General features: G+C 59.2%; 46 protein-coding genes and 4 tRNA genes (1 of these 50 cut by a window edge). 29 read left to right on the forward strand and 21 right to left on the reverse strand.

Annotation, left to right across the window (positions count from 1 at the left end):
• From BLR20_RS12510 to BLR20_RS12530, 5 genes are all read left to right on the forward strand, one after another.
• On the forward strand, positions 1-1093 hold the 3' portion of the coding sequence (locus tag BLR20_RS12510) for an MBL fold metallo-hydrolase RNA specificity domain-containing protein (protein WP_074594739.1). 350 nt of this gene lie to the left of the window's left edge; only the last 1093 of its 1443 coding nucleotides appear in the window; its start codon lies off the left edge, out of view; its stop codon occupies positions 1091-1093.
• Between the two features lie 250 nt (positions 1094-1343).
• Positions 1344-2324: a UDP-glucose 4-epimerase family protein gene (locus tag BLR20_RS12515; RefSeq protein ID WP_054993537.1), complete on the forward strand. Its 981-nt coding sequence runs from the start codon at positions 1344-1346 to the stop codon at positions 2322-2324.
• Positions 2317-3327: an MraY family glycosyltransferase gene (locus BLR20_RS12520; protein WP_054993538.1), complete on the forward strand. Its 1011-nt coding sequence runs from the start codon at positions 2317-2319 to the stop codon at positions 3325-3327. The genes BLR20_RS12515 and BLR20_RS12520 overlap by 8 nt, the downstream gene beginning before the upstream one ends.
• Positions 3328-3430: 103 nt before the next feature.
• Positions 3431-5425, forward strand: a complete 1995-nt coding sequence (locus BLR20_RS12525; RefSeq protein WP_025991003.1) for a polysaccharide biosynthesis protein — start codon at positions 3431-3433, stop codon at positions 5423-5425.
• Between the two features lie 159 nt (positions 5426-5584).
• On the forward strand, positions 5585-5947 hold the full coding sequence (locus BLR20_RS12530) for a ComEA family DNA-binding protein (RefSeq protein WP_032612192.1): 363 nt from the start codon (positions 5585-5587) through the stop codon (positions 5945-5947).
• 101 nt (positions 5948-6048) lie between these two features.
• Here the strand turns inward: BLR20_RS12530 and BLR20_RS12535 are convergent, their stop codons facing one another.
• Positions 6049-6618 carry a TetR/AcrR family transcriptional regulator gene (locus BLR20_RS12535; RefSeq protein ID WP_010433648.1) on the reverse strand — a complete coding sequence of 190 codons (570 nt, stop codon included), beginning with the start codon at positions 6616-6618 and terminating at the stop codon, positions 6049-6051.
• Between the two features lie 120 nt (positions 6619-6738).
• A complete protein-coding gene (locus tag BLR20_RS12540; protein ID WP_032612190.1) occupies positions 6739-7530 on the reverse strand; it encodes a TlpA disulfide reductase family protein in 792 nt (263 codons plus the stop codon).
• A 415-nt stretch (positions 7531-7945) separates the two neighbouring features.
• Between BLR20_RS12540 and BLR20_RS12545 the strand changes: the two genes are divergently transcribed.
• Entirely contained in the window at positions 7946-9223 is a 1278-nt protein-coding gene (locus tag BLR20_RS12545; RefSeq protein WP_032612188.1) for an aromatic amino acid transport family protein, read from the forward strand.
• Positions 9224-9295: 72 nt separating this feature from the next.
• Here the strand turns inward: BLR20_RS12545 and BLR20_RS12550 are convergent, their stop codons facing one another.
• The 3 genes from BLR20_RS12550 to BLR20_RS12560 form a co-directional block, all read right to left on the reverse strand.
• On the reverse strand, positions 9296-9502 hold the full coding sequence (locus tag BLR20_RS12550; RefSeq protein WP_002554553.1) for a hypothetical protein: 207 nt from the start codon (positions 9500-9502) through the stop codon (positions 9296-9298).
• A gap of 123 nt (positions 9503-9625) precedes the next feature.
• Positions 9626-10108, reverse strand: a complete 483-nt coding sequence (locus BLR20_RS12555) for a GreA/GreB family elongation factor (RefSeq protein WP_032612186.1) — start codon at positions 10106-10108, stop codon at positions 9626-9628.
• Positions 10109-10111: 3 nt separating this feature from the next.
• The gene (locus tag BLR20_RS12560; protein WP_010433661.1) at positions 10112-10510 is read right to left on the reverse strand and encodes a hypothetical protein; all 399 of its coding nucleotides are present in this window, start codon (positions 10508-10510) and stop codon (positions 10112-10114) included.
• Positions 10511-10669: 159 nt separating this feature from the next.
• Here BLR20_RS12560 and earP point away from each other — a divergent pair, with 159 nt between their 5' ends.
• Complete coding sequence (earP, locus tag BLR20_RS12565; RefSeq protein ID WP_054993539.1) at positions 10670-11806, forward strand: elongation factor P maturation arginine rhamnosyltransferase EarP; 1137 nt, start codon at positions 10670-10672, stop codon at positions 11804-11806.
• Between the two features lie 99 nt (positions 11807-11905).
• Entirely contained in the window at positions 11906-12475 is a 570-nt protein-coding gene (locus BLR20_RS12570) for an elongation factor P (protein ID WP_003373297.1), read from the forward strand.
• 102 nt (positions 12476-12577) lie between these two features.
• On the opposite strand, the gene BLR20_RS12575 is transcribed toward BLR20_RS12570, so the two are convergent.
• Both BLR20_RS12575 and BLR20_RS12580 read right to left on the reverse strand, forming a co-directional pair.
• Complete coding sequence (locus tag BLR20_RS12575) at positions 12578-12997, reverse strand: organic hydroperoxide resistance protein (RefSeq protein ID WP_054993540.1); 420 nt, start codon at positions 12995-12997, stop codon at positions 12578-12580.
• A 228-nt stretch (positions 12998-13225) separates the two neighbouring features.
• A complete protein-coding gene (locus BLR20_RS12580; protein WP_010433678.1) occupies positions 13226-13699 on the reverse strand; it encodes a MarR family winged helix-turn-helix transcriptional regulator in 474 nt (157 codons plus the stop codon).
• Positions 13700-13887: 188 nt separating this feature from the next.
• Here BLR20_RS12580 and BLR20_RS12585 point away from each other — a divergent pair, with 188 nt between their 5' ends.
• A complete protein-coding gene (locus tag BLR20_RS12585) occupies positions 13888-14634 on the forward strand; it encodes a sulfite exporter TauE/SafE family protein (RefSeq protein ID WP_054993559.1) in 747 nt (248 codons plus the stop codon).
• Here the strand turns inward: BLR20_RS12585 and BLR20_RS12590 are convergent.
• Positions 14624-15478, reverse strand: coding sequence for a LysR family transcriptional regulator (locus BLR20_RS12590; RefSeq protein ID WP_010433683.1), 855 nt, complete (start codon positions 15476-15478; stop codon positions 14624-14626). The genes BLR20_RS12585 and BLR20_RS12590 overlap by 11 nt on opposite strands.
• 94 nt (positions 15479-15572) lie before the next feature.
• On the opposite strand from BLR20_RS12590, the gene BLR20_RS12595 reads away from it, so the two are divergent.
• Complete coding sequence (locus BLR20_RS12595) at positions 15573-15806, forward strand: DUF1127 domain-containing protein (RefSeq protein ID WP_032612179.1); 234 nt, start codon at positions 15573-15575, stop codon at positions 15804-15806.
• An 18-nt stretch (positions 15807-15824) separates the two neighbouring features.
• Here BLR20_RS12595 and BLR20_RS12600 read toward each other — a convergent pair whose 3' ends face one another.
• Entirely contained in the window at positions 15825-17171 is a 1347-nt protein-coding gene (locus BLR20_RS12600) for a class II 3-deoxy-7-phosphoheptulonate synthase (protein ID WP_032612177.1), read from the reverse strand.
• Between the two features lie 169 nt (positions 17172-17340).
• Between BLR20_RS12600 and BLR20_RS12605 the strand changes: the two genes are divergently transcribed.
• Both BLR20_RS12605 and BLR20_RS12615 read left to right on the forward strand, forming a co-directional pair.
• The gene (locus tag BLR20_RS12605) at positions 17341-18102 is read left to right on the forward strand and encodes a spermidine synthase (protein WP_054993542.1); all 762 of its coding nucleotides are present in this window, start codon (positions 17341-17343) and stop codon (positions 18100-18102) included.
• Positions 18103-18555: 453 nt separating this feature from the next.
• Positions 18556-20229 (forward strand): DEAD/DEAH box helicase, encoded by a 1674-nt coding sequence (locus BLR20_RS12615; RefSeq protein ID WP_003404191.1) that lies wholly within the window; start codon positions 18556-18558, stop codon positions 20227-20229.
• Between the two features lie 90 nt (positions 20230-20319).
• Here BLR20_RS12615 and BLR20_RS12620 read toward each other — a convergent pair whose 3' ends face one another.
• On the reverse strand, positions 20320-21087 hold the full coding sequence (locus tag BLR20_RS12620) for a DODA-type extradiol aromatic ring-opening family dioxygenase (protein WP_054993543.1): 768 nt from the start codon (positions 21085-21087) through the stop codon (positions 20320-20322).
• 101 nt (positions 21088-21188) lie between these two features.
• Here BLR20_RS12620 and BLR20_RS12625 point away from each other — a divergent pair, with 101 nt between their 5' ends.
• Positions 21189-21851 carry a thiopurine S-methyltransferase gene (locus BLR20_RS12625; protein WP_054993544.1) on the forward strand — a complete coding sequence of 221 codons (663 nt, stop codon included), beginning with the start codon at positions 21189-21191 and terminating at the stop codon, positions 21849-21851.
• Positions 21852-22162: 311 nt separating this feature from the next.
• Here the strand turns inward: BLR20_RS12625 and htpX are convergent, their stop codons facing one another.
• Positions 22163-23050: a protease HtpX gene (htpX, locus tag BLR20_RS12630; RefSeq protein WP_003369784.1), complete on the reverse strand. Its 888-nt coding sequence runs from the start codon at positions 23048-23050 to the stop codon at positions 22163-22165.
• A 265-nt stretch (positions 23051-23315) separates the two neighbouring features.
• Positions 23316-24527, reverse strand: coding sequence for a pyridoxal phosphate-dependent aminotransferase (locus BLR20_RS12635; protein WP_003314686.1), 1212 nt, complete (start codon positions 24525-24527; stop codon positions 23316-23318).
• Between the two features lie 188 nt (positions 24528-24715).
• Here BLR20_RS12635 and msrB point away from each other — a divergent pair, with 188 nt between their 5' ends.
• Both msrB and BLR20_RS12645 read left to right on the forward strand, forming a co-directional pair.
• Entirely contained in the window at positions 24716-25111 is a 396-nt protein-coding gene (msrB, locus tag BLR20_RS12640) for a peptide-methionine (R)-S-oxide reductase MsrB (RefSeq protein WP_032612171.1), read from the forward strand.
• Positions 25112-25168: 57 nt separating this feature from the next.
• A complete protein-coding gene (locus BLR20_RS12645) occupies positions 25169-25654 on the forward strand; it encodes a glutathione peroxidase (protein WP_025991088.1) in 486 nt (161 codons plus the stop codon).
• A 3-nt stretch (positions 25655-25657) separates the two neighbouring features.
• Here the strand turns inward: BLR20_RS12645 and BLR20_RS12650 are convergent, their stop codons facing one another.
• On the reverse strand, positions 25658-28009 hold the full coding sequence (locus tag BLR20_RS12650; protein WP_054993545.1) for a hybrid sensor histidine kinase/response regulator: 2352 nt from the start codon (positions 28007-28009) through the stop codon (positions 25658-25660).
• Between the two features lie 85 nt (positions 28010-28094).
• On the opposite strand from BLR20_RS12650, the gene BLR20_RS12655 reads away from it, so the two are divergent.
• On the forward strand, positions 28095-28985 hold the full coding sequence (locus BLR20_RS12655; protein WP_032612168.1) for an ATP-binding protein: 891 nt from the start codon (positions 28095-28097) through the stop codon (positions 28983-28985).
• Positions 28982-29464, forward strand: a complete 483-nt coding sequence (locus tag BLR20_RS12660; RefSeq protein WP_032612166.1) for a GAF domain-containing protein — start codon at positions 28982-28984, stop codon at positions 29462-29464. The genes BLR20_RS12655 and BLR20_RS12660 overlap by 4 nt, the downstream gene beginning before the upstream one ends.
• A gap of 54 nt (positions 29465-29518) precedes the next feature.
• Here the strand turns inward: BLR20_RS12660 and BLR20_RS12665 are convergent, their stop codons facing one another.
• The gene (locus BLR20_RS12665; protein WP_054081671.1) at positions 29519-30277 is read right to left on the reverse strand and encodes a hypothetical protein; all 759 of its coding nucleotides are present in this window, start codon (positions 30275-30277) and stop codon (positions 29519-29521) included.
• Between the two features lie 304 nt (positions 30278-30581).
• Here BLR20_RS12665 and BLR20_RS12670 point away from each other — a divergent pair.
• The 4 genes from BLR20_RS12670 to BLR20_RS12685 all read left to right on the forward strand — a co-directional run bounded on the left by BLR20_RS12670 (position 30582) and on the right by BLR20_RS12685 (position 30991).
• Positions 30582-30657, forward strand: a tRNA-Glu gene (locus BLR20_RS12670).
• Between the two features lie 2 nt (positions 30658-30659).
• A tRNA-Gly gene (locus BLR20_RS12675) sits at positions 30660-30735 on the forward strand.
• Between the two features lie 100 nt (positions 30736-30835).
• Positions 30836-30911, forward strand: a tRNA-Glu gene (locus BLR20_RS12680).
• Between the two features lie 4 nt (positions 30912-30915).
• Positions 30916-30991 (forward strand) — tRNA-Gly (locus BLR20_RS12685).
• A gap of 111 nt (positions 30992-31102) precedes the next feature.
• Here the strand turns inward: BLR20_RS12685 and BLR20_RS12690 are convergent.
• Entirely contained in the window at positions 31103-31831 is a 729-nt protein-coding gene (locus BLR20_RS12690) for a pirin family protein (protein WP_010429310.1), read from the reverse strand.
• Positions 31832-32015: 184 nt separating this feature from the next.
• Here BLR20_RS12690 and BLR20_RS12695 point away from each other — a divergent pair, with 184 nt between their 5' ends.
• The 3 genes from BLR20_RS12695 (at position 32016) to BLR20_RS12705 (ending at position 36343) form a co-directional block, all read left to right on the forward strand.
• Positions 32016-32924 carry a LysR family transcriptional regulator gene (locus BLR20_RS12695; protein ID WP_032612471.1) on the forward strand — a complete coding sequence of 303 codons (909 nt, stop codon included), beginning with the start codon at positions 32016-32018 and terminating at the stop codon, positions 32922-32924.
• A 117-nt stretch (positions 32925-33041) separates the two neighbouring features.
• On the forward strand, positions 33042-34034 hold the full coding sequence (locus BLR20_RS12700) for an ABC transporter substrate-binding protein (protein WP_202907616.1): 993 nt from the start codon (positions 33042-33044) through the stop codon (positions 34032-34034).
• A gap of 38 nt (positions 34035-34072) precedes the next feature.
• Complete coding sequence (locus BLR20_RS12705) at positions 34073-36343, forward strand: molybdopterin guanine dinucleotide-containing S/N-oxide reductase (protein WP_054993547.1); 2271 nt, start codon at positions 34073-34075, stop codon at positions 36341-36343.
• A 6-nt stretch (positions 36344-36349) separates the two neighbouring features.
• Here the strand turns inward: BLR20_RS12705 and BLR20_RS12710 are convergent, their stop codons facing one another.
• From BLR20_RS12710 to BLR20_RS12725, 4 genes are all read right to left on the reverse strand, one after another.
• Positions 36350-37543, reverse strand: a complete 1194-nt coding sequence (locus BLR20_RS12710) for an acyl-CoA dehydrogenase family protein (protein WP_054993548.1) — start codon at positions 37541-37543, stop codon at positions 36350-36352.
• A gap of 21 nt (positions 37544-37564) precedes the next feature.
• A complete protein-coding gene (locus BLR20_RS12715) occupies positions 37565-38551 on the reverse strand; it encodes an ABC transporter substrate-binding protein (RefSeq protein ID WP_010429297.1) in 987 nt (328 codons plus the stop codon).
• An 86-nt stretch (positions 38552-38637) separates the two neighbouring features.
• Positions 38638-40221 carry a rhodanese homology domain-containing protein gene (locus BLR20_RS12720; protein ID WP_032612463.1) on the reverse strand — a complete coding sequence of 528 codons (1584 nt, stop codon included), beginning with the start codon at positions 40219-40221 and terminating at the stop codon, positions 38638-38640.
• Positions 40218-40826 (reverse strand): cysteine dioxygenase family protein, encoded by a 609-nt coding sequence (locus BLR20_RS12725; RefSeq protein WP_054993549.1) that lies wholly within the window; start codon positions 40824-40826, stop codon positions 40218-40220. The genes BLR20_RS12720 and BLR20_RS12725 overlap by 4 nt, the downstream gene beginning before the upstream one ends.
• A 207-nt stretch (positions 40827-41033) precedes the next feature.
• On the opposite strand from BLR20_RS12725, the gene BLR20_RS12730 reads away from it, so the two are divergent.
• Positions 41034-41939, forward strand: coding sequence for a LysR family transcriptional regulator (locus BLR20_RS12730; protein WP_054993550.1), 906 nt, complete (start codon positions 41034-41036; stop codon positions 41937-41939).
• A 65-nt stretch (positions 41940-42004) separates the two neighbouring features.
• Here the strand turns inward: BLR20_RS12730 and BLR20_RS12735 are convergent, their stop codons facing one another.
• Positions 42005-43093, reverse strand: a complete 1089-nt coding sequence (locus BLR20_RS12735) for an LLM class flavin-dependent oxidoreductase (protein WP_054993551.1) — start codon at positions 43091-43093, stop codon at positions 42005-42007.
• A 257-nt stretch (positions 43094-43350) separates the two neighbouring features.
• Between BLR20_RS12735 and BLR20_RS12740 the strand changes: the two genes are divergently transcribed.
• The 4 genes from BLR20_RS12740 to BLR20_RS12755 all read left to right on the forward strand — a co-directional run bounded on the left by BLR20_RS12740 (position 43351) and on the right by BLR20_RS12755 (position 46305).
• Positions 43351-44208 (forward strand): ABC transporter permease, encoded by an 858-nt coding sequence (locus BLR20_RS12740; protein WP_054993552.1) that lies wholly within the window; start codon positions 43351-43353, stop codon positions 44206-44208.
• A gap of 3 nt (positions 44209-44211) precedes the next feature.
• On the forward strand, positions 44212-45036 hold the full coding sequence (locus BLR20_RS12745) for an ABC transporter ATP-binding protein (protein WP_054993553.1): 825 nt from the start codon (positions 44212-44214) through the stop codon (positions 45034-45036).
• Between the two features lie 51 nt (positions 45037-45087).
• A complete protein-coding gene (locus BLR20_RS12750) occupies positions 45088-45390 on the forward strand; it encodes an Rdx family protein (RefSeq protein WP_010429278.1) in 303 nt (100 codons plus the stop codon).
• Positions 45391-45483: 93 nt separating this feature from the next.
• Positions 45484-46305: a UDP-2,3-diacylglucosamine diphosphatase gene (locus BLR20_RS12755; RefSeq protein ID WP_054993554.1), complete on the forward strand. Its 822-nt coding sequence runs from the start codon at positions 45484-45486 to the stop codon at positions 46303-46305.
• A 10-nt stretch (positions 46306-46315) separates the two neighbouring features.
• Here the strand turns inward: BLR20_RS12755 and BLR20_RS12760 are convergent, their stop codons facing one another.
• Positions 46316-46627: an Mpo1-like protein gene (locus BLR20_RS12760; RefSeq protein WP_003393857.1), complete on the reverse strand. Its 312-nt coding sequence runs from the start codon at positions 46625-46627 to the stop codon at positions 46316-46318.
• Positions 46628-46894 lie beyond the last annotated feature (267 nt).

Consider the following 46894-nt stretch of genomic DNA (forward strand, 5'->3'; position numbering starts at 1 on the left):
GGAGCTCATCAGCAGGAGAGTCATCGCCCTGCCATTCGATGACTGGTTCAGCCTGGTCGAAAACGAATCCCTGCATTGCCGGGTCCGTTTGCAGCGTGCCGGGCACATACTGGGTTCGGCCTACATAGAATGCGATCTTCAATACCCTGCACAAGCGCGTTCTGTGCGAGTGGTCTTTTCCGGAGATCTGGGGGCGAGCAACACACCGTTTCTGCCTGCGCCGAAGCCGCCCGAGCGGGCGGATGTGCTGATTCTGGAAAGTACTTATGGCGATCGTATTCACGAAGATCGCAGCCTTCGCCAGCAAAGGCTCGAGCGGATCATAGACAAGGCGCTGGAAGATCAGGGCACCGTCCTGATCCCGGCGTTCAGTATCGGTCGAACCCAGGAATTGCTTTACGAGCTTGAGGACATCCTGCGGCGCAGGATGCAGTCGAATCACTCTGCCCGGAACAGTGCCAACCCGAGTGGCGGTGAAATAACCGCCGGCAACTGGTCGAGGTTGCCGATCATCCTCGACTCGCCTCTGGCGAACCGGTTCACGAAGGTCTACCAGTCGCTCGACGACTACTGGGATGAGGATGCACGGCTGAGGCTCGATGTTGGCAGAAAGCCGTTGGGTTTTGCGCAGCTGGTTACTGTCGACACTCATGGGCAACACTTGCGCACGGTCAATTACCTGGCCAGCACTGCGCGACCGGCCATTGTGATTGCCGGTAACGGCATGTGTGCCGGAGGCAGAATCGTCAATTACCTGAAAGCCATGCTCGGTGACGCGCGTCATAATGTGGTGTTTGTCGGCTATCAGGGCAAGGGCACGCCGGGTGAGGCCATTCAGTTACACGGTCCACTGGGCGGCTATGTAGAGCTGGACCATGAGCGATTTGATATTCGCGCCGGCATCCATACCGCCAAAGGCTATTCTGCCCATGCCGATCAGAGCGAACTGGTGGAGTTCGTCACCGGCATGAACGAGTGGCCGAAACAGATTCGGCTGGTGCATGGTGAAGCGGCTGCAAAAAAGACGCTGGGCAATATTCTGGTTCAGCAGTACGCGCGCGAAAAGCGCCACGTGGAAATGATCATCCCTTGAACGGAAAGTGGGCGTGTTAGTTGTAAGCTGACGGTGTAACCGAAATTTTGCCGTGCGAGCTTCTTCACGCGATTATTGCGAATCACCTCCGACCACGTTGAGCACTGGCAAGGCATTGATGCCTGTAAGTCCGGTGCAATAACGGAAAAGAGCGCGGTCATGGCAAAGTTATAAAATGGATTGAAGATATTTCAGTTGTCAAAAAGCGTTACATAAGCAATATTTGGTCAATTTTGAAGGGCGTACTTGCATGAGCGGTGATGTTGCATTGGTTGCAATAACAGGTGCGACAGGTTTCGTGGGCAGTGCTGTGGTTCGCCGGCTGATTGAACGCACAGGCTGTACGTTGAGGGTTGCGGTCCGCGGCGCCTATGCTGCCTGCAATCCGCGCATCGATGTTGTCAGTGCGCAATCGCTGGCCCCGGATAATCAATGGGCAAGCTTTGTAACCGGCGCGGCTGTGGTGATTCACTGTGCTGCGCGGGTTCATGTGCTCAATGAGACCGCTGACGCACCGGATCAGGAATACTTCCGCGCCAATGTCACCGCAACACTGAATCTGGCAGAGCAGGCCGCAGCGGCAGGGGTCAGGCGCTTCATCTTTATCAGCTCCATCAAGGCCAATGGCGAGTCTACGCTTCCGGGTGCACCATTCAAGGCCAGCGACCCGTGCAAGCCGCTGGATTCTTATGGCGTGTCGAAGCACAGGGCTGAAGAGGGCTTGCGCGAGTTGGCTGCCCGTACCGGCATGCAGGTGGTGATCATTCGTCCGGTGCTGGTCTACGGTCCGGGGGTCAAGGCCAACTTCAGAAACATGATGCGTTGGCTGGACAAGGGGCTGCCATTGCCGCTCGGGTCTATCAATAATCGCAGAAGCCTGGTGGCGGTTGATAATCTGGCAGACCTGGTCACGGTCTGTGTCGATCATCCCGCCGCAGCTGACCAGACGTTTCTGGTCAGTGACGGGGACGATCTGTCCACCTCCAGGCTGCTGCGCGAAATGGGCAAGGCTCTCGGCAAACCTGCCCGACTGCTGCCGGTGCCGGCCGTGCTGTTGAAAGCGGCTGCAGCAGTGTTGGGCAAGAAAGCTCTTTCGCAACGGCTATGCAACTCGCTGCAGGTCGATATCAGTAAAACCTGTACGATGCTGGACTGGCATCCACCTGTGAGTATTGAACACGCCATGCAGGACACCGCTCGATATTATCTGGAACACGACAAGCATGATTGAGTGGTTGTCGGTAATCGCTATTGCCTTTCTGTCTCTGATTCTGACGGCGCTGCTGCGAAAGTATGCGCTTGCCAAAAGTCTGATCGACATTCCCAACGCCCGAAGCTCACATTCCATACCCACGCCCAGGGGCGGTGGTGTTGCGATCGTCATCACCTTCATCATGGCGATGGCGGTCCTGGGGTGGGCCGGTCATCTGCCTTCCTCTGCGTTTGTCGCAATTGTCGGATCGGGAGGTCTGGTGGCTGTGATCGGTTTCATGGACGATCACGGGCATATCGCCGCACGATGGCGCCTGCTGGGGCATTTTGCTGCGGCTGCATGGGCCTTGTTCTGGCTGGACGGACTTGCTCCGCTCGACGTCATGGGCTGGACGTTCGACGCGGGCCCGCTCTGGCAGGTACTCGCGGCGTTCTATCTGGTGTGGATGCTGAACCTCTATAACTTCATGGACGGAATCGACGGTATCGCCGGTATCGAGGCGGTTACTGTATGCCTGGGCATGAGCATTATCTACGCGCTGGGCGGCCACACCGGGCTGTCCTGGGAGGTACTCATGCTGGCTGCTGCCGCAGCGGGTTTCCTCTACTGGAACTTCCCTCCGGCGAAGATATTCATGGGCGATGCGGGCAGCGGTTTCCTCGGAATAGTGCTCGGCGTGCTATCCATTCAGGGTTCCTGGACCTCACCTCAGTTATTCTGGTGCTGGTTGATTCTGCTGGGTGTGTTTGTCGTCGACGCGACCGTCACCCTTGTGCGACGTCTGTTACGCAGAGAAAGGCTCTACGAGGCGCATCGCAGCCACGCGTACCAGTTTGCGTCGCGTCATTACGGCAGGCATGTGCCGGTTACGCTTGCAGTGGGACTGATCAATCTTGTCTGGTTGCTGCCCATTGCACTATGGGTTGCGCTGGGCGATGGAGAAGGGCTTATATGGGCGGTAATGGCGTACTGCCCGCTGATTCTGCTGGCGCTAAGGTTTAGCGCCGGCAAGGCGGAATAAGGTAACGAAGTGTTATTCCGGTTGTCTCAGACAGTAATTGTTTCACAGGTACCGATTTCAAGTCATGTTGCAACCGGTAGCATAACGGAGCACTAAAAAATTGATGAGCAGGTTGCGAGCCAGACTACTGGCTCTACCACGTCGCAAAAAACGAATAATTCAGGTGGCTGCCGACGTCCTTTTGGTCTGGCTGGCCCTGTGGATGGCGTTTGTCGTACGACTGGGTATCGATGAGCTGATCAATCCCCTCGAGAAGCACACGTGGCTGTTCATCAGTGCGCCCGTTGCGGCTATCCCGCTGTTCATCCGGTTCGGCATGTATCGCGCAGTGATGCGCTACTTCGGCAATGACGCGCTGATCGCCATCATCAAGGCTGTCACGATGTCGTCGTTGATCCTTGGTTGCATGGTCTACGTTTACAGTAACCACCAGCAATTGGTCCCGCGTTCGGTGATCTTCAATTACTGGTGGCTGAGCATGGTCATGATCGGCGGTCTGCGACTGGCCATGCGGCAGTATTTTCTTGGCGACTGGTTCGCTGCGGCGCAGCACGTGCCTTTCGCCAAGAGCGATAACGGACTGCAGAAGGTCGCCATTTACGGCGCTGGTGCAGCGGGAAACCAGTTGGTCGCCGCATTGCGCATGGGCCGTCTGATGCATCCGGTGGCATTCATTGACGATGATGAATCGATTTCCAACCGGGTCATTTCCGGCCTTCAGGTCTACAAACCGCGAAACATCCAGCGAATGATAGATTCCACGGGGGCTCAGGAAATCCTCCTGGCAATCCCGTCTTCGTCGCGTGGGCGTCGTCGGGAAATCCTCGGTTTTCTGGAAGGCTTTCCGCTGCACGTACGAAGCGTTCCGGGCTTTATGGATCTGGCCGCTGGCAGGGTCAAGGTCGATGACCTTCAGGAAGTCGACATCGCAGACCTTCTGGGCCGCGATGCAGTCCCGGCACGCGATAACCTGCTTGAGCACTGCATCAAGGGCAAGACGGTGCTGGTGACTGGCGCAGGCGGCTCGATCGGTTCTGAGCTGTGCCGACAGATACTGCTGCTCAAACCTACCCAGTTGCTGTTGCTGGACCATAGCGAATTCAATCTCTACAGCATTCTCTCGGAGCTTGAACAGCGTTCGGCTCGCGAGTCACTCTCGGTGAAATTGCTGCCCATACTCGGTTCCGTACGCAATCACCCCAAACTGCTGTCGATCATGAAAACCTGGAAGGTCGACACGGTCTATCACGCTGCGGCCTACAAGCATGTGCCCATGGTCGAGCACAATATTGCCGAAGGCGTCATCAACAATGTCGTGGGCACGCTCAATACCGCTCAGGCAGCGTTGCAGGCAGGGGTATCCAACTTTGTCCTGATCTCTACAGACAAGGCGGTCCGCCCGACCAATGTGATGGGCAGCACCAAACGCCTTGCCGAATTGATATTGCAGGCACTGAGCCGCGAAACCGCGCCAGTGATCTTCGGTGACAAGGCCAACGTCTATCAGGTCAACAAGACCCGCTTTACCATGGTTCGCTTTGGTAACGTGCTTGGATCGTCCGGTTCGGTGATCCCGCTGTTCCACAAGCAGATCCAGTCAGGCGGGCCGCTGACAGTGACGCATCCCAAGATCACCCGTTACTTCATGACTATCCCAGAGGCTGCTCAGCTGGTCATTCAGGCGGGCTCCATGGGGCATGGCGGCGATGTCTTCGTTCTAGATATGGGAGAGCCGGTCAAGATTGTCGAACTGGCCGAGAAGATGATCCACCTGTCCGGTCTGGCCATTCGCTCGGAGAAAAATCCACACGGTGACATTTCCATCGAGTTCACCGGCTTGCGTCCTGGCGAAAAGCTCTATGAAGAACTGTTGATCGGAGACAACGTAGTTGCCACCGAGCACCCGATGATCATGAGCGCAAACGAAGATTGCCTGCCGTGGGATGTATTGAAAGTCCGCCTGACAAAACTGCTGGATGCGGTCGATCAGGACGATTACAACAGCGTGCGGCAGTTGCTGCGCGAAACGGTAAATGGTTATACGCCAGAGGGTGAAATCGTTGACTGGATGTATCAGGAGCGCAGCGGCGAAACGTGATTCCATAAGCATTTTCGGGTGTGTAGGCAGAGGTAGAAATACGCTGAACGATCTGGCAACAGGCAGCAACGCTCGGCTGCTTCTCCAGGAGGGGACGCTGGTCTAAGTTTCAGGCACAGCATGTGGAATGCTGCCTTGAACTGCTATGGAGCTTTATCTATGCGAACCCCTATCTTCAGTGCCTTGATCTTTGCCTTGCTCACCACTGCCTCGGTGGCGGTCAACGCCGCCCCTGCGTCCCAGCCCGCCATATCAGAGCCTGCGGTGTCCCATTCGCCGACGATGCAGGACAAAACGTCCACTACTGCGGATGAACAACGCAAGGACAGGGTCAATCTCAATACGGCCGATGCCCAGACACTGCAGAAAGAACTGGCGGGAATCGGGAAGAACAAGGCTGATGCAATCGTGGCTTACCGGGAAGCCAACGGCGACTTCACATCGATTGATGAGCTGATCGAGGTCAAGGGGATCGGCAAGGCCATTCTGGACAGGAATCGCGAAAAACTTGCGATTGACTGACAAGGGTTTCACTCATTAAACACACAGGCCGATCATTGATCGGCCTGTGCGTTTATAAACCTTCGCCGAGAGTTGGCCTCGGGAAAGCGAGTTCTCAATGGTCAGTTGGTGCTCTTTTTTATCTCCTGTTTGAGATAGTCGCGGGTCGTTTCCAGAATGCGCTGTGACAGCTCCTCGTCAAAAGCGCTGCGGGCGAGTGCCAGGCCACCTACCAGTGCGGACAGCACCGGCAGGCTTTTGGACTCCAGACCCTTTTCCGCAAGGGTCTTGTCGAACAGTTCCAGGAGGTGAAGGATGATTTTATCTGTCGTCATGCTGGGCTGATCGCGCTGGCCCAGTTCCAGGCACATGGTCGGTAACGGGCATCCGCCGTCTTCCGCGTCGCGGCTGGATATCGATAGGTAGAGATCAATGAATTCACTGAGCGAGTCCTGCCTGGCGAAAACGTCGCTGGTGATTCCTTTTACATTGTCGAGGGCGTGACTCAATGCCTGTTCAACAAGATCATCCTTGGATTTGAAATGCGCGTAGAAACCGCCATGGGTCAAGCCAAGTGCCTTCATCAAAGGTTGCAAGCCCGTAGCACCAATGCCGTCGCGACGGAAGCGCATGGACGCTTCCTTGACAATGCGTTGGTGCGTTTGGGCCTTATGATCGAGCGCGTAACGCATGCGCTGAGTCTCCAGAGAGGGCCAATGTGTCAGCGCATTTATACATGGATAGGTGAAACGATGCAGCAGGCTTTCGCTCACTATGAGAACTTCAGCTCAATAAGACAGGTGAATACCTGCCTATTTATCCAGGTAATGAGTGAGGCTGGCTCTGGACAATTCACCCAGATGACTGCCGGTCAGCCGTCCGTCCGGCGAATAGAAGAGGGTTGTGGGCAGCGCCACTGAACCGACCTTTCGGGCGAATTCGCCGTCCGGATCCAGAAAACTGTTGCTCAGCACCAGTTGCTGTTTCGACAGGTAGTCGCTGACGGTTCCGGCGCTTTCGGCCTGATTGACGAACAGAAAAGTAATGTCCTTGCGTTCCAGCTGCATATCGCGCAGCACTGGCATTTCGCGACGACATGGAGGGCACCAGGTCGCCCAAATGTTGATGACCACTGGTTTGCCCCGATAGTCGGAGATCCTGACCGGCTCTCCAGTCAGCGTCTGAAGTGTTGTATCAGGCAATGAAATGCGCTTTTGATAGTTGTCCAGAATCAAACCGCCCGCCACCCAGATGGCCAGTCCGATGCTCAGCCCGAACGTCAGGGCACGACGCTGTTCGGGACGACGCCAGCCGATTATCAAGCCGCCCAGCAGGGCGCAGATAACCCCGGGCCAGACTAGAAAACCGCCATCACGGATATCCAGTGCCTTCCAGGGGGAGTCGCTGTACTGCGCGAAATAGGTCAGGACGAACGCGATACGTGCGGTGGCGATACCCAGAATGAAGAGCCCGAATACGGCGGTCTTTTTGGCCCGGGTATGCCGGACAAGCCGGGCCTCTACCAACGTGGCCGTTATCAAGGCGCCCAGTAGCAACAGATGGGATATTGCGAGGGCGAACGGTCCGGCGTTGATGCTCAACATCGTTTTTGGTCCTTGAAAGGCTTTTTTACCGGGATCGCATTCAGTTGCAGGTGCATGTGTCTGCCTGGCAACGATCCATTGCGTACTGTAAAGGCGCGGCATGGTATCGCCGCTGCCTCTTCAGTGAAAACGCGGAACTGTTCCCGAATGTTAAGCAGCATGGGCAACCGGTATTGGCTCGCGGCTAGTCAAACCGCACTTTCATCGACAAGAGGTTGATCGTCCTCCAGCCCTTTGTGCAAAAGGCGTGCGCTCGAATGCCAGCATGCTGTGCAAAAAACTATTGTCCTACAAGGCTTTGACTTCTGGCGTCAATCCCGGAGAATCTCGCCCGCTGTTTTCGAGGGGGCGCTGAACTGCCGGTTTTTTCGAGGCGTTTCCCTTTTTGATAAACCGGCCACGGAGAGTCGACCGGATGAATGATCAGGCTAATGGCGTCGTAGAACGTCTGGATGTAGCTCCCGAGAGCATCGCGTCGTGGAATCGCAATGACACCACCTGGATGCTCGGATTGTTCGGTACCGCCATAGGTGCGGGTACCCTGTTTTTGCCAATCAACGCAGGTATCGGTGGTTTCTGGCCATTGATGGCGCTGGCACTGCTGGCGTTTCCCATGACGTTTTACGCCCACCGCGGATTGACGCGTTTCGTGCTGTCAGGACGTGAAGGTGCCGACATCACCGATGTGGTCGAAGAGCATTTCGGCAAGAGTGCCGGCGCGATGATCACCTTGCTGTATTTCTTCGCAATCTTTCCGATCCTGCTGATCTACAGCGTGGCCCTTACCAACACGGTAGGCAGTTTTCTTGAGCACCAGATGCACATCACGCCGCCACCACGCGCCGCATTGGCGTTCGTGCTGATCATGGGCCTGCTGGCCGTGGTGCGTTGCGGCGAGCGGTTCATCGTCAAGGCCATGAGCCTGATGGTTTACCCGTTCATCGTCGCACTGTTGTTTCTGGCGGTATTCCTCATCCCGCACTGGACCGGCGGCATTCTGAGCACTGCCAACACGTTCCCTGAGCTGTCGGCGTTCATACCTACGCTGTGGCTGGCCATTCCGGTGATGGTGTTCTCTTTCAACCACACGCCGATCATCTCGGCCTTTGCCGTGGATCAGAAGCGCCAGTATGGCGAAAACGCCGAAGTGCGCAGTTCGCAGATTCTGGCCCGCGCGCACGGTCTGATGGTCGTGATGGTGCTGTTCTTCGTGTTCAGTTGCGTGTTGACACTATCGCCTGCCCAACTGGCCGAGGCCAAGGCGCAGAACATCTCGATCCTGTCCTACCTGGCCAATCACTTCAATAACCCGACCATCGCCTTTGTCGCACCGCTGATTGCGTTCGTGGCTATTTCCAAATCGTTTCTCGGCCACTACATCGGTGCAAGCGAGGGCTTGAAAGGCCTGGTTCTGAAAGCGGGTCGTCGTCCTGCGCCCAAGGCGCTTGACCGTATGACAGCAGCGTTCATGCTGGTGGTGTGCTGGCTGGTTGCAACGCTTAACCCAAGCATCCTGGGCATGATCGAAACCCTGGGCGGGCCGGTGATTTCGGCTTTGCTGTTCCTGATGCCGATGTACGCCATTCACAAAGTACCGGCCATGCGTAAATACGCTGGCGCCTGGTCCAACTACTTTGTGGTTGCCGCCGGTGTGGTAGCGATTTCAGCACTGATCTTTTCGCTGACCCGCTGAATCCGGCAGGCGAGATATCGAGGTCTGCGCCGATCCAACGGCGCAGACTGCGATCAGGTTATGCGATCGTGATCAATCCACCGGCTCGGGATACAACGGCCTGGACAAGTGCATGATGCTCGCATAGTCGTAAACGTACTGCCGTCCCGCATGGCTGGTCGAACGCAGTTGGTCGATCAGTTGTCGTTCTTTCTTGTTCAAGTATCTCAACGCCGGATCTTGGCTGGACTTCAGGCGATCACGTTCATGGGCGTCAGGGAATGCGATGACGTTCGTCATGAAAAATCTCCTTGGGTTTTAGTCCTTGTTTGCTTTGATGTTGCCCCGGTTGCGGTGGTTATGGCGACGGCTCACCTTACCCACAAAAACTTGATGCGATCAACCCTGCAGATGCCGGGTGTGTCACAACGTCTGTGTTATCTCGTAGGATTGTCCGCTGCCGTTGATGACAATCTGTACAGCATCGTCTTCGAATTTGCCCAGCAGGCTTTGCCCGAGCGGGGCCCTGGCAGTAATGACGGTGACCAGTCGATTCCCTGCACTGACCTTCAGGCCGGCAGCATCGGGGCCAAGGAACAGACAGTGCGTCTGCCCGCCGGCATCCTCGACAACCACCAGATCACCGGTCTGAATACCGTGTGATTCATCGAATGGCTTGAGCGGCCATTTCCGATAAAGCGCCAGCGACTGCCGAATCTCCTCGACGCGCCGAGCCTGGCCGGCGGCCAGGTAAGACGCTTCCAGTCCCAGCGTGTCGTACTTGTTCTCGGCGATATTCTCTTCGTGGGTGGCCGTTTCGTAGGCGGTCTGCGCCGCTCGTTCTGCGATGTCCAGATCGATTTTCAGTTTCTCGACGATCAGTTGCAGTACATCCCGTTTGTTCATGGTTTATCCGCAGTACTGATAGATGCTGGCACGGCTTTTCTCACTCGGTGCCGTGCGATCCTGCTGCATCCAGAAATCACACTTCGAACGGTTGAAGGTGCGCTGTTGTTGCTCCTGAGCCTGCTCGCGGGCCTGACGAGCCTCGCTTTCACGCAGGCTTTGCTCATATTTGCGAAACATCTCGGTCTCCGGCGCAGAGGGGGAGGCAGCTTTTTGCGCGGGAGGGGCGGTCAGCTGGGCTGCTGCATTGTCCAGCGCCTGGGTCTGGGCCGGTGGCAGGCTTTTGTAATACAGCAAGCCGGTCAGAAACACGGCCAGAGCGCCCAGCCAGATGCCGAGGGCAATGCACACGATCAATTTCAACGACACGTACAGGTCGCGACGGCGGGTAGGGAATGACATGACTGAACTCCTTGCAGGCCAACAGGTGTGATTGTGCCATGCCTGATGGCCAGGCATGAAAACGGTACCGCATGGTTGCCCGATAGCATCAGGCTGGTGACAACGTGCCGTTCTGAACGACAATCAGCGTTTTTTGCCGTCCAGCCTCAGGGAGCCAGGATGAAAGCCTCGTGGGATATTTTTTGCAGCGTAGTCGACAACTACGGTGATGCGGGCGTGACCTGGCGTCTGGCGCGCCAGCTCGTTGCCGAGCATGACCTGCAGGTGCGTTTATGGATCGATGATTTGTCGGCTTTCGTTCGCTTGTGCCCTGGTGCCGAACCCCTGGCCCGGCAGCAATGGCAAGAGGGCGTAAGCGTTTGCCAGTGGCCGACCGAATGGGTGAACACCGATATTCCTGATGTAGTCATCGAAGCCTTCGCCTGCCGCCTGCCGACGGGCTACACCGAAGCGATGCTGCAGCGTTCGCCCAGGCCGCTATGGCTGAATCTCGAGTACCTCAGCGCCGAAGACTGGGTGTCTGGCTGCCACGGCCTGCCTTCGCCACAGTCGAACGGTTTGAAGAAGTTCTTTTTCTTCCCGGGCTTTTCCGCAGCCACGGGTGGTTTGCTGCGCGAAACGAGCCTGATCGAGCAGCGTCATGCGTTCCAGCGTGACGTAGTCGCGAGACAAGACTTCCTGAAGGGATTGGGTATCGAAGCGTTGCCCGATGCACGGCTGATCTCGGTATTCGCCTATGAAAATCCCGCGCTCTGCAGTTGGCTCGATGCCTTGGCCAGCGATAGCCGGCCGACGCATCTTCTAGTGCCGGAGGGACGCATCCTCGGCGACCTGCAGCGCTGGCTGGGTATCGACGATCCGCTGCGCGCCGGGTTCATTCAGGTCCGCGCGGGGCTGACGGTTCAGGTCCTGCCGTTCATCCGTCAGGAGCTTTACGACCAACTGCTCTGGAGCTGCGATTTCAACATCGTACGCGGCGAGGACTCGTTCGTGCGTTCGCAGTGGGCGGGGCAGCCGATGCTCTGGCACATCTACCAGCAGGAAGACGATGCGCATCTGCCCAAGCTCGACGCGTTTTTAAAGCTCTATCTCGCGGGTCTTACGCCGGCGGCCGCTCAGGCGGTGAATCAGTTCTGGCAGCGCTGGAATGCCGGTGGCGACCTTGGCGAGTGCTGGGCGGCGCTGGCCGAGCACTGGCCGCAGATCGAGCGACATGCCGAACGCTGGTGCCAGCAACAAGCCGCACAGACTGATCTTGCCACGGCGCTGGTGCAGTTTTATGTAAATTCGCTATGATACGCGGCCTTGATACAAGGCTCTGTACGAAAAAGGCCTGCGCAGGTTGTTTCTCGTACAGAGCCTTTGGTTAATTCCATCCAAATTCGGATATATGCAATGAAAACTGGTAAAGAGCTGAAACCCGGTACCGTGATCCGTCTCGAAAACGATCCTTGGCTGGTTCAGAAAGCTGAGTTCACCAAATCCGGTCGTAACAGCGCGATCATGAAGACCAAGCTGAAAAACCTGCTGACCGGTTACAAGACCGAGATCGTTTACAGCGCTGACGACAAGCTGGACGACGTGATCCTGGATCGCAAGGAAGCCACCCTGTCTTTCATCAGCGGTGACACCTACACGTTCATGGACACCACTGACTACACCATGTACGAGTTGAACGCCGAAGACATCGAAAGCGTTCTGCCTTTCGTTGAAGAAGGCATGACCGACGTCTGCGAAGCCGTGTTCTTCGACGAGCGCCTGGTTTCCGTAGAGTTGCCGACCACTATCGTGCGTCAGGTTGACTACACCGAAGGCTCCGCTCGTGGCGACACGTCGGGCAAGGTCATGAAGCCTGCCAAACTGAAAAACGGCACCGAGCTGAGCGTTGCTGACTTCATCGAAATCGGCGACATGATCGAGATCGATACCCGTGAAGGCGGTTCCTACAAAGGCCGTGCGAAGTAAGCACGGTTTTGTAACCCCGTTACGCAAGAAACCCGCATCGCTGCGGGTTTTTTTGTGCCTGAGATTCTTGCCGGGCAGCCGTTACTCAGGCGTCGGACAGGATCAGACTTTTACATGCAGGCGCACATCGACGTTACCGCGAGTGGCGTTGGAGTAGGGGCATACCACGTGCGCAGCATCGACCAGTTGCTGGGCTTCGGCTTGTTCCAGGCCTGGCAGGCTGACATGCAGATCGATGTCCAGACCGAAACCGCCCGGAATCTGGCCGATGCCTACGTGGGCGGTGATCGAGGTGTCTGCCGGAATGCTGCGTTTGCTCTGGCCGGCCACGAACTTCAATGCACCGATGAAGCAGGCCGAATAACCGGCAGCGAACAGCTGCTCAGGGTTAGTCGCTGCACCGCCAGCACCGCCGAGTTCTTTCGGGGTCGCCAGCTTGACGTCGAGAATCTTGTCGTTGGAGACAGCACGACCATCACGGCCGCCGGTGGCGGTTGCAACTGCGGTGTAAAGAGTGTCCATGATCTTTCCTCGTTCGATAAAGGTTTGATTGCGCAAAATACTTGCGCGCTAACTAATCGCAGGGCAAAGGTAGTCCAAGGATAGTTTGCGCGCAAGTTAATTTTTCAGAAAAGTGCGAGGCCTGTCGTTGGCGGGCAGGGCCACCGCTCTGGAAAGCCTGCCAGGCCTCACGCACGGTAGGTCGTGCATGACGAGGACAGGTCTGCCGGAATTGGGGGAGGGCTTGTCCTAGAGGCTATGGTGCAGATGCTCGCGCAGCTCCAGCAACTGGGCTTGCAGGTCGCGAAGCTTTTCCATGGTCAGTCCGCTCGACGAGAGAACACAGCCAGGTACGGTCAAGGCCTTTTGCTGCAATTCGCGGCCCTGTGCGGTCAGGTGAAGCAACACCACCCGCTCGTCTTCCTTGCTGCGCGTACGGCTGATGAAGCCCTCACCTTCAAGGCGTTTGAGCAGAGGCGTCAATGAGCCAGGATCGGTGAGCAGGCGGGTGCTGACGTCTCCCACGGTAAGCCCGTCCCGTTCCCACAGCACCATCATCGCCAGGTACTGCGGATAGGTCAGCCCGAGCGCCTGCAACAGCGGCTTGTAAACCTTGGTCATCATCAACGAGGTGGAATACAGAGCGAAACACAATTGGTTATCCAGCAGCAGCGAATCGCAATCGGCAGGTGCGGAGCGGGTCGGGCTTTCGTCGGCACTCATATCAGGTCCTCAAACTCAGTCGAATGAGTTTAACTTAGTGTTGCACTCTTTAATGCGCCAGATAATTTCGTTCATGCGCGCTCAAAGCGCTGGCATCGTGCGTGATGCGCGAAAAAAACCGCGTCATCGGGTGTCGGTCCAGAGCAGGACTGCGTAGCATTTGGCCATTGACCGGGTGGGGACGCAGTGTGATTGAAATTGTGATGTTTGTGTTGCTGGGTGCAGCGATGGGCACCCTGGGAGGGTTGTTCGGTATCGGTGGTGGTCTTGTGGCAATTCCCGCGCTCGGGGTGCTGTTCGGTCTTGATCAGCAACTCGCTCAAGGGACCGCCTTGTTGATGGTCCTGCCCAACGTGCTGCTTGCCTTGTGGCGTTACAACCAGCGCAACCGGATTCTGTTGCGTAATGCGCTGATGCTGATCATCCCCAGTTTCATTTTTGCCTGGCTGACCTCGCTGCTCGCGGTCCGCGTCGACCCGCAAGCTATGCGCCTGGGCTTTGTCGGCTTTCTGGTGGTGCTCACCGTGTTCAATGTCGCGCAGATGTATTGGCGCAGCAAGCAGGCTGCTGCCGGGTTGCGTCATGAAAAGTGGCTATGGCTGCTGGGCGTCGGATCCGGCGTGACTGGTGGTCTGTTTGGCGTCGGCGGCGGGGTAGTGGCAACGCCGATCCTTACCAGTTTTTTCGGCACAAGCCAGGTCGTGGCCCAGGGGCTGGCGCTATCCCTGGCGGCGCCGAGCACCGGTATCACGCTGGTCACTTACGCACTGCACGATCACGTCAACTGGTCGATGGGTATTCCGCTGGCCATCGGCGGCCTGGCCAGCATCAGCTGGGGCGTGAAGCTGGCGCATTCGTTGCCTGAGCGAACCCTGCGCTTGATGTTCTGCGTGTTTCTGGTGCTCTGTGCGGTCATTCTCGCGCTCAAGGTTTGAAGCCGGCGATGATGTAATCGGCCATGCATTCGGTAATGGGCGAGGGGGTTTCAGGGTTGCGCAGCAGGACGATGCTGGCGGTCGGCAACTGTGGCAATTGTTCCGCCTCGCCGAGGATGCGCAAGTCCGCTGTGGCCAGACTCTGGAACTGCGCGGTGACAGCCAGTCCCGCACTGACCACTGCGGTGATCGCCGCCATGCTTGAGCTGCTGTAGGCGATGCGGTAATCGCGCCCCACGCTGTCCAGCGCATTGCAGGCCCAGTCACGACAGAAGCAGTGTGTGTTGAACATCGCCAGCGGCATGGGCGTTTGCTCATGCGGGGCAAAGCCGATGGCCTCCATCCACATCAGGCGTTCCTGACGCAATAGTGTGCCGATCTCGGTGCCGGGCTTGCGCGTGACAATGGTCAGATCAAGGTCGTGACGTTGCAGCAGAAGGTCCGATGGCTCGCAATGCACTTCCACCTGAACCAGCGGATAGGCCTGCGCGAATTGCGCCAGAATGCCGGGCAAAAAGCGCATCACGTAGTCGTCCGGCGAGCCGATTTTTACCACGCCGATCATGTGTGGCTCGCGCAAGGTATTGAATACCTCGCTATGCAGCTTGAGGATCCGCCGCGCATAGCCGAGCAGTACCTGACCCTCTGCAGTCAGGTTCAGCACCCGGCCTTCACGCTGAAACAGTGGGCGCTGCACGACATCTTCCTCCAGACGCTTCATCTGCATGCTGACCGCCGACTGCGTGCGATTGACGGCTTCGCCTGCGCGGGTAAAGCCGCCGTGATCGGCAATGGCCACGAAGGTGCGCAGCAGTTCGGTATCAATGCTCGGGTAGGTGGCCAATACATCAATCTCCCAGATGTAACGCATAAGGAACATTCGTTGGATTGATCCTACGCCCGGCGCGAGACTTCAGTCATCCCACACGGAGGGCTAGGTGATGAAAGGTCAGAAACAATGCGTATTGATGGAAGAGGCTGATGGGTGTTCGCAGTCGGGCACGCTGTTCACAGCGCTGAGGTGTCATCTGCAGCGCTGGCTGGAGCTGCATCGGCAGCGCCACTTGCTGGCACAGATGAGTGACGGAACACTGAAGGACCTTGGCTTGAGCCGTGCCGACATTCAGCAGGAAGCCGAGCGCCCATTCTGGGACGACCCGCTCAAGCGCTGAGCGGGCAGTTTTTCCGGTTTAGCGCCTGACCTGCTTGAGGGTCTCGGCAATCAGGAAGGCCAGTTCCAGTGACTGATCGGCGTTCATGCGCGGGTCGCAATGCGTGTGATAGCGATCCGAAAGGCCGTCTTCAGTGATCGGGCGGGCACCACCGATGCATTCGGTGACGTTCTGTCCGGTCATTTCGATATGGATGCCGCCCGCGTAAGTGCCCTCGGCCTGGTGCACCTGAAAGAACTGCTTCACTTCGCCAAGGATCTGCGCGAAATCGCGGGTCTTGTAGCCGCTGCTTGCCTTGATCGTGTTGCCGTGCATAGGGTCCGAGCTCCACAGCACCTTGCGGCCTTCGCGCTCGACGGCGCGGATCAGCTGTGGCAAGTGATCACCTACCTTGTTGGCGCCCATGCGCGCGATCAGGTTCAGGCGTCCCGGGTCGTTATCCGGGTTGAGGGTATCGATCAGGCGAATCAGGTCGTCGGTGTTCATGCTCGGGCCGACCTTGACGCCGATCGGGTTGTTGACCCCGCGCAGGAACTCGACATGCGCGCCATCCAGCTGGCGGGTACGGTCGCCGATCCACAGCATGTGCGCCGAGCAATCGTAGTAATCGTTAGTCAGGCTGTCGCGTCGTACGAAAGCTTCTTCGTAATTGAGCAGCAGCGCTTCGTGGGCGGTGAAGAAGCTGGTTTCGCGCAATTGCGGCGAGCTGTCCATGCCGCAGGCGCGCATGAACGCCAGGGTTTCATCGATACGCCCGGCCAGCTGGCTGTACTTTTCTGCCAGCGCCGAGTTGGCAATGAAGTCCAGGTTCCATTTGTGGACCTGATGCAGGTCGGCGAACCCGCCCTGAGCGAAAGCGCGCAGCAGGTTCAGAGTGGCGGTGGACTGGTTATAGGCCTGCAGCAGGCGCTCGGGGTCCGGTACACGGCTCTTCTCGTCGAACCCGATGCCGTTGACGATATCGCCGCGGTACGCCGGGAGCGTCACGCCATCGATGATTTCATCGTTGGCCGAGCGTGGCTTGGCAAATTGCCCGGCCATGCGGCCGACTTTCACCACCGGGCAGCCGGCGGCAAACGTCATCACGATTGCCATCTGCAGCAGGACCTTGAACGTATCGCGAATCTTGGCGGCGGAAAACTCCATGAAGCTTTCCGCGCAGTCGCCGCCCTGCAGCAAGAACGCACGCCCCTGGGTCACTTCGGCAAACTGACGGCGCAACTCACGTGCTTCGCCGGCGAACACCAGCGGCGGATAACTGGCCAGCGTCTGTTCGACCCTGTGCAGGTGCTCGGCATCAGGGTAGTGAGGTTGCTGCTGAATCGGCAGTGCCCGCCAGCTGTCGGGGCTCCAGGGTTGGCTCATTATTGGCTCTAGAGTTGTGCAATCGGATCGGCATGTTAGCAGTTCGTCGTTGCTCTGCCAGTCTGGTGCGGACCATTCGAGCGGCGCCGCACGCCACAACGTGTGACAAAGCCGCGCGCTTGCCCGACAATTCGTATTTTGCGCTCAGCGCAGACAACCAGGAACGGTGATGACGGAAGAGCGTGAGCGCGTAGAGCGGATCCTGGCCGAGGTCCACGACGATTTCGGCATGATTCGCGTGCTGGAAGTGGAGGACTACCGCTTTCTGGAGTTTGGCGATGCCATCGAGCAAAGCTGTACCTTTACAGCCGATCCGAGCTGGCTGGAGTACGACTACACCCGAGCGATGCTGATCGGCGCGCTGTGTCATGACGCGCCGGAAAGCGCGCTGTTTCTGGGGCTGGGAGCCGGCACGCTGACCCAGGCCTGCATGAAGTTCCTGCCCCTCGAGGACGTTGAAGTCATCGAGCTGCGCCCGGATGTGCCGCGTCTGGCCATGGAGTTCATGGGGCTCGACGACGATCCGCGTCTGTATATCCGCATCGGCGATGCGCTGGACCTGCTGGACAGCGCCGAGCCTGCCGACCTGATCTTTGTCGACCTGTACACCGATGTCGGGCCGGGCGTCGGGCACCTGGCCTGGAATTTCCTGCAGAGCTGTCAGCAGCGGCTGAGTCCGGGCGGCTGGCTGATCATCAATCAGTGGGCCACCGACGACGGCAAGCCGCTGGGCGCGGCGCTGTTGCGTGGTCTATATCACCGTCACTACTGGGAGCTGCCGGTGAAGGAGGGTAATGTCATCCTGCTCGTGCCGGCCGACCTGGATCAGACGCTGGATATCGACGCGTTACGCGGGCGCGCCGAGGCACTTGCACCGGATCTGGGTTACTCGCTGGCATCGCTGATCGGGGCTATTCGTCCCGCGACCTGAGCTGACGACAGGTGAGTCGATTGTGCTGAAAACAGGGTGGGACAATTCGCCACACCTCGAAGGCCGTGATACCAGTCATACGCAGGAATAGATTAAACGTTTAAGCGGCAATGCCCGCAATCCCGGGCCCGCGCCCTGATCAGACGGCCTTCTGCCCGCACTCAGGGCCTGCCGCCGCTCAAAAATGGCGCAACGTTTCGTAAAAAAAGACTCACTAAGGTGCGTATTTCCGGTATAGTGCGCGCCGGCCTTAACACGGCCCTCGTCAAGGTATTGCAGTTCCCCGAAGCCAGCTTCGGTTGCTTGTTCGCACAACGGACTAGCCTGGACGATCCATTCATCAAACGTTTTCGCAAATCCCCGCCGACAAAGCAGCCAGGGTGACCTCAAGGTCGTACACGGCACGCGCAGCTTTGAAGCATGGGTCTTTGCGGATGCACTAGAGGCAGACCCATGACCCAGGAAATCGGCGGCTTCGCCGCTCTCGAACTTCATCCAAATATCGTTGCAGCAGTCGTCGCCACTGGCTACGAAGAGCCTTCGGCCATTCAGCAGCAATCGATCCCGATTATTCTCGCCGGTCACGACATGATTGGTCAGGCGCAAACCGGTACGGGTAAAACCGCCGCGTTCGCACTGCCTATCCTGCATCGTATCGACCCGAGCAAGCGCGAGCCGCAAGCACTGATCCTCGCCCCGACCCGCGAACTGGCACTTCAGGTTGCCACCGCGTTCGAGACCTACGCAAAACAAATGCCGGGCGTAACCGTTGTAGCGGTCTACGGCGGCGCGCCTATGGGCCCTCAGCTCAAGGCTATCCGTAATGGCGCACAGATCGTCGTCGCTACCCCGGGCCGTCTCTGCGACCACCTGCGTCGTGACGAGAAAGTCCTGGCGACCGTGAACCATCTGGTTCTCGACGAAGCGGACGAAATGCTCAAGCTGGGCTTCATGGACGACCTCGAAGTCATCTTCAAGGCCATGCCTGAAACCCGCCAGACCGTACTGTTCTCGGCCACGCTGCCACAGTCGATCCGTGCCATCGCCGAACGCCATCTGCGCGATCCGAAGCACGTCAAGATCCAGACCAAGACCCAGACTGTCACCGCGATCGAGCAGGCTCACCTGCTGGTTCACGCTGACCAGAAGACCTCGGCCGTACTGAGCCTGCTGGAAGTCGAAGACTTCGACGCCCTGATCATGTTCGTCCGCACCAAGCAGGCGACCCTGGATCTGGCCAGTGCCCTTGAAGCCAAAGGCTACAAGGCTGCCGCACTGAACGGCGACATCGCCCAGAACCAGCGCGAGCGCGTTATCGAATCCCTCAAGGATGGCCGTCTGGACATCGTTGTGGCGACTGACGTTGCTGCCCGTGGTCTTGACGTTCCGCGTATCACCCACGTATTCAACGTGGACATGCCTTACGACCCAGAGTCCTACGTTCACCGTATCGGCCGTACCGGTCGTGCCGGTCGCGAAGGTCGCGCACTGCTGCTGGTGACGCCTCGTGAGCGCCGCATGCTGCAAGTGATCGAGCGTGTTACCGGTCAGAAGGTTGCGGAAGTCCGCCTGCCGGATGCCCAGGCCGTTCTGGATGCGCGCATCAAGAAACTGACCAACAGCCTGTCGCCGCTGGTTGCCGATGCCGAATCGACTCACGGTGATCTGCTCGATCGTCTGACTGCCGACATCGGCTGCAGCCCTCGCGCTCTTGCCGCTGCACTGCTGCGCAAGGCTACCAACGGTCAGGCACTGACCCTGGCAGCCATCGAGCGCGAGCGTCCACTGGTTCCGAACAACGCCCCGCGCGGTGATCGTCCAGAGCGCAGCAGCGACCGTGGTGATCGTCCTGAGCGTGAGCGTCGTGCGCCGGTTCCATTGGCTGAAGGCCGTGCTCGTTGCCGTACCGCGCTGGGTGCGCGTGATGGTATCGCTGCCAAGAACCTGCTGGGTGCCATCCTCAACGAAGGCGGCCTGGCCCGCGAAGCGATCGGCCGTATCCAGGTTCGTGACAGCTTCAGCCTGGTCGAACTGCCGGAAGATGGTCTTGAGCGTCTGCTGACCAAGCTCAAGGACACCCGCGTTGCTGGCAAGCAGCTCAAGCTGCGTCGCTATCGCGAAGACTGATCTGCTCCTGAGCTGATCGGCCCATAAAAAATCCCCGACTGGTTCGGGGATTTTTTTGCTTTGGATTCAGGCAAGTTGGTGCTACTGGCCTCACCCGAACCGATAGATATCCATCCCGAGCGCGCCCATGGTGAAGCCCTGATAGGCAATGCCGAAGACACCGCCAGCGCCGCGTGCGAAATACAGCGGCAGCAGGTGTTCGTCACTCGGGTGCGCCCGGGCCGCATGAGGAGCTAGGCTGCGGTAGTGGTGCAGTGCGGCCTCATCGTTGTCTTGCAGCTTGTCGATCATCCAGTCACGAAACGCGGCGGCCCAAGGCTCGATACTCTCAGGGCCGGCGTTCCAGTCAAGGTCACGCAGGTTATGCGTGATGCTGCCTGAGCCGATGATCAGCACACCCTGTTCGCGCAAACTGGCCAGTGCCCGGCCCACGCGGGTCTGCAATTCCGGCCCGTGGCGGCTGGGCAGCGAAACCTGCACCACCGGAATATCCGCGTCCGGGTACATCAGCGACAACGGCACCCAGACGCCGTGGTCGAAAGGGCGTCTGCTGTCGATGCGTGCAGGCAGGTCGCTGGCGGCAAGCAGTTCAACCACCGTGCGCGTCAGTTCCGGCAGCCCTTGCGCCGGGTACTGCACTGCGAACAATTCGGCTGGAAAACCGCCGAAATCATGCCATGTCTCGGGTTGTGGGTTGCCGTTGACGATCAGTTCGTGGCTTTCCCAATGGGCAGACACCATCACGATGGCGCTAGGCCGTGGCAGGCTGGCAGCCAACCGCTTCAAGGCAGGGCCGCTTTCGCCGGGCTCCAGCGCCAGCATGGGGGAGCCGTGGGAAATAAACAGGCTGGGGAACATTTAAAGCTCCAGAATAGAGGGATGACTCATAGTCGGTCATTTTTATGATCTAAATCTAATATAAGTTCTGGCGCTTTTTTATCGGATTTTCAGGAGGTTTCATGCAGGCGGATTTTTGGCTGCAGCGCTGGAGCGCCGGACAGATCGGCTTTCATCAGTCGCAGGTCAATCAGGACCTGCGACAATCCTGGCCATTGCTGCAGGTCGCGCCAGGGGCACGGGTTCTGGTGCCCTTATGCGGAAAGAGCCAGGACATGGGCTGGCTGATGGGGCAGGGGTATCACGTAGTGGGCGCCGAGTTGTCCGAGGCTGCAGTGGAGAGCTATTTCACCGAGCGTGGTGAGCAGCCGCACATCACCTTGCAGGGCGACTTCAAGGTCTACGCAGCGCCCGGCATTGAAATCTGGTGCGGTGATTTCTTCGCGCTGACTGCGCGCGATATTGGTCGTTGCGCGGCGTTTTACGACCGCGCTGCACTGATCGCCTTGCCAGCGGATATGCGCGAACGTTACGTGCAGCAGCTTGAAGCGCTGATGCCGCAGGCATGCAGCGGTTTGCTGATCACTCTGGAATACGATCAGAACCTGCTCGAAGGCCCGCCATTCTCCGTGCCATACACATGGCTGCAGAGCGTCATGTCAGGGAGCTGGAAGATCAAGAAGGTTGGCGGGCAGGATACGCTGCACAGCAGCCCCAAGGGGTTGAAGGCCGGATTGGAGCGTATGGATGAGCACGTGTATGTGTTGGAGCGTCAATCGCGCTGAGTCGTGCCTGGATCCCTCGCCGAGCGCAGAGCCGTTTGACGCATAGCGTCTCGAACTGCGTTCCCATGCGTAGCGTTCATCGTTACACATAAGTCCGCTTTTGATTCTGGCCGTAGGCCGTGGGAGCGAGCTTGCTCGCGAAGAGGCCGGTACAGCCCTCAAAAAACAGGGCCTTGATGCGTCTTCTTCGCGAGCAAGCGAAGCGTCGCCCTGCTTGCTCCCACGCCCTTTGGGTAGAAGTCTGGAAACCTCTTGTCCCGGGCTTATCGGCATATCTGTCGCAATGAGTCCGGACGTAGGAGCAAGCAGGTTCAACCGCGGCGGCGCAAAGCCTCGATGCGTTGCTCCAGCGGCGGGTGGCTCATGAACAGGCCAGCGAGGCCTTTCTTGAGGCCGGCGTTGATGCCGAAGGCGGTCAGGCTGTCGGGCATGTTCACCGGTACGCCCTGTTCGGAACGCAGGCGTTGCAGCGCGCCGATCATTGCGCCCGTACCCGCCAGTCGTGCACCGGCATCGTCAGCGCGGAATTCGCGTTTGCGCGAGAACCACATGACGATGGCGCTGGCCAGAAAGCCCAGTACCAGCTCGGCGAAGATCGTCGTGATGTAGTAAGCGATGCCCTGACCGTTTTCAGTCTTGAAGATCACCTTGTCGACAAAGTTGCCGATGATGCGGGCGAAGAACATCACGAAGGTGTTCACTACACCCTGTACCAGCGCCAGCGTCACCATGTCACCGTTGGCAACATGGCCGATCTCGTGCGCCAGTACGGCTTTCACTTCATCCGGCGAAAATCGCTCGAGCAGGCCCTGGCTGACCGCAACCAAGGCATCGTTCTTGTTCCAGCCCGTGGCGAACGCGTTGGCTTCGTACGCCGGGAAAATACCAACCTCCGGCATCTTGATGCCCGCGTCGCGGGACAGTTGTTCGACGGTCTGCAGCAACCATTGCTCATGGCGAGTGCGAGGCTGACTGATGATCTGAGTACCGGTGCTCATCTTCGCCATCCACTTGGAGATGAATAGCGAGAACAGCGAGCCCGCGAAACCGAACACAGCGCAGAAAACCAGCAGCTGATTGAGGTTCAGATCAACCCCGTTGGCCGCCATGAACCCATTGAAGCCAAAAAGGCTCAGGGTGATGCTGGCAATCAGCACGACCGCAAGGTTAGTGGCCAAAAACAGCAAAATGCGCATCATGGTCGAAACGTTCTCCTCAGGTAAATATGTAACTCGATGCCGGGTATATAAGGTGATGCTTGCTGCTATTCAACAGAGGGACTATTTCAAACTGTGTCCTCTTGTCGTAATCAATGGTAATCCCGCAAGGCTGAACGGCGCCTGAGCCAGAGTGGTCGATGCCTGAAGCGTTTGCGGCAGGGCATTCACGCTGTTTCGGGCAGGCAGAAATAAACTGCCCCGAGCGGGTCGGGGCAGAGAGGTCAGGCGAGAGGGCGGTGACTGTTTACTGGCGATAACCCTTCAGGAAATTACCGATGCGGCCAATGGCCTGCTCCAGTTCATCGACGCGCGGCAGGGTCACGACGCGGAAGTGATCAGGGTACGGCCAGTTGAACGCTGTGCCCTGGACCACCAGCAGCTTTTCGGAAAGCAGCAGATCGAGGACGAACTTCTCGTCGTTGAGGATCGGGCAGACCTTCGGGTCGATGCGCGGGAACGCGTACAGCGCGCCCATCGGCTTCACGCAGCTGACACCGGGAATGTCGTTGAGCAGCTCCCAGGTGCGGTTGCGCTGTTCCAGCAGACGACCAGGAGGAAGAATCAGGTCGTTGATGCTCTGATAGCCGCCCAGCGCGGTCTGGATGGCGTGCTGACTCGGTACGTTGGCACACAGGCGCATGTTGGCCAGAATGTCGATGCCTTCGATATAGCTCTGCGCATTGTGTTTCGGCCCGGAAATGGCGATCCAGCCGGAGCGGAAGCCTGCGACCCGATACGACTTGGACAGGCCGTTGAAGGTCAGGCACAGCAGGTCCGGTGCCAGCGAGGCGGTGCAGATGTGCACAGCGTCGTCATACAGGATCTTGTCGTAGATTTCGTCGGAGAACACCACCAGATTATGCTGGCGAGCCAGCTCCAGCATGCCCAGCAATACTTCGCGCGAGTACACCGCACCGGTCGGGTTGTTCGGGTTGATGATTACCATGGCCTTGGTGTTCGGGGTGATCTTGGCTTTGATGTCTTCAAGATCCGGCCACCAGTTGGCTTGCTCGTCGCACAGATAATGCACCGGGCTTCCACCGGACAAGGCGACGGCAGCGGTCCACAGTGGGTAGTCGGGGGCCGGAACCAGCACTTCGTCGCCATTGTTGAGCAGCGCCTGCATGGACATCACGATCAGCTCGGACACGCCGTTGCCCAGGTAGATGTCTTCGATGCCGACGCCTTCGACCTGCTTCTGCTGGTAATACTGCATCACCGCCTTGCGGGCGCTGAACAGGCCCTTGGAGTCGCTGTAGCCCTGCGCAGTCGGCAAGTTGCGGATCACGTCCTGCAGGATTTCGTCCGGCGCCTCGAAACCAAACGGCGCCGGGTTGCCGATGTTCAGCTTGAGGATGCGATGGCCTTCCTCTTCCAGGCGTTTGGCGTGCTTGAGCACCGGCCCGCGAATGTCATAGCAGACGTTTGCGAGCTTGTTCGATTTGTTGAACTGCATGGTGATGATCCCGAAAATGGACGAGCTGTCGCCGGCTTGCAATGAAGGTCGCTACATTCGCCATGAAAATGGGTTTGTGTACGACAAACGCGGGTGCCAGACTGACGTCTGACCTGGCGCAATGATACGTGCCACCTGATCTGCGGAAAAGGTACAGATCAGGGTTTTTCGAATTCGGAGGTGTACCTGTGGACAAGTTGGAAAAAACGCTTGAAGAGTGGAAACAGATGCTCGACCCGGAGCAGTACAACGTCTGCCGTCTGAAAGGCACCGAACGGCCGTTTTCCGGCAAGTACAACGAAACAAAGACAGAGGGCGTCTATCACTGCATCTGCTGCAATGAGCCGCTGTTCGATTCCAGGACCAAGTTTGATTCAGGCTGCGGCTGGCCCAGCTTCTATGCGCCGCTCGAGGGCAGCGCGGTGGTCGAGGTTCGCGACATGAGCCACGGCATGATTCGTACCGAAGTGGTCTGCGCCAAGTGCGATGCGCACCTGGGCCACGTGTTCCCGGATGGGCCGCCACCCACCGGGCTGCGTTATTGCATCAACTCGGTCTGCCTGGATCTGGTGCCGCGCGCCTAGGCTCTGTGCAGATTCAGCCACCGCTCTGTTCCAATACAAGTATCGAGGCCTCCTTTGATAAGTGAAAACCTGCTGAGCATCCCGGTCACGACGATCAAGGGCGAACAGAAAACCCTCGCCGATTTCTCCGGCAAGGCCTTGCTGGTGGTCAATACCGCCAGCAAGTGTGGCTTTACTCCTCAATACAAGGGGCTGGAGAAGCTCTGGCAGGACTACCGGGATCAGGGCTTGGTGGTGCTGGGTTTTCCCTGCAACCAGTTCGGCAAGCAGGAGCCAGGCGACGAGGGGGCGATTTCCGGGTTTTGCGAGCTCAACTACGGCGTCAGCTTCCCGTTGTTCAGAAAGATCGATGTGAACGGCGAGCAGGCCCATCCGCTGTTCGTGCAGCTCAAGCAGCAGGCTCCGGGATTGTTGGGTACGGAGCGCATCAAGTGGAATTTCACCAAGTTCCTGATTGGCAAGGATGGCCGGTTGGTCAAGCGTTTTGCGCCATTGACCAAGCCCGAGGAACTGACGGGCGAAATCGAAGCGCTGTTGCGCTAAGCGTCAATCGATACCGGTAATGGGTATCCACTGATCCAGAATGCTGATCAGCTCGGCACGCCGGAACGGCTTGGCCAGATAGTCATTCATGCCCGCCGCCTTGCAGCGCTCGCGTTCATCGGGCATGGCGTTGGCGGTAAGGGCAACGATCGGCAGATTCGGCCAGCGGCCACTGCTGCGGATCTGGCGGCTGGCTTCATAGCCGTCCATGACCGGCATGTTGCAGTCCATCAATACCAGGTCGAAATGGCCTTGCTCCAGTTGTTCCAGGGCTTCGCCGCCATGGCTGCTGATGATCACTTCGCACCCGAGCTTGCCGAGGATGCCCTTGGCGACCAGTTGATTGACCGGGTTGTCCTCCACCAGTAACACCCGCGCCAGACGTGGTGCGCTGTGCTCGAGCGTCTGTGTATCCTTGAGGCCGGTTTCTTCCTGACCCAGTATGCGCCGCAGCGTGTGGTAAAGCGCGTTGCGCGCCAGTGGCCGGGCCTGCTGTTGCAGCGGGGCCAGGGCAGCCACCTGTTCGCCGGGCATGAAGTTGCCATAGGCGGTCACCAGCAGGATCGGCACGGGCGTCGTGGGGCGAATCGCAAACAGGCATTCGGGACAGTCGGTAATGACCAGATCCGGACTGCTGTCGAGGTCCACTGTTTCCGGGCGATCGTCGATGCTGCGTCGTTTCAGATCGACGCCCCAGAACGGCAGCAGACTGCCAAGCAGTTCCACCAGTCCGCTGCCTGCCGAACTGACCACGGTCACCCGGCCCTTGAGCGGGGTCTGGGTGACCGCGGGCACGTGTACCGGCAGCGGCAGTTCGGCGCAGAACTGGCTGCCGAAACCGGACTGCGACTGGATACTCAGCGTGCCATTCATGGCCTCGCAGAGGTTGTTGGTCAGTGCCAGGCCCAGTCCAGTGCCGCCGTACTGACGGGTGATGGCGGTTTCAGCCTGGGTGAACGGCTGGAAGATTCGGGTCTGTGCGTCCTGCGCAATTCCGATGCCGGTATCGCGGACTTCGATGCGCACCCGGTTTTCACCGGAGCCGGCGTCCCGATGATGAGTCAGACGCACATCCACACGCCCGAAACGGGTGAACTTCAAGGCGTTGGACAGCAGGTTGCTGACGATCTGTCGCACTCGGGTCGGGTCGCCGGTGACCATGGCCGGAAAGTCCGGTGCGATCAGACAGGTCAGTTCCACGCTGGGCGCTGCGTTCTGCGACAGCAGATTGGCGGTGTCCTCGATCAACATCCCCAGGTCAAAAGGAATGCGCTCGATCTCCAGGTGACCGGCATCGAACTTGGACATGTCGAGAATATCGTTGAGCAACTCGACCAGCACCTTGCCGGAGTCGTGGGCGATCATCATTTGCTGGCGCTGTTCGGCACTCAGCGGGCTGTCCAGCGACAGCGCCAGCATGCCCAGCAGGCCGTTGAGCGGTGTCCGAATCTCGTGGCTCATGTGTGCCAGAAACGCCGAGCGTGCATGAGCCATGTCCAGCGCCGTACTGCGTGCTATCTGAAGTTCCTCATTGGACTCGCGCAGGCGCAGGTTGCTGGCCTTGAGCTCGTTGGTGCGTGCCGAGACGATGTTTTCCAGTTCGTTGAGGTGGTCGGTCAGCCGGTCCTCGGCTGCGCGTCGTCTGGAAAACTCGCTGCTCATGCTTTCAAACTGACGGTTGAACGTCTCGACCAGTACGCCGATTTCATCCTGGGCATGGTAGGGCGGGCAGGTTATTTTGCCTTGGTCAGGGTTGCGCGGATCGCGACTGCTCAGCTCGCGGATCACCCTCACCAGAGGCTTGGTCAGGGTCGCGTAAAACAGAATGGTCAGAATGCCGGCCAGCGCCAGGCTGCGGACGAAGCCGTTGAGCAGGGTGATTTCAGCGCGTTGCAGAAAATGGCTGCCGAACGCGAAGGTGTCCACGGTCAGGTACAGCGTGCCGATGGTTTCATTGGGCAGATGATTGAGGTGCAGTTTTTCCTGAAACTGCCGGCTTTCGCCGAACAGCCAGTCGCTGAAGACCCGATAACGCCCGGTGGCCATGGGGCGCTCGACGCTGGAGAGCACAGCGTCGTTGTTATCGGTAAGCCTGGCGCTGACCACGGCAGGTGAGCGCAGCAGGCCGAGTGTGAGTTCCTGGGCCAGCTCGGAGTCAATGTTATAGGCGATACGCGACGCCGGGTTCTGGGTGATTTCCAGCAGAGACTTGATTTCACGATTGATGGAAGCGTCTTCGCTGGCATAATCGATCGCAATCTGGAACAGGCTCAGCAAGGTCCCCAGCACGAAGCCGATCGATACAGCCAGGCGCGCCTGCTTGAACGACAGCCTGTTTTTGAGCGATATATCCATGAGTACTGCCACTTCTGGTGCCCGGTGCCGGCCAAGCATAGCTGATCGGCACTGCTGACTAATCAGTTAAATATAAGGAGATCCCGTGGATTCTCGGTTGGATGCTTTTCTGCAGCGCGCCGACGCCGTGCTGGCCCGACTGGAGCCGTTGCTGCCAGCGCTGCGCGAGCCGGTCGACTGGTCGCAGGCACTGGCCGCGCGCTGGGTGCAAGAAGGCCGCAGCGGTTATCTGATGCCGCTGCAAGTGAGCCTGGATACACGCCTGACCGATCTGATCGGCGTTGACCTGCAGCGCGATCAGCTGGGCCGCAATACTCGTCAGTTCATCGACGGGCTGCCTGCCAACCATGCCTTGCTGTGGGGTTCGCGCGGCACCGGCAAGTCGTCCTTGATCCGCGCTCTGCTGGCCGAGTATGCCCCGGCTGGTCTGCGTCTGATCGAGATCGAACGCGATCACCTGGGCGACTTGCCGCGTGTGGTCGAGCAACTGCACAAGCTGCCGCAGCGCTTTGTGCTGTTCTGCGATGACCTGTCGTTCGAGTCGGGCGAGGGCGATTATCGCGTGCTCAAAAGTGTACTTGACGGCTCGCTGGAGCAGGCGCCGGACAACGTGCTGCTGTATGCGACCTCCAATCGTCGTCACCTGGTGCCCGAGAAGGAAAGTGACAACGTCGACTGGAAGCACGTTGACGGCGAACTGCACCCCAGTGAGGCCGTCGAAGACAAGATCGCCTTGTCTGACCGGTTCGGACTATGGCTGTCGTTCTATCCGTTCACTCAGGAACATTATCTGAACGTGGTCGAGCACTGGATCACGCAATTGGCGCAAAAAGCCGGATTGCAGTGGCAGCGCGACGAAAATCTGGAGAAAGCCGCGATTCGCTGGGCAACCGCGCGCGGTAATCGCAATGGCCGCTGTGCCTATCAATTTGCACGTTACTGGGTAGGACTTGAATTGTTGGAGCAACACAGATGATTGATTTGCAAAACACCGGGGCGGGCCTGGACGGCTACGGCCTGCTGACTGCCCAGCTGCAAGCACTGCTGGCCGACGAGCGCGATTTCATCGCCAATGCGGCGCAGTTTTCGGCGTTTCTCTATACCCAGCTCGACGATCTGAACTGGGCGGGCTTTTACCTCAATCGCAATGAAGAACTGGTGCTGGGGCCGTTTCAAGGGCAGATCGCCTGCGTACGCATTCCTTTCGGCCGTGGCGTTTGCGGGGCGGCCGCGCAGAGTCGGCAAACCCAGCGCGTTCAGGACGTCCACGAGTTTCCCGGACACATTGCCTGCGACAGCGCATCGAACAGCGAGTTGGTGGTGCCATTGATCAAGGAGGGGCGTCTGATCGGGGTGCTGGACCTGGACAGTCCAAGTGTGGGGCGTTTCAACGAAGAGGATCAGGCAGGGGTCGAGCGTCTTGCGGCTATCTTTCTGGCATCGACCGACTGCTGAGCCGGTCGGCCTGCCGCTGCCCGGAGCACAATTCCGGCAGCGGCGGGGCGGTCATCAATCGTAGATGACTTTCTTTTTCCATTCCGATTCGGTGTCGTCCTGCTTCAGGCCTTCGGTCAGTGCGTTGTCGTCGTCTTCGGTCGGTGCGGTATTGGTCAACACCACCGAATTGGCACGGGCCAGTTGTTTTTCCATCGCCAGCAGTTGCTGCTGATAAGTGACCGGGTCAGGCTGGTTGCGCAAATACTGTACGCCGCGTTCGAATGCCAGACGTGCCTGACCCGGTTGATCCTGCGAAAGTGCGGTCTGGCCAAGGTTGTTGAAGAATTCGATGTGCAGATTGACCAGAATCGTACGGATTTCACGGATCCAGTGTTTAGCCTCGCTGGTCTGCAGAAAACCGTCATGCGCAGCGCGAGTCACCTGACCGTGCAGGGCTTCCAGCAGAAAGCGCACGTCCTTGGCCTTGGCTTCGGTCTGGATCGGTGTGACCGGGTTGGGTATATCGATGCCTTCGCCTTTGGCAATCTGCTGTTCCAGTTCGCCGATGCGATGCTTGAGCTGAGCGTTGCCTTTCTCCATGTTCAGCATACGCTGCACGACGTTCAGCTCCAGTCGTGTCAGCAACAGCTTCAAGGCGGGGGACATCAACTGGCCCGGGAATACTTCGGTGATCTCGCTGCAGCGACGCAGGCGATCCCCGAGTTCGACCTTGGTACGAGCCTTTTCCAGTTTGCCGTTTTCAGCGACGTGATTCAGGTAGCCGATCGCGATGAGCAGTGCGATACCTGCTACTACCATCAGCGTGATCATGAGTGGAGTCACTGTGCAAACCTCATTTGTTCAATTAGTTTTAGTGCGAGTGTAGTGGCTAAGCACTACTGCGCATAGATGTCCCTCTCGGAGTTTGTCGGCATCTCTTCTATATAGATTAGGAGAGATTCGTCAGTCGGGCGCCCGGCGACGGTCGGTCAGCGTCCGAACGGCAGCGAAGTTATTGATTTCAATAAATTTTCACATGGGGGTTGACGACCCCTCAATCCATCCATAGAATGCGCGCCACTTACAGCGTAAAGCACACAGCGTAGCGCAAATAAGTAGTGAATGTTGTACGTGTGTCCCCTTCGTCTAGTGGCCTAGGACACCGCCCTTTCACGGCGGTAACAGGGGTTCGAGTCCCCTAGGGGACGCCATTGCGGGAATAGCTCAGTTGGTAGAGCACGACCTTGCCAAGGTCGGGGTCGCGAGTTCGAGTCTCGTTTCCCGCTCCAATTTTAAGCAGCTTTGCCTCAGGGCAGGGTTGAGTGAAACCAGAACACGTCTTCGGATGATGTCTGGAACTGAAACACACACCATTGTGTTTCAGGCAGTGTCCCCTTCGTCTAGTGGCCTAGGACACCGCCCTTTCACGGCGGTAACAGGGGTTCGAGTCCCCTAGGGGACGCCATATTGCGGGAATAGCTCAGTTGGTAGAGCACGACCTTGCCAAGGTCGGGGTCGCGAGTTCGAGTCTCGTTTCCCGCTCCAAATTCACAAAAACGCCGCTCAACAGAGCGGCGTTTTTGTTTGTGCGTTTTAACTTCAGATGTTTTAACGTCATGTAAAAGAACGCCGCTTTAAAGGCGGCGTTTTTTCATCTCAGGCTCTGGGCATCTGCGGCAATTCATTTGGCCGCATGTCGAACACCAACACCTCTGCGTCAACCCCTGCGCTCAGGCTCAGAGTCTGTTCGTCGCGTACACGCACGCCATCCCCTTCACCCAGCTGCTCGCCATTGAGCATCACACTGCCACGGGCAACGTGCACATAGGCATAACGGTTGGCTGCCAGCTCCAAGGTCGCGGTTTCATCGCCATCGAACAGGCCGGCATACACGCGAGCGTCCTGGCGCACCTTGAGCGCGCCGTTCTCGCCTTCTGGCGAGATGATCAACTGCAGGCGACCGCGTTTCTGCTCGGGGCTGAAATGCTTCTCCTGGTAGTTGGGCGTCGCGCCTGCAACATTTGGCACGATCCAGATCTGCAGAAAATGCACACCCTCGGTGTGCGAGTGGTTGAACTCGCTATGTGCCACGCCGGTGCCCGCGCTCATCAACTGCACGTCGCCGGGACGGATCACCGAGCCGGTGCCCAGCGTATCCTTGTGCTCCAGCGCGCCTTCCAACACGTAGGAAAAAATCTCCATGTCCCGATGCGGGTGCTGGCCGAAACCTTTGCCGGCACTGACGCGGTCGTCGTTGATCACCAGCAGGTCGGAAAAGCCCTGTTCCTGCGGGTTACGGTAGCCGGCAAAGGAAAAGGTGTGAAAGGATTTCAACCAGCCATGGTCGGCTGCACCACGATCGGAGGCTTTGCGAAGAGTCAGCATGATTCTTTCTCCATCTATCGACGCTGCACATTCAGCAATCGATCACGTAGGAAGAAGAGTACGGCTTATCGACTGTCGCAATAAGTAGCTGAAATATGAATGACTGTCTCTCTGAGGTTGACAGTAGGTCGCGCTACGTTACGCTCCACCGAACGCCATTCAGCGCTTGATCAGGTCGCAACACATGAACCCTTTCGAAGACATGCGGATGTTCTGCCAGGTGATGGAGTCCGGCAGCCTGACTGCCGCATCCGACAAGCTGGGCCTGTCCAAACAGTTTGTCAGTCGTCGTCTGATGCAACTGGAGGAGCGGCTGGGCGTACGCCTGCTCAACCGTTCGACGCGACGTCTGGACGTCACGCCGTTGGGCCAGAGTTACTACGAATCGGCCCTGCGTCTGCTGGCTGAGCTGGAGCAGGTGGAGCAGGGGATCACCGGGCAAAACCACGAACCGCGCGGCACCCTGCGCGTAAGTGCGCCGCTGTCGTTTGCCGTTACCCACCTGGCCTGCCTGCTGCCGCTGTTTTTGCAGCGCTATCGCGACGTGGCAGTAGAAGTCGATCTGAGTGATCGTCCGGTGGACGTGATCAGTGAAGGTTACGACCTGGTACTGCGTATCGGCGTGCTTGAAGACTCCAGCCTGATCGCCCGGCGCATTGCCTCGATCGACCGGGTGTACTGCGCCAGTCCGGTGTACCTGGCCGAGCGCGGCATACCGCAAAAACCCGAAGACCTGCACGCCCACGATTGCCTGCCCTATGGCCACAGCCGTCAAGCGCAGTGGCGTTTCCAACGGCAGGACAAGCCGTTGACCCTCAATGTCAGCGGGCGCATGCGTGCCAATAATGGCGAGCTGCTGAGGGAGTCGGCGATTGCCGGTTTGGGCATCACCTATTTGCCGACCTTTATTGTCGGTGCCGCGCTGCGCGACGGCAGCCTGGTGCGGGTGCTGGACAACCTGCGTCCCGAGCCACTGACGCTGTCAGCGGTTTATCCGCAACACCGTCAGGCCTCGCGACCGGTGCAGGCATTCATCGAGTTCCTGCGCGAGCGTCTGGAATCGGGTATTGAGCTGAATGATCCGCAAGCTTGAAGCAAGCTGATGATCACCCTGTTGATGATTAATTTGCATCTTAGGCTAGAACAAAAATGAATTTAGCTAATTTTTACCCTGGTGTTAGGGTCGTTGCCGATCATTTCGATTTGCCCGATGCCTGTGGAGAACATACCTGTGCCAACGACCCTCATCCGCTGGAGCCAACGCTTGCTGAAGGGGCTGGTGCTGAGCCTTGTGGCCTCGCTCGATATCCAGTCGGCCAATCTGATCGTCGGCGATCAGAGCTACAGCGCCCGCACCGTGATGGAAGCCGCCGGGGTGCTCAAAGATTTGCCTTACGAACTTGAATGGAAGCAGTTCACTGCAGGCTCGCCGGTCGCCGAGGCCTTGAACGTCGGCAGCCTGGATATTGGCTTGCTAGGCGATTCGCCTGCGCTGTTCATGGGCGCGCTGGGCGCTCCGATCAAGGTCATCGGTGTGTCGCGACAGAACCTCGACGGCGTTGCCATCGTTGTGCGCAAGGACTCGCCGATCAAGACCGTGGCGGATCTGGCGGGCAAGAAGGTCGCCATCTGGAAAGGTTCGTTCAGCCAGCAACTGATGCTCACCGCACTGGACAAGGCTGGTGTCGCCCGCGATGCCGTTGACTATCGCTACCTCAGCGCACTGGATTCCTCCCATGCGCTGGACGGCGGTTCGGTGGATGCGATTGCCACCTGGGAACCCTACGTCACCCAGCAGGAACGACAGGGTGCTCGGATTATCGCGACTGCCGAGGGCCTGATTCCAGCGCAAAGCTTCATCGTCGCCAACGATCAGGCCATCAAGGACAAGCGTGCGCAGATCAGCGATTTCCTGCAGCGCCTGCAGGCCGCCCGCGCCTGGTCGGTCAGTGATCCGCAGCACAATGAACGCTACGCCAACGCCTGGTCCGCGCTGACCAAGGCCGATGCCGAGGTAGCACGCCGCTGGTTTTCCCGTGCTCAGGTGGTAGTCGTGCCGATCACTGCGCAAGTGGTGGCTGGTGCGCAGCAAACCATCGATTTTTTCAACAACGCGGGGCTGACCAAGCGTTATCCTGCTGCCAGCGTGTTTGACGAGTCGTTCAGTTCAGCGCTGGCCGATCAGGCGCAGGCAGCGCGCTGACCGAGCGCCTGCCACTGTGCTATCCGGGAGCCTTCAACATGAGTTTCACATCATTGCACTGGGGCGCTTACCGCCCACAGGTCAAGGACGGCAAGCTGATCGGACTGTTGCCAGCAGAATGGGACAAGGATCCGTCTCCGATCGGCGATTCGGTTGCCGGCGCCATTACCTCGCCGACCCGCATCAGGCGCCCGGCGATACGCCGCAGTTTTCTTCAGCAAGCCGGTGGACGACCCGATCTGCGTGGTCAGGAGCCGTTCATCGAGGTTTCCTGGGAGGTCGCGCTGGATCTGGTCGCCAGCGAGTTGCAGCGAGTCCGGCACGAGCATGGCAATCAGGCGATCTTCGGTGGTAGCTACGGCTGGGGCAGCGCGGGGCGTTTTCATCACGCGCAAAGCCAGCTGCATCGCTTCCTCAACTGCATTGGCGGTTATGTGTTCAGCACCGACAGCTACAGCCTGGGTGCCGGGCGGGTGCTGATGCCGCACATCGTCGGCAACATGGACTGGCTGTTGGCGGCACATACCTCCTGGAAAAACCTCGCCGAGCATTGCGAGCTGTTCGTCGCGTTCGGCGGCTTGCCCGCCAAGAATGCGCAGACCAGCCCCGGTGGTGCCAGCGACCATCTGCTGGTCGATGCGCTGCAACGCATGTCCGACGCGGGCGTGCAGTTCGTCAACGTCAGCCCGCTGCGTGACGATCTGGTTGGCCCGACGCATAACCAGTGGCTGGCGGTACGTCCCGGCAGCGACACGGCGTTGATGATGGCGCTGTCCTGGGTACTGATCAGCGAAGGGTTGCACAACGAGGATTTCGTCCAGCGCTATACCGTGGGCTATGCGCGTTTTCGCGATTATCTGCTGGGCCACACTGATGGCCAGCCGAAAGACCCGCGCTGGGCCGAGGCGCTGACCGATATTCCTGCGCAGCAGATTGTCGAGCTGGCACGGCGCATGGCCAGCAAGCGCACCATGATCAACGTCGCCTATTCATTGCAGCGTTCGCTGCACGGTGAGCAACCGTTCTGGATGACGGTGACCCTGGCCGCGCTGTTGGGCCAGATCGGTTTGCCCGGTGCCGGTTTTGGCCTGGGTTACGGCTGCATGAACAACACCGGCAGTGGCCGCAAGGCGTTCTCGGGGCCACGCTTTTCCCAGGGCGGCAACCCGGTCATGGACTTCATTCCAGTCGCGCGGGTCACGGATATGCTGCTCAATCCCGGCACACCCTTCGATTACAACGGGCAACAGCGCACGTACCCGGACATTCGCCTGGTGTACTGGGCGGGTGGCAATATCTTTCACCACCATCAGGATCTCAATCGGCTGCTGGAGGCGTGGCAGCGGCCGCAAACCATCATTGTCCACGAGCAGTTCTGGACCGCCCAGGCACGCTATGCCGACATCGTACTGCCGGCCACCACGGCCCTGGAGCGCGATGACATTGGCAGTTCGGCCTCCGACCGTTTCATGATCGCCATGCAGCAGGCGATCGAACCCGTAGGGGAGTCGCGTGACGACTACTCGATTCTGGCCGCGCTGGCCGAGCGGCTGGGTGTGGCCCAGGCGTTTACCGAAGGTCGGGATGCCCGGGAATGGCTGCGCTTTATCTATGACGAGTCTCGGCAGCGGGCCGAAACGTTTGGCATCACCCTGCCGGATTTCGAGCAGTTCTGGCGTGACGGTGTACTGGAAATAGACTATCCGCACACCGACAACGTACTGCTTGAATCCTTTCGCCATGACCCTGACGCGCATCCGCTGCCGACGCCGTCCGGACGCATCGAAATTTTCTCCGAACGCATTGCAGGCTTTGGCTATGCCGATTGTCCCGGTCACCCGGTGTGGCTGGAGAAGCCTGTGCCGACCCACGCGCTGCACCTGCTGTCCAACCAGCCGAAAACCCGTCTGCACAGCCAGTACGACCACGGCAGTTACAGTCGCTCCTCGAAAATTCAGGCGCGCGAGCCGCTGACCCTCAACCCGCTGGATGCTCGCGCACGCGGACTGGTCGATGGCGATGTGGTCAAGGTTTTCAACGAGCGGGGCGCGTTTCTGGCCGGGGTGATCGTGTCGGATGGCATTCGTCCCGGCGTAGTGCAGATAGCCACCGGAGCCTGGTTCGATCCGCTGGTGCATGGCGAGCGAGGCAGTCTGGAAAAGCACGGCAACCCGAATGTGATCACCGAAGATGTGGGCGCCTCCAGCCTGTCGCAGGGCTGTTCAGCGCAGACGGCAACGGTGGAGATCGTCAAATGGGATCAGGATCTGCCGCCGGTGACGGCGTTCGAACCGCCGTCACTGCTCTGACGCGGTTTATCGGTCTTTGCTGCGCGCCGCAAACGCCGCCTTGCCCACGCCCGCCAGCACCGCGTCATTCTGTGGGGTATGCACCCGGCCGCACAGGACGTTGCGGTAGTGGCGCTGCAACGGGTTGCTGCGTGACAGTCCCGGATTTCCCGAGGCCTCGATGGCCAGTTCCACCGCGCGGATGGCGTTGCCGGTCACCAGGTATTTGATCTGCCCGGCGTGCTGGGCAGGTGTGTGCCCGTGGGCAGCCGATTGCAGCAGGCTGCGATTGGCGAACAGCAGGGTATCAATCTGCCCGACGGTTTCCTGAAAGCGCGGCAGGGTCGACAGCGCGGCGCCGAGGTTGGAGGGCGTGCGCTGTTCCAGCCAGTGCACCAGCCAGTCGCGGGCGGATTGAGCGATGCCATCGTAGACCGACGACAGCAGCACCGCCATCCACAGCAGGCCCGATCCATCCAGTTCGGATTGCGGGGCGCTCCACGGGCTGACACTGACGGCGTGATCGAGTGGCACCAGCACGTTGTCGAATCTGACTTCGTGGCTGCTGGTCGCGCGCATGCCCAGATGGTCCCAGTCCTCAATGATGGTGATGCCCGGCGTGTCCTTGTGGACCAGCCAGCTGCCCACCAGCGGATCATCGTCATCGCTGCGTGCCCACACGGCAAACCAGGTCAGACCATGGCTGCCTGTGGAGTAGATCTTGCTGCCGCTGATGCGCCAGCCTTGAGCGGTGCGGCGCGCGATGGTGCCTGGCAGGCCGCCGCGCGCAGGTGTTCCCAGATCGGGCTCCACGCGCAGGGCGTTGATCAACGCGCCCTCACGCACGGCCTGTTCGGCCACCTGTACGCGCAGATGGCTTGGCCAGTTGCGGTTCTCCTGCAGGCGTGAATGCTGCAGGTATTGCATGACCAGAATCAGCGCCGTCGACGGCTCTCCTCTGGCCACCGCGCTGATCACCTGCCGGGCTCGGGGCAGATCGGCACCGCCGCCGCCCAGTTCGGTCGGAACGGTCAGGCCAAGCAGGCCGTGAGCGTGCAGCAGCTGGAAGTTGGCGTGGGGGAATTGCGCGCTGACGTCGTATTGCTCGGCGGTTTCGGCCAGTGCGGCGGTCAGTTCCGCCAGCCGTTTGCCGAAGTCCTCGGCGGGCTCGGGCGCGTCATGCAGCTGGCGCGGAGTAGGGCGCAGGGTCGAGAGTGTCATGCGGGGTCCTTTTCGCAGCGTTTATTGAGCGGCGGCCTGCGCGATCTGCGCGCGCGAAGTGTTGAAGCTTTTGTCGAAGCCTGTCGAAACGTCGATCCTTTTGCTCAGAATGCCTTCGGCCAAGTAAGTGTCGGCAGTGTTTTGCAGGCCCTGGACGATCTGATCGTCAATCGGCGTGCGTTGCATTTTCGTCGCCTTGGCCACTGCGAGGTGCACCGCCAGGGGCAGGCCGGTAACTTTCGCCTGGGCCGCCGCGTACTCCTCGGGATGGGCGTTGGACCAATTGAAAGCGCGCTCGACGCGGGCAACGAAATCATCCAGTTGTGCGCGCTTGCCTTCGATGGCCTCGCTGGTTGCGGCAAGGTAGAGGTGGTTGCTCAGCAGCTCACTGCCGCTGACCAGTACTCGCGCGTCGCTTTGCGTGATGGAGATCGTGGTGTAAGGGTCCCAGGTTGCCCACGCATCGGCATCGCCACTGTCCAGCAGCAGACGCGACTCGCTGGGCAGCAGATTGATGAAGGTGACATCACTGGTTTTCAGCCCGGCCTCATGCAAGGCGCGGATCGCCAGGTAGTGGCCGATGGAGCCGCGGCCGGTGACGATGCGCTTGCCCTTGAGATCGGCAACGGTCTTGATCGGCGAGTCTTTCGGCACCAGCACCGCAGTGGTGAAGCGGCCCTGGGCGTGGGTGATGCTGACCACTTTCAAGGGTGCACCCGCCCCTAGAGCGAATACATAGGGCGCATCACCCAGCGCACCGATATCCACCGCGCCCGCATTCAGCGCCTCCCCCAGGGGTGCCGCTGCGGGAAACTCGGAAAACTGAATCTCGTAAGGCACGTCCTTGAGCTCGCCGGAAACCTGCAGCAGGGTTTTCAGCAGCGACTTCTGATTGGCGACCCGCAGCGGCGCCTGCTCGGCAGCCACTCCCTGACCTGCCAACACACTGAGCAGTGCGCCCAGCAGCAGGGTTTTAAACGGCAGGGTGGATTTGAAAAAAGGCAGCATTGAGGTGTTTCTCCATTGAGTTGATTGGTCGGTCAGATGCCCATCGTTCCTCACGCAGGGCATTGGCACGATGGTCATTCACCTGCTCAAATCACATAAAAGCCGTGTGTTCCGTCACGTCCCAGTTGCTCCACCAGGCCGAATTCCCAGTCCAGATACGCCTGCATGGCTTCGCGCGGTGCGTCGGTGCCTTCGTACGGGCGGCGATAGCGATCGATGCGTGGCGAGGCCAGTCGGCTTTCGCCGTGCTCCAGCGGCAGACCGGCCTTGATCCAGCTGGCGGTGCCGCCTTCGAGCAGGAACACCGGCTTGTCGGTCAACGCCTCAAGGTCGGCCACGGCAAAGCGCGCCAGACGGCTGCTGCCGCAGGTCAAGACATAGCGGTCAGCAGCCGGCAGCCTGCCCAGCGCCTGCTTGAGGTCGGCACGCAAGGTCCACCAGGCGCCGGGAATATGCTGTTTGACATAGTTGGCGCTGGCGGTGAAATCCAGCACCGCCACGTTTACCTGTGTCTGCCAGTGGGTGAGGGTTTCGACGCTGATCGCCTCCACCTGCGGCGGCCTCGGGAAGGGCGCGTCCCAGTCGCCCTGTTCGCTGAAGTCTGCTGCATCCAGGTCATCGATTACCGACACGTCCCAGCCCAATTGCGCCAGCCAGGAGGCCGACATGTTGGCGCGCACGCCGTCATCGTCCAGCAGCGCGATTCGCGCACCGCGTACGCTGGCGAAATGATCGGTTTCCTGCACCAACTGCCCACCCGGTGTAGAGCGCGCGCCGGGCAGGTGGCCTTTGGCAAACTCTTCCGGGGTGCGTACGTCGAACAGGTAAGTGGTGCGTGAAGCCTCGGCTTGCCAGCGTTGCAGATCAGCACGGCTGGCACGTTTGACGCTGGCGCGATCGGCCACCTTGCGGGCATCGGCACTGGCGGTTTCGCGGGTCTCTTCACTGACTGCCGCAAAACGCCGGTTCTGGCCATGGTCCAGCGTCTGGCCGGCCAGCAGCCAGCCAATGGTGCCATTGCGCAGTGCGTTGATCGGGTTGGGCAGGCCCGCGTTGACCAGCGACTGGGTGCCGATGATGCTGCGCGTGCGACCGGCACAATTGACGATGATTCGGGTAGCGGGATCGGGTGCCAGCTCACGTGCCCGCAGCACCAGTTCGGCGCCCGGCACGCTGATGCCACCGGGAATGCTCATGGTCTGGTATTCGTCATAGCGCCGGGCATCGAGCACTACCACGTCGGCATTGCTGTCGAGCAGGCGCTTGACCTCTTCCGCCGCCAGCGACGGGGTGGCTCGATGATGCTCCACCAGCTCGCCAAACGCCTTGCTCGGCACATTCACGTCGATGAACAGCTCGCCGCCAGCCGTGCGCCAGCCCTGCAGGCCGCCGTCGAGCAGTTTCACGTCGCTGTAGCCCAGTGTCTGCAGGCGTTGCAAAGCTACTTGTGCCAGGCCTTCGCCATCGTCGTACAGGGTCACGGCCGTGTCGCGTCGCGGAATGCGTGAGAAAACCTCCAGCTCCAGCTTCGACAACGGGATGTTTACGGCAAACAGTGGATGAGCCTGGGCAAAGGATGCCTCTTCGCGGACATCCACCAGGGCCAGCTCCTGACGGTCCAGCAAGGCCTGGCGAATATCGGCGAATGATCGGGTGGCAGGTGTGGTCATTGGGTCGGGCTCCCTGTTGGCTGATCCTGATGGGCAGTAGCGGCGGCGTTCGAATAGCCGGAGATGAACAGTTTTTCGGTGCCGTCGAGGTCATACACCGCACGCTTCACGGTGCCGATATCGGCGCCGTAGACGTGGATGCTGATCGACACCTGATCGTTGAAGGCGTTACTGACCTGATGGACATCGTTGCTGTGCGGTGACAGCGCCTCGACCTGGCCGGGTTGCAGGCGAATCGCCGGGCCGCTGGTTTCGAGGCGCCCTTGCGCGTTGCGAAGGTAGCCTTGGGAATCTTCCGCGCCGCGCAGCATGCCGATCAGCCCCCAGACGCGGTGGTCGTGAATCGGCGTGCGTTGCCCCGGCCCCCAGACGAAGCTGACTACCGAAAAGCGCTGCTGAGGATCGGCATGCAGCAGAAATTGCTGATAGCGGTTGGCGTCGGGTACGGCGAATTCTTCTGCCAGCCAGTCATCGTGGCTGACCAGTTGCGCCAGCAGCTTGCCGCCGCGGCGTAACAGGTCGCCTTCGTGCGGCTCGCTGCCGATCAGTTCGGTGAGGGCATCGATAAAGGCCCCGAGTCGTTCCGGGTGTCGGTTCTGAGTCATGTCCATTTCCAGATCACAGTCGGGGAATGGTTCGATATAAGCATAATATGGATATTTAATATGCTATTTTTTAATGATTAGGTTATAACGAAAACGTCTTTTACTTCTCTGCAGCAATCCGCGAAATCTACGCTCGGGCTATCCATGAGCGCCTGCTGGTACTATGCTTTTTGCCTATGTTTAATTTCTTTTTTATGTGCGGTCCGAATGAAAATTGATGATATCGATGCGTTCGTTGCAGTCATCCGCTGCCAGTCGATCAGCCACGCCGCTGAATCGCTGGATCTGACCCAGCCAGCCATTACGCGCCGGGTGCAGAATTTCGAGCAGGCCCTCGGGGTCGAGCTGTTCGACCGCAATACCAAGCCGCTCAAGCCGACTCCGATGGGCCTTCAGGTGTACCAGAAGTGCCTGGCAATCCTGCGCAAGATGGATTCGTTGCGCGAGCTGGTGGCCAGTGACACGCCGCCGAGCGGCCTGTTGCGTCTGGGCGTGCCGCAAACCATCGGTGACGTGGTGCTGCTCGATGCGCTCAAGCAATTGCGTGGGGAATTTCCGGATCTGCGTGCCCAGGTCAGCACCGGTTGGGGCAGCCATCTGATCGGCAAGATCGAAAACGGCGAGCTGGATGCGGCGGCGGCGCTGTTTCCGGCAGGCAAGATATTCCCGGACAACATCATCGGTCAGTCGATAGGCAAGATGGAGCTGGTGGTGGTCTGCGCCAAGGGCCTGGCCCCGAAAAAGCCCGGCAGGCTGGCGGACTGTTATGAACAGGGCTGGGTGCTTAATCCGGACGGCTGCGGCTTTCGTGCAGGTTTGCAGCGCACGCTGACCGATCAGGGTCTGAGCATGAAGGTCAATCTGGAGACTTTCGGCACCGAGTTGCAACTGGGGCTGGTGGCCGATGGCATGGGGCTTGGCCTGGTGCCCAGGCCCTTGCTGGAACGCAGTGCGCACCGCGAGCAGTTGGTGGCGCTGCCGCTCAAGGACTTCAAGCCGGTCATGGACTTGTGGCTGTTCTACCCGCGCTTTCTGGGTAACCTGCAGGCGCCGGTCGAAGCCTTCGGCGCACTGGTGGCCCGGTCGCTCAAGCCGGTCTCGGCAGCCGCCTGAAAACGGCATCGCGGGCAGGCGCTCTGGCGTCGAGCGTCAGGCCTGCCCGCAGGGCATGGGGTGAATCAGGCGACCTGTTCGCGCGCCTGCTGTTCGCGTTGCGCCACCAACGCGCGGGTCAGCGGGATCAGCTTCTTGCCATAGTCGATGGCGTCTTCCAATGGATCGAAGCCACGAATCAGGAACGTGGTAATCCCCAGATCGTAATAATCCAGCAGCGCTTCGGCGACCTGTTCCGGAGTGCCGACCAGCGAGGTCGAGTTGCCCTGTGCGCCAAGCAGGCCGGCGATGCCGGTCCACAGGCGCTTGTCCAGCCGCGACCCTTGTGCCGCGGCGTCCAGCAGGCGGCGTGATCCTTCATTCGGCGGTTCGCGTCGTACAAAGCCGTTGCGGTCTGCCAGTGCCCTGGCCTTTTCCAGAATACTGTCGGCGCGTGCCCAGGCCTGCTCCTCGGTCTCGGCCAGAATCGGACGTAATGACAGGCTGAAACGAATGGTCCGCCCATGTCTGGCAGCCTCGGCGCGGACCTTTTTCACCACCTCACGCACCTGTTCGTATGTCTCGCCCCACAACGCATAAACGTCGGCATGTTTGCCGGCCACGGCAATCGCCGCTGCCGAGGAACCACCAAAGTACAGGGGGATATGTGGCTGTTGCGGGGATTTGACCAGCGAGTGCGCGCCCTCGATCTGATAGTAGGTGCCGTCATGATCGAACGGCTTGTCGCTGGTCCATTCCTGACGCACTACGCTGAGGTACTCGTCGCTGCGTGCGTAGCGTTCGTCCTTGCCGATATGGCTGCCGTCGGCGCGCAGTTCCTTGTCGTCACCGCCGGTGATGATATGCACGGCAGTGCGCCCGCCATTGAACACGTCCAGCGTCGCGAACTGTCGTGCCGCCACAGTGGGGGCGATGAAGCCCGGGCGATGGGCGACCAGAAACTTCAGTTTGGTGGTGACGCTGGCGGCATGCGTTGCGACCAGCGTGCTGTCCGGGCTATTGGAATGGTAGGCGATCAGTGCACGATCAAAACCGGCATCTTCATGAGCCTTGGCCACGGTCTTCACGTAGTCGGGCTGGATGGTCGCGCCGCTGCGCGGGTGGATTTCAGAACCGGGTTGCGTGGCAATATAGCCAATGAATTCGATGCTCATGAAAACTCCTGCCAATGGTTGAGGTCCGTTCGACCTTGTCGAGAGGCACCATAAAGGCAAGGGGCAGACGCTGTGAAATTCGATTTCGGTCTAAGTTAATTATAAAAAATATGCATTATTAAGTTTTGTAGTGATCAAATATTTTAACTATTAGCTTAGGTCTAAATCGAATTTCACGCAGCGTTCTTATGCACATAGCATGGTCTTCATAATGCATCGGGTGCGTCTTGCCCGGTTTGTCCAGGAAGGATGTGCCCATGTCTGATACAACGCTCAACCTCGCAGAACCCGGTTTTCTGGTGGTCAACAAACCTGAACAGGGCCACGTCTCGCAACCGGGTCGCCCGAGCTGGCAAGTGCCTGGCTTTGTCTTGCGTCTGCTCAGCCCGCTGGCGCTGTTGCTGCTCTGGGAGCTGGCCTCTCAAACCGGCCTGCTGCCAGTCCGGGTGATTGCCGCGCCGTCGCAGATCGGCGGTACGCTCTGGTCGATGATCGTCTCGGGCGAACTGGCCCACCACTTGTGGGTTTCGTTGCAACGGGCACTGTCGGGCTTGAGCATCGGCGTCAGTATTGGCGTGGTGGCTGCACTGGTGACCGGGCTTTCCCGACGCGGCGAAATCGTTCTCGACTCGCCCATGCAGATGCTGCGCACCATTCCCTCGCTGGCACTGGTGCCACTGTTCATCCTCTGGTTCGGCATCGGCGAGTTCACCAAAGTGGCGCTGATCGTCATGGGCACCACCTTTCCGGTGTACCTGAATCTGTTTTCCGGCATCCGCAACATCGATCCGAAACTGATCGAGGCTGCCAACACGCTCGGGTTGAGCCGCCGCGAGTTGATCTGGCACGTCATCCTGCCCGGCTCGTTGCCTGCTTTTTTTGTCGGGCTGCGCTATTCCCTGGGTATTTCGTGGCTGGCCCTGGTCTTCGTCGAACAAATCAACACCACCGCTGGCATCGGTTATCTGGCCAGCGATGCGCGGGACTTCATGCGCACTGATGTAATCGTTATCTGCCTGTTGATCTACAGCGTCCTTGGCCTGGTGATCGACGCCATCATTCGCACGCTGGAGCGTTATGCGCTGGCCTGGCGCCCGACCTTCGTGAGGCATTGAAACATGGCCACTTCTGATCTGCGCAATACTCCCGCTGTCGCCTCCGAGGCGAGTCAGGCGCCTGTAAAACTGCGTAACGTGGTGCGCCAGTTTGGTCGGCAACGGGTCATCGACGGACTGAATCTGGATATTGCTCCAGGCGAATTTGTCGCCTTGCTTGGCGCCAGTGGCTCCGGCAAGACCACCTTGCTGCGCACCCTGGCCGGGCTTGACGAGATCGACAGCGGCCAACTGCGTGTGCCGGTGGCGCGGGCGGCGGTGTTTCAGGAGCCGCGCCTGATGCCGTGGAAAAACGCCTGGAAAAACGTGGTTCTCGGCCTGCGCATCAACGATGCCAGGGCTCGTGCCGAAGCAGCGTTGACCGAGGTTGGCCTGGCGCATCGGCTGAATGCCTTTCCGGTCACCTTGTCCGGTGGCGAAGCGCAGCGAGTGGCACTGGCGCGGGGACTGGTGCGTGAGCCAAAACTGTTGCTGCTCGACGAGCCTTTTGCCGCACTCGATGCCTTGACGCGCATTCGCATGCATCAACTGATCATCGACCTGTGGCGCAAGCACACCCCGGCGGTATTGCTGGTGACACACGATGTCGATGAGGCGATCCTGCTCGCTGACCGGGTCATCGTGCTGGCCGACGGCAAGATTGCCGACGACATCCGCGTCGACCTGCCGCGCCAGCGCGACAGCGGGCAGCCAGGGTTTCAACTGATTCGCAGCCGCTTGTTGGGCTTGCTCGGCGTCAAGGTACACGCGGCTGCCGATACCGCACCGCAAGCGCCGGAACAGGATGTCACCCTCAGTGCACTGCGCCGCTTCGCCAACGCTCGTTGATTCGGCGCACGCTGCGTATCATGGTCGTCTGAATTTCCGAAGGGGACGCCCATGTCTGCCGAAAAGCCTGAAGTCATCATCACCTATTGCATTCAATGCCAGTGGCTGTTGCGCGCTGCCTGGCTGGCCCAGGAACTGCTGAGCACGTTCAGCGATGACCTGGGCAAAGTTTCGCTGCAGCCTGGCACCGGCGGCGTGTTCCGCATTACCTGTGACGGTATACAACTCTGGGAGCGCAAGGCCGACGGCGGCTTTCCAGAAGCCAAAGTGCTCAAGCAGCGGCTGCGCGATCAGATCGACCCGGCCCGCGATCTGGGCCATAACGACCGCCATACTCCGCCAGGTCCTCAGTAATACAGGGCAACTGTCACGACATCGCCACGCACGTGTCACATTCGGTTAACCGGCATGCTCCACTCTTCTGGAAACCCTGCCGGAGGTCGTCACATGACCAGTGCTCAGCTCGCCACACCCAGCCGCAAACAGCGCGTGCGCACCTTGTGGATTTCCGACGTTCATCTGGGCACGCGTGATTGCCAGGCCGAGCACCTCTCTGCGTTTCTCAAACGCTATCAGGCTGACAAGGTGTACCTGGTCGGCGACATCATCGATGGCTGGAAACTGCGCGGCGGCATGTACTGGCCACAAGCGCACACCAACGTGATTCGCCGCTTGCTGACCATGAGCAAGCGCGGCACCGAAGTCATTTACGTCACCGGCAATCACGACGAATTCCTGCGCCGTTACTCCAAGCTGGTGCTGGGCAACATTCATCTGGTCGACGAAGTCGAACACGTGACGGCCGATGGGCGTCGTTTTCTGGTCATTCACGGCGACCAGTTCGACGTGATCACCCGTTACCACCGCTGGCTGGCCTTTCTGGGTGACTCGGCCTATGAATTCACCCTGACCCTCAATCGCTGGCTCAACCACTGGCGCGCCAAATACGGTTATGGCTACTGGTCGCTGTCTGCGTACCTCAAGCACAAGGTCAAGAGTGCGGTGAATTTCATCAGCGATTTCGAGGAAGCCATCGCCCATGAGTGCGTGAAGCGCGGGCTGGACGGAGTGGTCTGCGGGCACATCCACCATGCGGAAATTCGCCAGGTGGGGGGTGTGGAATACCTCAACTGCGGCGACTGGGTCGAATCCTGTACCGCCCTGATCGAACACCTGGACGGCAACATCGAACTGTTCCGCCTGGCGGATGCGCATTTGAAGGCGCAACAGGTTGCCGTCGAGGAACCCGCCAGCGAAACGCTTGCCTGAAGCAACCGGCCTAGAACGGCACCTTGCCCAAGAGCATGTCGCGGTACATCACGAAGTCGCCGAGCAGACTGTAAAACGGATGCTTGAACGTGGCCGGACGGTTCTTCTCAAAAAAGAAATGCCCGGCCCAGGCGAAGCCGTAACCCGCGACCGGCAACAGCCATAACAACCCCCACCGGCCGCTGCCCACACCAAACGCCAGCAGAAAAATCACCAGCGACGTACCGACAAAATGCAGACGTCGGCTGGTAGCGCTGCTGTGCTCGGCCAGATAGAAAGGATAGAACTCGGCGAAGCTCGAAAAACGCCTGATGGTATCCACTGTGCTCGTCCTCGTGTGGTTTCCTGTTGTTATACACAAATTTAGCCGACTGTCTTGCCGATGTGGAGCTTTCGAGTCGCGCTCATGTTTACGACTATCGTGCCAATGCTCCGCGTTGGCACGCAGTTCGTGACGTTCCGCGTTACAAATCCAAGATGCGAAACACCGTCATGCCTTACCCGCAGCCGCTGCCAGCGAAGCGCTTTTCGACCACGATGGTACTGACGACGAAGAGTGCGACGTAAGTGACGGCTGAGTCCTGGCGCT

This window comes from Pseudomonas congelans, from assembly GCF_900103225.1.
GTDB lineage: Bacteria > Pseudomonadota > Gammaproteobacteria > Pseudomonadales > Pseudomonadaceae > Aquipseudomonas > Aquipseudomonas congelans.

Coding starts and splice junctions, on each gene's coding strand:
- BLR20_RS12530 (WP_032612192.1), top strand. CDS start 5,585: ATGCGAACCCCTATCTTCAGTGCCTTGATCTTTGCCTTGCTCACCACT.
- BLR20_RS12605 (WP_054993542.1), top strand. CDS start 17,341: ATGACGGAAGAGCGTGAGCGCGTAGAGCGGATCCTGGCCGAGGTCCAC.
- BLR20_RS12535 (WP_010433648.1), bottom strand. CDS start 6,618: ATGCGTTACGCGCTCGATCATAAGGCCCAAACGCACCAACGCATTGTC.
- BLR20_RS12580 (WP_010433678.1), bottom strand. CDS start 13,699: ATGAGTGCCGACGAAAGCCCGACCCGCTCCGCACCTGCCGATTGCGAT.
- BLR20_RS12575 (WP_054993540.1), bottom strand. CDS start 12,997: ATGGACACTCTTTACACCGCAGTTGCAACCGCCACCGGCGGCCGTGAT.
- BLR20_RS12625 (WP_054993544.1), top strand. CDS start 21,189: ATGCAGGCGGATTTTTGGCTGCAGCGCTGGAGCGCCGGACAGATCGGC.
- BLR20_RS12695 (WP_032612471.1), top strand. CDS start 32,016: ATGAACCCTTTCGAAGACATGCGGATGTTCTGCCAGGTGATGGAGTCC.
- BLR20_RS12615 (WP_003404191.1), top strand. CDS start 18,556: ATGACCCAGGAAATCGGCGGCTTCGCCGCTCTCGAACTTCATCCAAAT.
- BLR20_RS12525 (WP_025991003.1), top strand. CDS start 3,431: ATGAGCAGGTTGCGAGCCAGACTACTGGCTCTACCACGTCGCAAAAAA.
- BLR20_RS12660 (WP_032612166.1), top strand. CDS start 28,982: ATGATTGATTTGCAAAACACCGGGGCGGGCCTGGACGGCTACGGCCTG.
- BLR20_RS12705 (WP_054993547.1), top strand. CDS start 34,073: ATGAGTTTCACATCATTGCACTGGGGCGCTTACCGCCCACAGGTCAAG.
- BLR20_RS12710 (WP_054993548.1), bottom strand. CDS start 37,543: ATGACACTCTCGACCCTGCGCCCTACTCCGCGCCAGCTGCATGACGCG.
- BLR20_RS12650 (WP_054993545.1), bottom strand. CDS start 28,009: ATGGATATATCGCTCAAAAACAGGCTGTCGTTCAAGCAGGCGCGCCTG.
- BLR20_RS12715 (WP_010429297.1), bottom strand. CDS start 38,551: ATGCTGCCTTTTTTCAAATCCACCCTGCCGTTTAAAACCCTGCTGCTG.
- BLR20_RS12520 (WP_054993538.1), top strand. CDS start 2,317: ATGATTGAGTGGTTGTCGGTAATCGCTATTGCCTTTCTGTCTCTGATT.
- BLR20_RS12620 (WP_054993543.1), bottom strand. CDS start 21,087: ATGTTCCCCAGCCTGTTTATTTCCCACGGCTCCCCCATGCTGGCGCTG.
- BLR20_RS12725 (WP_054993549.1), bottom strand. CDS start 40,826: ATGACTCAGAACCGACACCCGGAACGACTCGGGGCCTTTATCGATGCC.
- BLR20_RS12600 (WP_032612177.1), bottom strand. CDS start 17,171: ATGAGCCAACCCTGGAGCCCCGACAGCTGGCGGGCACTGCCGATTCAG.
- BLR20_RS12515 (WP_054993537.1), top strand. CDS start 1,344: ATGAGCGGTGATGTTGCATTGGTTGCAATAACAGGTGCGACAGGTTTC.
- BLR20_RS12570 (WP_003373297.1), top strand. CDS start 11,906: ATGAAAACTGGTAAAGAGCTGAAACCCGGTACCGTGATCCGTCTCGAA.
- BLR20_RS12740 (WP_054993552.1), top strand. CDS start 43,351: ATGTCTGATACAACGCTCAACCTCGCAGAACCCGGTTTTCTGGTGGTC.
- BLR20_RS12750 (WP_010429278.1), top strand. CDS start 45,088: ATGTCTGCCGAAAAGCCTGAAGTCATCATCACCTATTGCATTCAATGC.
- BLR20_RS12735 (WP_054993551.1), bottom strand. CDS start 43,093: ATGAGCATCGAATTCATTGGCTATATTGCCACGCAACCCGGTTCTGAA.
- htpX (WP_003369784.1), bottom strand. CDS start 23,050: ATGATGCGCATTTTGCTGTTTTTGGCCACTAACCTTGCGGTCGTGCTG.
- BLR20_RS12540 (WP_032612190.1), bottom strand. CDS start 7,530: ATGTTGAGCATCAACGCCGGACCGTTCGCCCTCGCAATATCCCATCTG.
- BLR20_RS12555 (WP_032612186.1), bottom strand. CDS start 10,108: ATGAACAAACGGGATGTACTGCAACTGATCGTCGAGAAACTGAAAATC.
- BLR20_RS12550 (WP_002554553.1), bottom strand. CDS start 9,502: ATGACGAACGTCATCGCATTCCCTGACGCCCATGAACGTGATCGCCTG.
- BLR20_RS12690 (WP_010429310.1), bottom strand. CDS start 31,831: ATGCTGACTCTTCGCAAAGCCTCCGATCGTGGTGCAGCCGACCATGGC.
- BLR20_RS12560 (WP_010433661.1), bottom strand. CDS start 10,510: ATGTCATTCCCTACCCGCCGTCGCGACCTGTACGTGTCGTTGAAATTG.
- BLR20_RS12635 (WP_003314686.1), bottom strand. CDS start 24,527: ATGCAGTTCAACAAATCGAACAAGCTCGCAAACGTCTGCTATGACATT.
- BLR20_RS12665 (WP_054081671.1), bottom strand. CDS start 30,277: ATGATCACGCTGATGGTAGTAGCAGGTATCGCACTGCTCATCGCGATC.
- BLR20_RS12720 (WP_032612463.1), bottom strand. CDS start 40,221: ATGACCACACCTGCCACCCGATCATTCGCCGATATTCGCCAGGCCTTG.
- BLR20_RS12730 (WP_054993550.1), top strand. CDS start 41,034: ATGAAAATTGATGATATCGATGCGTTCGTTGCAGTCATCCGCTGCCAG.
- BLR20_RS12700 (WP_202907616.1), top strand. CDS start 33,042: ATGCCTGTGGAGAACATACCTGTGCCAACGACCCTCATCCGCTGGAGC.
- earP (WP_054993539.1), top strand. CDS start 10,670: ATGAAAGCCTCGTGGGATATTTTTTGCAGCGTAGTCGACAACTACGGT.
- BLR20_RS12545 (WP_032612188.1), top strand. CDS start 7,946: ATGAATGATCAGGCTAATGGCGTCGTAGAACGTCTGGATGTAGCTCCC.
- BLR20_RS12745 (WP_054993553.1), top strand. CDS start 44,212: ATGGCCACTTCTGATCTGCGCAATACTCCCGCTGTCGCCTCCGAGGCG.
- BLR20_RS12755 (WP_054993554.1), top strand. CDS start 45,484: ATGACCAGTGCTCAGCTCGCCACACCCAGCCGCAAACAGCGCGTGCGC.